Source organism: Mycobacterium sp. B14F4, assembly GCF_039871645.1.
GTDB lineage: Bacteria > Actinomycetota > Actinomycetes > Mycobacteriales > Mycobacteriaceae > Mycobacterium.
The window spans coordinates 509,075-564,005 of the sequence record NZ_JBDPMF010000001.1 but is presented as its reverse complement, the minus strand read 5'-3'; the positions used below and the strand labels follow the sequence as shown (position 1 = coordinate 564,005).

Annotated in this window: 62 protein-coding genes and 2 tRNA genes (2 of these 64 cut by a window edge); 29 read left to right on the top strand and 35 right to left on the bottom strand. The window is 69.4% G+C overall.

Annotation, left to right across the window (positions count from 1 at the left end):
- Together ABGB19_RS02775 and ABGB19_RS02770 are read left to right on the top strand one after the other, a co-directional pair.
- Positions 1–107 carry the 3' portion of an RNA degradosome polyphosphate kinase gene (locus ABGB19_RS02775; RefSeq protein WP_347683728.1) on the top strand. It extends 2,083 nt beyond the left edge of the window, so the window shows 107 of its 2,190 coding nt (coding positions 2,084–2,190); the start codon falls outside the window, past its left edge; it ends in the stop codon at positions 105–107.
- A gap of 52 nt (positions 108–159) precedes the next feature.
- Positions 160–1,083 (top strand): NUDIX hydrolase, encoded by a 924-nt coding sequence (locus ABGB19_RS02770; protein WP_347683726.1) that lies wholly within the window; start codon positions 160–162, stop codon positions 1,081–1,083.
- Between the two features lie 52 nt (positions 1,084–1,135).
- Here the strand turns inward: ABGB19_RS02770 and ABGB19_RS02765 are convergent, their stop codons facing one another.
- From ABGB19_RS02765 to leuC, 3 genes are all read right to left on the bottom strand, one after another.
- Positions 1,136–1,777 (bottom strand): HU family DNA-binding protein, encoded by a 642-nt coding sequence (locus ABGB19_RS02765; protein ID WP_347683724.1) that lies wholly within the window; start codon positions 1,775–1,777, stop codon positions 1,136–1,138.
- A 193-nt stretch (positions 1,778–1,970) separates the two neighbouring features.
- A complete protein-coding gene (leuD, locus tag ABGB19_RS02760; protein ID WP_347683722.1) occupies positions 1,971–2,564 on the bottom strand; it encodes a 3-isopropylmalate dehydratase small subunit in 594 nt (197 codons plus the stop codon).
- An 11-nt stretch (positions 2,565–2,575) separates the two neighbouring features.
- A complete protein-coding gene (gene leuC, locus ABGB19_RS02755) occupies positions 2,576–4,021 on the bottom strand; it encodes a 3-isopropylmalate dehydratase large subunit (RefSeq protein WP_347683720.1) in 1,446 nt (481 codons plus the stop codon).
- Between the two features lie 38 nt (positions 4,022–4,059).
- Between leuC and ABGB19_RS02750 the strand changes: the two genes are divergently transcribed.
- Positions 4,060–4,761, top strand: coding sequence for an IclR family transcriptional regulator (locus ABGB19_RS02750; RefSeq protein WP_347683718.1), 702 nt, complete (start codon positions 4,060–4,062; stop codon positions 4,759–4,761).
- Between the two features lie 49 nt (positions 4,762–4,810).
- Here the strand turns inward: ABGB19_RS02750 and ABGB19_RS02745 are convergent.
- The 4 genes from ABGB19_RS02745 to ABGB19_RS02730 form a co-directional block, all read right to left on the bottom strand.
- Positions 4,811–4,883: transfer RNA gene (locus ABGB19_RS02745), tRNA-Glu, on the bottom strand.
- A gap of 60 nt (positions 4,884–4,943) precedes the next feature.
- Positions 4,944–5,018, bottom strand: a tRNA-Gln gene (locus ABGB19_RS02740).
- 118 nt (positions 5,019–5,136) lie between these two features.
- Positions 5,137–6,612 carry a glutamate--tRNA ligase gene (gltX, locus tag ABGB19_RS02735; protein ID WP_347683716.1) on the bottom strand — a complete coding sequence of 492 codons (1,476 nt, stop codon included), beginning with the start codon at positions 6,610–6,612 and terminating at the stop codon, positions 5,137–5,139.
- A complete protein-coding gene (locus tag ABGB19_RS02730) occupies positions 6,609–7,397 on the bottom strand; it encodes a fumarylacetoacetate hydrolase family protein (protein WP_347683714.1) in 789 nt (262 codons plus the stop codon). Before ABGB19_RS02730 ends, gltX begins: the two co-directional genes overlap by 4 nt.
- Positions 7,398–7,512: 115 nt before the next feature.
- Between ABGB19_RS02730 and ABGB19_RS02725 the strand changes: the two genes are divergently transcribed.
- Positions 7,513–8,694: an MFS transporter gene (locus ABGB19_RS02725; RefSeq protein ID WP_347683712.1), complete on the top strand. Its 1,182-nt coding sequence runs from the start codon at positions 7,513–7,515 to the stop codon at positions 8,692–8,694.
- 12 nt (positions 8,695–8,706) lie between these two features.
- Here the strand turns inward: ABGB19_RS02725 and ABGB19_RS02720 are convergent, their stop codons facing one another.
- Genes ABGB19_RS02720 through serA form a run of 3 tightly spaced genes read right to left on the bottom strand, consistent with a single transcriptional unit; the run spans position 8,707 to position 11,892 of the window.
- Positions 8,707–9,306, bottom strand: a complete 600-nt coding sequence (locus ABGB19_RS02720) for a hypothetical protein (RefSeq protein WP_347684690.1) — start codon at positions 9,304–9,306, stop codon at positions 8,707–8,709.
- On the bottom strand, positions 9,299–10,309 hold the full coding sequence (locus ABGB19_RS02715; RefSeq protein WP_347683710.1) for a 3-isopropylmalate dehydrogenase: 1,011 nt from the start codon (positions 10,307–10,309) through the stop codon (positions 9,299–9,301). Before ABGB19_RS02715 ends, ABGB19_RS02720 begins: the two co-directional genes overlap by 8 nt.
- Positions 10,306–11,892: a phosphoglycerate dehydrogenase gene (gene serA / locus ABGB19_RS02710; RefSeq protein WP_347683708.1), complete on the bottom strand. Its 1,587-nt coding sequence runs from the start codon at positions 11,890–11,892 to the stop codon at positions 10,306–10,308. The genes ABGB19_RS02715 and serA overlap by 4 nt, the downstream gene beginning before the upstream one ends.
- A 30-nt stretch (positions 11,893–11,922) precedes the next feature.
- Here serA and ABGB19_RS02705 point away from each other — a divergent pair, with 30 nt between their 5' ends.
- The 11 genes from ABGB19_RS02705 (at position 11,923) to ABGB19_RS02655 (ending at position 21,385) form a co-directional block, all read left to right on the top strand.
- Positions 11,923–13,353, top strand: coding sequence for an NAD(P)/FAD-dependent oxidoreductase (locus ABGB19_RS02705; protein ID WP_347684688.1), 1,431 nt, complete (start codon positions 11,923–11,925; stop codon positions 13,351–13,353).
- A gap of 167 nt (positions 13,354–13,520) precedes the next feature.
- Positions 13,521–14,618: a polyprenyl synthetase family protein gene (locus ABGB19_RS02700; RefSeq protein ID WP_347684686.1), complete on the top strand. Its 1,098-nt coding sequence runs from the start codon at positions 13,521–13,523 to the stop codon at positions 14,616–14,618.
- Entirely contained in the window at positions 14,618–16,126 is a 1,509-nt protein-coding gene (gene crtI / locus ABGB19_RS02695) for a phytoene desaturase family protein (RefSeq protein WP_347683706.1), read from the top strand. Before ABGB19_RS02700 ends, crtI begins: the two co-directional genes overlap by 1 nt.
- Positions 16,123–17,070, top strand: coding sequence for a phytoene/squalene synthase family protein (locus ABGB19_RS02690; protein ID WP_347683704.1), 948 nt, complete (start codon positions 16,123–16,125; stop codon positions 17,068–17,070). Before crtI ends, ABGB19_RS02690 begins: the two co-directional genes overlap by 4 nt.
- Positions 17,071–17,072: 2 nt before the next feature.
- Positions 17,073–17,420, top strand: a complete 348-nt coding sequence (locus ABGB19_RS02685; protein WP_347684684.1) for a lycopene cyclase domain-containing protein — start codon at positions 17,073–17,075, stop codon at positions 17,418–17,420.
- On the top strand, positions 17,417–17,746 hold the full coding sequence (locus tag ABGB19_RS02680) for a lycopene cyclase domain-containing protein (RefSeq protein ID WP_347683702.1): 330 nt from the start codon (positions 17,417–17,419) through the stop codon (positions 17,744–17,746). The genes ABGB19_RS02685 and ABGB19_RS02680 overlap by 4 nt, the downstream gene beginning before the upstream one ends.
- The gene (locus ABGB19_RS02675; RefSeq protein WP_347683700.1) at positions 17,743–18,474 is read left to right on the top strand and encodes a class I SAM-dependent methyltransferase; all 732 of its coding nucleotides are present in this window, start codon (positions 17,743–17,745) and stop codon (positions 18,472–18,474) included. Before ABGB19_RS02680 ends, ABGB19_RS02675 begins: the two co-directional genes overlap by 4 nt.
- On the top strand, positions 18,471–19,988 hold the full coding sequence (locus ABGB19_RS02670) for an FAD-dependent oxidoreductase (RefSeq protein WP_347683698.1): 1,518 nt from the start codon (positions 18,471–18,473) through the stop codon (positions 19,986–19,988). The genes ABGB19_RS02675 and ABGB19_RS02670 overlap by 4 nt, the downstream gene beginning before the upstream one ends.
- A complete protein-coding gene (locus ABGB19_RS02665) occupies positions 19,985–20,992 on the top strand; it encodes a DUF5914 domain-containing protein (protein WP_347683696.1) in 1,008 nt (335 codons plus the stop codon). Before ABGB19_RS02670 ends, ABGB19_RS02665 begins: the two co-directional genes overlap by 4 nt.
- 38 nt (positions 20,993–21,030) lie before the next feature.
- Entirely contained in the window at positions 21,031–21,240 is a 210-nt protein-coding gene (locus ABGB19_RS02660) for a DUF2945 domain-containing protein (protein ID WP_347683694.1), read from the top strand.
- 4 nt (positions 21,241–21,244) lie between these two features.
- Entirely contained in the window at positions 21,245–21,385 is a 141-nt protein-coding gene (locus tag ABGB19_RS02655; RefSeq protein ID WP_347683692.1) for a DUF3140 domain-containing protein, read from the top strand.
- On the opposite strand, the gene idi is transcribed toward ABGB19_RS02655, so the two are convergent.
- A complete protein-coding gene (gene idi / locus ABGB19_RS02650; protein WP_347683690.1) occupies positions 21,354–21,908 on the bottom strand; it encodes an isopentenyl-diphosphate Delta-isomerase in 555 nt (184 codons plus the stop codon). The two genes, ABGB19_RS02655 and idi, sit on opposite strands and share 32 nt — an antisense overlap.
- A gap of 78 nt (positions 21,909–21,986) precedes the next feature.
- On the bottom strand, positions 21,987–22,826 hold the full coding sequence (locus ABGB19_RS02645) for a MerR family transcriptional regulator (protein ID WP_347683688.1): 840 nt from the start codon (positions 22,824–22,826) through the stop codon (positions 21,987–21,989).
- Positions 22,827–22,959: 133 nt separating this feature from the next.
- Here ABGB19_RS02645 and ABGB19_RS02640 point away from each other — a divergent pair, with 133 nt between their 5' ends.
- Positions 22,960–23,382: a hypothetical protein gene (locus ABGB19_RS02640; protein WP_347683686.1), complete on the top strand. Its 423-nt coding sequence runs from the start codon at positions 22,960–22,962 to the stop codon at positions 23,380–23,382.
- A 7-nt stretch (positions 23,383–23,389) separates the two neighbouring features.
- Here ABGB19_RS02640 and ilvC read toward each other — a convergent pair whose 3' ends face one another.
- From ilvC to ABGB19_RS02625, 3 genes are read right to left on the bottom strand one after another with little or no spacing between them, the layout of a single operon-like run.
- Positions 23,390–24,391 carry a ketol-acid reductoisomerase gene (gene ilvC, locus ABGB19_RS02635; protein ID WP_347684682.1) on the bottom strand — a complete coding sequence of 334 codons (1,002 nt, stop codon included), beginning with the start codon at positions 24,389–24,391 and terminating at the stop codon, positions 23,390–23,392.
- Between the two features lie 45 nt (positions 24,392–24,436).
- Positions 24,437–24,943, bottom strand: coding sequence for an acetolactate synthase small subunit (gene ilvN / locus ABGB19_RS02630; RefSeq protein WP_347683684.1), 507 nt, complete (start codon positions 24,941–24,943; stop codon positions 24,437–24,439).
- Positions 24,943–26,760, bottom strand: coding sequence for an acetolactate synthase large subunit (locus tag ABGB19_RS02625; protein ID WP_347684680.1), 1,818 nt, complete (start codon positions 26,758–26,760; stop codon positions 24,943–24,945). Before ABGB19_RS02625 ends, ilvN begins: the two co-directional genes overlap by 1 nt.
- 98 nt (positions 26,761–26,858) lie before the next feature.
- Here ABGB19_RS02625 and ABGB19_RS02620 point away from each other — a divergent pair, with 98 nt between their 5' ends.
- Both ABGB19_RS02620 and ABGB19_RS02615 read left to right on the top strand, forming a co-directional pair.
- On the top strand, positions 26,859–27,005 hold the full coding sequence (locus ABGB19_RS02620) for a hypothetical protein (RefSeq protein ID WP_347683682.1): 147 nt from the start codon (positions 26,859–26,861) through the stop codon (positions 27,003–27,005).
- A 62-nt stretch (positions 27,006–27,067) separates the two neighbouring features.
- Positions 27,068–27,478 carry a PH domain-containing protein gene (locus tag ABGB19_RS02615; protein WP_347683680.1) on the top strand — a complete coding sequence of 137 codons (411 nt, stop codon included), beginning with the start codon at positions 27,068–27,070 and terminating at the stop codon, positions 27,476–27,478.
- Here ABGB19_RS02615 and ABGB19_RS02610 read toward each other — a convergent pair.
- The gene (locus ABGB19_RS02610) at positions 27,475–28,302 is read right to left on the bottom strand and encodes a DoxX family protein (RefSeq protein ID WP_347683678.1); all 828 of its coding nucleotides are present in this window, start codon (positions 28,300–28,302) and stop codon (positions 27,475–27,477) included. The genes ABGB19_RS02615 and ABGB19_RS02610 overlap by 4 nt on opposite strands.
- 94 nt (positions 28,303–28,396) lie before the next feature.
- On the opposite strand from ABGB19_RS02610, the gene ABGB19_RS02605 reads away from it, so the two are divergent.
- Entirely contained in the window at positions 28,397–29,518 is a 1,122-nt protein-coding gene (locus tag ABGB19_RS02605) for a PQQ-dependent sugar dehydrogenase (RefSeq protein ID WP_347683676.1), read from the top strand.
- Between the two features lie 20 nt (positions 29,519–29,538).
- Here the strand turns inward: ABGB19_RS02605 and ABGB19_RS02600 are convergent, their stop codons facing one another.
- On the bottom strand, positions 29,539–29,856 hold the full coding sequence (locus tag ABGB19_RS02600; protein ID WP_347683674.1) for an SMR family transporter: 318 nt from the start codon (positions 29,854–29,856) through the stop codon (positions 29,539–29,541).
- 2 nt (positions 29,857–29,858) lie between these two features.
- The gene (locus ABGB19_RS02595) at positions 29,859–30,599 is read right to left on the bottom strand and encodes an SDR family oxidoreductase (RefSeq protein WP_347683672.1); all 741 of its coding nucleotides are present in this window, start codon (positions 30,597–30,599) and stop codon (positions 29,859–29,861) included.
- A gap of 101 nt (positions 30,600–30,700) precedes the next feature.
- Here ABGB19_RS02595 and ABGB19_RS02590 point away from each other — a divergent pair, with 101 nt between their 5' ends.
- Positions 30,701–31,300: a TetR/AcrR family transcriptional regulator gene (locus ABGB19_RS02590; RefSeq protein WP_347683670.1), complete on the top strand. Its 600-nt coding sequence runs from the start codon at positions 30,701–30,703 to the stop codon at positions 31,298–31,300.
- A gap of 8 nt (positions 31,301–31,308) precedes the next feature.
- On the opposite strand, the gene gatB is transcribed toward ABGB19_RS02590, so the two are convergent.
- Genes gatB through gatC form a run of 4 tightly spaced genes read right to left on the bottom strand, consistent with a single transcriptional unit; the run spans position 31,309 to position 35,665 of the window.
- Positions 31,309–32,811: an Asp-tRNA(Asn)/Glu-tRNA(Gln) amidotransferase subunit GatB gene (gene gatB, locus ABGB19_RS02585; protein WP_347683668.1), complete on the bottom strand. Its 1,503-nt coding sequence runs from the start codon at positions 32,809–32,811 to the stop codon at positions 31,309–31,311.
- Between the two features lie 24 nt (positions 32,812–32,835).
- Positions 32,836–33,867, bottom strand: a complete 1,032-nt coding sequence (locus ABGB19_RS02580) for an ATP-dependent 6-phosphofructokinase (RefSeq protein ID WP_347683666.1) — start codon at positions 33,865–33,867, stop codon at positions 32,836–32,838.
- Between the two features lie 17 nt (positions 33,868–33,884).
- Positions 33,885–35,369: an Asp-tRNA(Asn)/Glu-tRNA(Gln) amidotransferase subunit GatA gene (gene gatA, locus ABGB19_RS02575; protein WP_347683664.1), complete on the bottom strand. Its 1,485-nt coding sequence runs from the start codon at positions 35,367–35,369 to the stop codon at positions 33,885–33,887.
- Positions 35,366–35,665, bottom strand: coding sequence for an Asp-tRNA(Asn)/Glu-tRNA(Gln) amidotransferase subunit GatC (gatC, locus tag ABGB19_RS02570; protein WP_347683662.1), 300 nt, complete (start codon positions 35,663–35,665; stop codon positions 35,366–35,368). The genes gatA and gatC overlap by 4 nt, the downstream gene beginning before the upstream one ends.
- A 79-nt stretch (positions 35,666–35,744) precedes the next feature.
- Between gatC and ABGB19_RS02565 the strand changes: the two genes are divergently transcribed.
- The 6 genes from ABGB19_RS02565 (at position 35,745) to ABGB19_RS02540 (ending at position 40,085) form a co-directional block, all read left to right on the top strand.
- Positions 35,745–36,404, top strand: coding sequence for an amino acid-binding protein (locus tag ABGB19_RS02565; protein ID WP_347683660.1), 660 nt, complete (start codon positions 35,745–35,747; stop codon positions 36,402–36,404).
- Positions 36,405–36,481: 77 nt separating this feature from the next.
- Positions 36,482–37,102: a DUF4178 domain-containing protein gene (locus ABGB19_RS02560; RefSeq protein ID WP_347683658.1), complete on the top strand. Its 621-nt coding sequence runs from the start codon at positions 36,482–36,484 to the stop codon at positions 37,100–37,102.
- Between the two features lies 1 nt (position 37,103).
- Positions 37,104–37,595 (top strand): DUF2617 family protein, encoded by a 492-nt coding sequence (locus ABGB19_RS02555; RefSeq protein ID WP_347683656.1) that lies wholly within the window; start codon positions 37,104–37,106, stop codon positions 37,593–37,595.
- Positions 37,592–38,023, top strand: a complete 432-nt coding sequence (locus ABGB19_RS02550; RefSeq protein ID WP_347684678.1) for a DUF4247 domain-containing protein — start codon at positions 37,592–37,594, stop codon at positions 38,021–38,023. The genes ABGB19_RS02555 and ABGB19_RS02550 overlap by 4 nt, the downstream gene beginning before the upstream one ends.
- Positions 38,024–38,049: 26 nt before the next feature.
- Positions 38,050–38,508 (top strand): DUF350 domain-containing protein, encoded by a 459-nt coding sequence (locus tag ABGB19_RS02545; RefSeq protein WP_347683654.1) that lies wholly within the window; start codon positions 38,050–38,052, stop codon positions 38,506–38,508.
- A complete protein-coding gene (locus ABGB19_RS02540) occupies positions 38,505–40,085 on the top strand; it encodes a polyamine aminopropyltransferase (RefSeq protein ID WP_347683652.1) in 1,581 nt (526 codons plus the stop codon). Before ABGB19_RS02545 ends, ABGB19_RS02540 begins: the two co-directional genes overlap by 4 nt.
- A gap of 2 nt (positions 40,086–40,087) precedes the next feature.
- Here the strand turns inward: ABGB19_RS02540 and ABGB19_RS02535 are convergent, their stop codons facing one another.
- From ABGB19_RS02535 to ABGB19_RS02525, 3 genes are all read right to left on the bottom strand, one after another.
- Positions 40,088–40,342, bottom strand: coding sequence for a hypothetical protein (locus tag ABGB19_RS02535; protein WP_347683648.1), 255 nt, complete (start codon positions 40,340–40,342; stop codon positions 40,088–40,090).
- Positions 40,343–40,404: 62 nt separating this feature from the next.
- Complete coding sequence (gene ligA, locus ABGB19_RS02530) at positions 40,405–42,489, bottom strand: NAD-dependent DNA ligase LigA (protein ID WP_347684676.1); 2,085 nt, start codon at positions 42,487–42,489, stop codon at positions 40,405–40,407.
- Between the two features lie 92 nt (positions 42,490–42,581).
- Positions 42,582–44,039, bottom strand: coding sequence for a multicopper oxidase family protein (locus ABGB19_RS02525; RefSeq protein WP_347683646.1), 1,458 nt, complete (start codon positions 44,037–44,039; stop codon positions 42,582–42,584).
- Positions 44,040–44,100: 61 nt separating this feature from the next.
- On the opposite strand from ABGB19_RS02525, the gene ABGB19_RS02520 reads away from it, so the two are divergent.
- Both ABGB19_RS02520 and ABGB19_RS02515 read left to right on the top strand, forming a co-directional pair.
- Positions 44,101–44,541: an MmcQ/YjbR family DNA-binding protein gene (locus ABGB19_RS02520; RefSeq protein ID WP_347683644.1), complete on the top strand. Its 441-nt coding sequence runs from the start codon at positions 44,101–44,103 to the stop codon at positions 44,539–44,541.
- 37 nt (positions 44,542–44,578) lie between these two features.
- The gene (locus tag ABGB19_RS02515) at positions 44,579–46,198 is read left to right on the top strand and encodes a 4-coumarate--CoA ligase family protein (protein WP_347683642.1); all 1,620 of its coding nucleotides are present in this window, start codon (positions 44,579–44,581) and stop codon (positions 46,196–46,198) included.
- On the opposite strand, the gene ABGB19_RS02510 is transcribed toward ABGB19_RS02515, so the two are convergent.
- The 4 genes from ABGB19_RS02510 to ABGB19_RS02495 all read right to left on the bottom strand — a co-directional run bounded on the left by ABGB19_RS02510 (position 46,184) and on the right by ABGB19_RS02495 (position 49,114).
- Positions 46,184–46,903 (bottom strand): hypothetical protein, encoded by a 720-nt coding sequence (locus ABGB19_RS02510; RefSeq protein ID WP_347683640.1) that lies wholly within the window; start codon positions 46,901–46,903, stop codon positions 46,184–46,186. The genes ABGB19_RS02515 and ABGB19_RS02510 overlap by 15 nt on opposite strands.
- A gap of 96 nt (positions 46,904–46,999) precedes the next feature.
- The gene (locus ABGB19_RS02505; RefSeq protein ID WP_347683638.1) at positions 47,000–47,353 is read right to left on the bottom strand and encodes a metalloregulator ArsR/SmtB family transcription factor; all 354 of its coding nucleotides are present in this window, start codon (positions 47,351–47,353) and stop codon (positions 47,000–47,002) included.
- Positions 47,350–47,844 carry an SRPBCC family protein gene (locus tag ABGB19_RS02500; protein ID WP_347683636.1) on the bottom strand — a complete coding sequence of 165 codons (495 nt, stop codon included), beginning with the start codon at positions 47,842–47,844 and terminating at the stop codon, positions 47,350–47,352. Before ABGB19_RS02500 ends, ABGB19_RS02505 begins: the two co-directional genes overlap by 4 nt.
- 259 nt (positions 47,845–48,103) lie before the next feature.
- A complete protein-coding gene (locus tag ABGB19_RS02495; RefSeq protein WP_347683634.1) occupies positions 48,104–49,114 on the bottom strand; it encodes a methionine synthase in 1,011 nt (336 codons plus the stop codon).
- Positions 49,115–49,173: 59 nt separating this feature from the next.
- Between ABGB19_RS02495 and ABGB19_RS02490 the strand changes: the two genes are divergently transcribed.
- Entirely contained in the window at positions 49,174–49,818 is a 645-nt protein-coding gene (locus tag ABGB19_RS02490; RefSeq protein WP_347683632.1) for a sensor domain-containing protein, read from the top strand.
- Here ABGB19_RS02490 and mnmA read toward each other — a convergent pair.
- From mnmA to ABGB19_RS02460, 6 genes are all read right to left on the bottom strand, one after another.
- On the bottom strand, positions 49,815–50,882 hold the full coding sequence (mnmA, locus tag ABGB19_RS02485; protein ID WP_347683630.1) for a tRNA 2-thiouridine(34) synthase MnmA: 1,068 nt from the start codon (positions 50,880–50,882) through the stop codon (positions 49,815–49,817). The two genes, ABGB19_RS02490 and mnmA, sit on opposite strands and share 4 nt — an antisense overlap.
- Positions 50,882–52,075: a cysteine desulfurase family protein gene (locus ABGB19_RS02480; protein WP_347683628.1), complete on the bottom strand. Its 1,194-nt coding sequence runs from the start codon at positions 52,073–52,075 to the stop codon at positions 50,882–50,884. The genes mnmA and ABGB19_RS02480 overlap by 1 nt, the downstream gene beginning before the upstream one ends.
- Positions 52,076–52,119: 44 nt before the next feature.
- On the bottom strand, positions 52,120–52,950 hold the full coding sequence (locus tag ABGB19_RS02475; RefSeq protein WP_347683626.1) for a lysophospholipid acyltransferase family protein: 831 nt from the start codon (positions 52,948–52,950) through the stop codon (positions 52,120–52,122).
- Positions 52,947–53,786, bottom strand: a complete 840-nt coding sequence (locus tag ABGB19_RS02470; RefSeq protein WP_347683624.1) for a GNAT family N-acyltransferase — start codon at positions 53,784–53,786, stop codon at positions 52,947–52,949. Before ABGB19_RS02470 ends, ABGB19_RS02475 begins: the two co-directional genes overlap by 4 nt.
- Positions 53,787–53,875: 89 nt before the next feature.
- Entirely contained in the window at positions 53,876–54,622 is a 747-nt protein-coding gene (locus ABGB19_RS02465; protein ID WP_347683622.1) for an SDR family oxidoreductase, read from the bottom strand.
- 86 nt (positions 54,623–54,708) lie between these two features.
- On the bottom strand, positions 54,709–54,931 hold the end of the coding sequence (locus ABGB19_RS02460) for an electron transfer flavoprotein subunit alpha/FixB family protein (protein WP_347683620.1). The gene runs 734 nt beyond the window's last position; 223 of the gene's 957 nt are visible here — the last part of the coding sequence; its start codon lies off the right edge, out of view; the stop codon is at positions 54,709–54,711.

Below are 54,931 nucleotides of genomic sequence, written 5' to 3'. Positions count from 1 at the left end.
GATGCTGGGAGTTGGGTATGGACGGCAAGTGGATCGCGTCGCCGCAGGAAGGTCAGACGGTCCGCGACCATCAGATGTCACTGATGGATCGCCACCGGCAACCGTGACGACGGCGTCGACGGCAGTCGTGGCCGCTCCGAATGATCTGCAGGAGTAGAGGTGCCGAGAAGTTCCGAGCCGAAACCGGCGGACAAGGCCGTTTTCGCCGCGGGTGCGGTGCTGTGGCGGCCCAACGGTGATCCCGACGTTCCCGAGATCGCGCTGATTCACCGGCCTCGCTACGACGATTGGTCGCTACCTAAGGGCAAGGTCGACCCGGGCGAGACCGAACCCGTCACCGCCGTGCGCGAGGTGCGCGAGGAGACCGGGTACACCGCGCATCTGGGCCGACGACTCACCTCCGTCAACTATCCCGTCGAGGAGGGCACCAAGAAAGTGCGCTACTGGGCGGCGCGCCATGTGCGCGGCGAGTTCACCCCCAACGACGAGGTCGACGAGCTGAAGTGGATGCCCGTCAGCGAGGCGATGAACCAACTCGGCTACCCGCACGATCGAAAGGTCCTGCGCCGCTTCATGAAGAGCCCCGTCGACACCAAGACGGTGCTGATCGTTCGCCATGGCACCGCGGGCAGTAAGTCCCGCTACAAGGGCGACGATCGGCTACGCCCCCTGGACAAGCACGGCCGAGCACAGGCCGAGTCGCTGGTCGGGGTGCTGCTCGCCTTCGGCGCCGACACTCTTCACGCCGCCGACCGGGTGCGGTGTTTATCGACGCTCGAGCCACTGGCCGAGGAACTCGGGACGACGATCGAAAGCGAGCCGCTGCTGACCGAGGAGGGCTACGCCGACGACCGCAAGGCGGCCCGGCAGCGGTTCCTGGAGATCGCGGACAGCGGGGGCACACCGGTGATCTGCACGCAGGGCAAGGTGATTCCCGACCTGATCGCCTGGTGGAGTGAGCGCGACGGCGTGCGGCCGGACAAGTCACGCAACAGCAAGGGCAGCACCTGGGTGATGTCGCTGCACGACGGCCGGCTCGTGGCAGCCGACCACATCGGCAGCCCGCTGGCCACCAAGGAGTAGCGCACGGATACGCCGCGGGTCGAGGTGACCCACGGCGCGTCCGATGCCGAAACTACTTGCGGCCGCGCTTGGCAGGCGCCTTGCGCGCCGGCGCCTTCTTGGCCGTCGCCTTGGAGGCAGTCCGCTTGGACGCGGCTTTCTTCACCGCCGCCTTCTTCACGGCTTTCTTGGCTGCCGTCTTCTTCACGGCTTTCTTGGCTGCCGTCCGCTTGACCGCCTTTTTGGCTGCCGTCTTCTTCACGGCTTTCTTGGCTGCCGTCCGCTTGACCGCCTTCTTGGCTGCCGTCTTCTTCACGGCCTTCTTCACCGCGGCCCTTCTGACGGCCTTCTTGGCCGCGGCCTTCTTGACCGCCTTGCGGGCGGTGCCGCCCGCGGTCGCGCCTCGCTTCACTGCTGGTCCTTCCGCCGGGAGGCGCTGTGCCCCTGAGACAACCGCTTTGAACTGTGCACCGGGCCGGAAGGCCGGCACGGAGGTGGGCTTGACTCGTACGGTCTCGCCGGTGCGCGGGTTACGCGCGACGCGGGCGGCGCGGCGGCGCTGTTCGAAGACGCCGAAGCCGGTGATGGTGACGCTGTCACCCTTGTGCACCGCACGCACGATCGTGTCGACGACATTCTCCACTGCGTCGGTAGCAGTCCGCCGATCCGTCTTCAGCTTCGTCGTGAGTACGTCGATCAGCTCTGCTTTGTTCATGCAAAACCTCCGGATACCAGTGGTCCTCTTTGGACCGACTAGAGGACACGGTAAACCCATTCCCCATTGATTTCCAAGAGCCACGCGCAATTTCAAGCAGAACTAGCGAACTTTCTTGCCCCCCTTAGTCTCCTGAGGGCACCCCCGAGAACGGGGTTCAATGGCGACGATTTCGGCCCGCCGAGGCCTTTCGTCACACCGGCAGCGTGCGCGGCTTCCAGTCCGGCCGAGTCGCCTCGTAGGCCTCGATCTCCTCGCATTTGCGCAGCGTAAGGCCTATATCGTCCAGCCCGGAGAGCAGTCGCCACGCCGTGTAGTCGTCAATTCTGAACGGCACCATGACCGTTCCGGCAGTGACGGTTCGATCTTGAAGATTCACAGTGATTTCCAGACCCGGCTGCTGCTCAATGAGCTTCCATAAAATTTCGACATCATCTTGCGCGATTTCGGCCGCCAGAAGCCCGGCCTTGCCCGCGTTGCCCCGGAAGATGTCGGCGAAACGGGACGAGATGACGACCCGGAATCCGTAATCCATGAGTGCCCACACGGCGTGCTCGCGGGAGGACCCGGTGCCGAAATCCGGCCCGGCGACCAACACCGAGCCCCTGTCGAACGGCGGGAGGTTCAACACGAACGAGGGGTCGTTGCGCCATGCGGCGAACAGACCGTCCTCGAAACCCGTTCGCGTGACCCGCTTCAGATAGACCGCGGGGATGATCTGGTCGGTGTCGACGTTGGAGCGACGCAGCGGTACCCCAATGCCGGTGTGAGTATGGAAAGCCTGCATGACTTCTCCTCCTAAGCAGTCAGGTCTGCGGGTGAGGACAACGTGCCGCGCACCGCCGTGGCGGCTGCGACGGCAGGCGACACCAGATGGGTGCGACCGCCCTTGCCTTGCCTGCCCTCGAAGTTGCGGTTCGACGTCGACGCGCACCGCTGCCCCGGCGACAGCTGATCTGGATTCATACCAAGACACATCGAGCAGCCGGCCTGGCGCCACTCGGCTCCGGCGGCGATGAAGATCTCGCCGAGGCCTTCGGATTCGGCCTGCGCCCGCACCCGCATGGAACCCGGCACGATGAGCATCCGCACGCCGTCGGCGACAGTGCGCCCGCGCAGCACATCGGCGACGACCCGCAGATCCTCGATGCGGCCGTTGGTGCAGGAGCCGACGAACACCGTGTCGACGGGAATGTCACGCATCGCGGTACCGGGCCGAAGATCCATGTACGCCAACGCTTTCTCGGCTGCCTGACGCTCGGCTTCGTCGAACATCAACTCCGGATCCGGCACCGAACCCGACAGCGCCACCCCCTGGCCGGGATTGGTGCCCCACGTGACGAACGGGCTCAACGTCGCGGCGTCGAGGTACACCTCGGTGTCGAACTCGGCGCCCTCGTCGGTGCGCAACCTGCTCCACGCGGCCACCGCCGCGTCCCACCGCGCACCCTTGGGCGCGTGCGGGCGACCGCGCAAGAATTCAAAAGTGGTCTCGTCGGGCGCGACCATTCCGGCCCGCGCACCCGCCTCGATGCTCATGTTGCAGATCGTCATCCGGCCCTCCATCGACAGTGCTTCGATGGCACTGCCGCGGTATTCGATGACATGACCCTGCCCGCCGCCGGTACCGATCTTCGCGATGACCGCGAGGATGATGTCCTTCGCGCTGACGCCGGGCGGAAGTTCGCCGTCGACGTTGACCGCCATCGTCTTGAACGGACGCAACGAAAGTGTCTGCGTGGCGAGCACGTGCTCGACCTCCGATGTGCCGATGCCCATCGCCAGCGCGCCGAAGGCACCGTGCGTCGAGGTATGGCTGTCACCGCACACCACCGTCATACCGGGCTGGGTCAGCCCGAGCTGAGGCCCGATGATGTGCACGATGCCTTGTTCGACGTCGCCCATCGGATGCAGCCGGATGCCGAACTCCTCGCAGTTGCGCCGCAGCGTCTCCACCTGAGTCCGCGACACCGGGTCGGCGATCGGTTTGTCGATGTCGACGGTCGGCACGTTGTGGTCTTCGGTGGCGATCGTGAGGTCCGGCCTGCGCACCGGCCGCCCCGCCAACCGCAGACCGTCGAACGCCTGCGGACTGGTCACCTCGTGAACAAGGTGCAGATCGATGTAGATCAGGTCGGGCTCGCGCGCCGCGCCGTCACCGGCGCCGGGAACGACGACGTGGTCGGCCCACACCTTCTCGGCCATGGTGCGCGGCTTGTCTCCGCGGCTCGGATCGGTGGACATCTTGACTATCTCACAATCTGGGACGTTAGTATCTCCTTGTGAGACAGGATAGCGGCATCGGCGTGCTCGACAAAGCCGTGGGGGTTTTGCACGCGGTCGCCGAGTCCCCCTGCGGGCTCGCCGAACTCTGCGAGCGCACCGGGCTGCCGCGGGCCACCGCGCACCGGCTTGCCGCGGGCCTGGAAACCCACCGCCTGCTGAGCCGCAACGGCGACGGGCGGTGGCGACTGGGCCCGGCGCTGACCGAACTGGCCGGACACGTCAACGATCCGCTGCTGGCCGCGGGCGCGGCGGTGTTGCCCCGGCTGCGCGAGATCACCGGTGAGAGCGTCCAGCTCTACCGCAGGGAAGGCACCTCACGGATCTGTGTGGCGGCATTGGAACCTCCTGCCGGGCTTCGCGATACCGTGCCCGTCGGCACCAGGCTGCCGATGACGGCCGGTTCGGGGGCCAAAGTGCTGCTGGCGCATGCGGACGCGGCGACCCAGCAGGCGGTTCTGCCCGGGGCCAAGTTCACCGACCGGACGCTCGCCGAGGTGCGCAAGCGAGGGTGGGCGCAGAGCGCGGGCGAACGGGAACCGGGAGTGGCCAGCGTGTCGGCTCCCGTGCGCGACGGCCGCGGCGCGGTGATCGCCGCGGTGTCGGTGTCGGGACCGATCGACCGGATGGGCCGTCGGCCCGGTGCACGGTGGGCGGCAGACCTGCTGGCGGCCGCCGAGGCACTCACCCGTCGCCTTTGAGCGCGAGCAGACGCAACTCGCGGAAGAGAAAGAAGAAGAAGAAGAAAAGTACCCCCGATGGGATTCGAACCCACGCTACCGCCGTGAGAGGGCGGCGTCCTAGGCCGCTAGACGACGGGGGCCAGAACTTTCCGGATGGCCAGCATAGCTCAGGGCGGATTGACGTCCTAATCACACTGGATTGGCTGGGGTACCAGGACTCGAACCTAGAATGGCTGAACCAGAATCAGCTGTGTTGCCAATTACACCATACCCCATTGGCTACCTATAACCGCAGGTCATAGGACCTTTTCGGCGATCCCACCCGGTCGGGGGTTTCCCTCGCGTGTGGAATCGGGCCGACGTGCAGATTACCAAAGATTCGCAGCCTGCTTTTCAGGCCTCCGCCGCCGCGGCGGCGTGCTCGCGGCCGGCACGCAGTCGGTCCAGACTGCGGTCGCGGCCCAGCAAGTCGAGCGATTCGAACAGCGGCGGGCTGACCGTCGCCCCGGTGGCGGCGACGCGGATCGGCCCGAACGCCTTGCGGGGCTTGAGTCCCATGTCGTCGAGCAGCGCGGCCTTCAGCGCCGCCTCGATCGCGTCGGTGGTCCACTCCCCGATGGCCTGCAGCGCGATCAGCGCCGTGTCGAGCACCGCGACCGCGTCGGCGCGCAGTTCCTTCGCCGCGGACTTCTCGTCGAGGGCGAACTCGTCGTCGTTGAGAAACTTCAACAGCTCCCACGCGTCGCCCAGCACCACGATGCGGGTCTGCACCAGTCGCGCAGCCTCGGCGAACTGCCGGTCGTCGAGGCGTGTTTCGTAGCCGTGGGCGGCGAAATACGCCGCGAGGCGGGCGGTGAAGTCGTCCTCGGTCAGCAGCCGGATATGTTCGGCGTTGAGCGCGTCGGCCTTCTTCTGGTCGAACCGCGCGGGGTTGGAGTTGACGTCGGCGACGTCGAAGGCGGCGACCATCTCCTCGAGGGTGAACACGTCGCGGTCCTCGGCGATGCCCCAGCCCAGCAGGGCCAGGTAGTTCAGCAGGCCCTCGGGGATGAAGCCGCGTTCGCGGTGGATGAAGAGGTTGGACTGCGGATCGCGCTTGGACAGCTTCTTGTTGCCGTCGCCCAGAACGCTTGGCAGATGCGCGAACTCCGGGACGCGCTGGGCCACCCCCAGGCGGATCAGCGCCTGGTACAGCGCGATCTGACGTGGAGTCGACGACAGTAGGTCCTCCCCGCGCAGCACGTGGGTGATGTTCATCAGCGCGTCGTCGACGGGATTGACCAAGGTGTACAAGGGCTCGCCGTTGCCCCGGGTCAGCGCGAAATCGGGCACCGTTCCGGCGGGGAACGTCGTCTCGTCCCTTACCAGGTCGCGCCAGCCGATGTCGTCGTCGGGCATCTTGAGCCGCACGACGGGTGACCTGCCCTCGGCGTGGTAGGCCGCCCGCTGCTCGTCGGTCAGCGTGCGGTCGAAGTTGTCGTAACCCAGTTTGGGGTTGCGACCCGCGGCGAGGTGGCGGGCCTCGACTTCCTCGGGGGTGGAGAAGGATTCGTAGGCGTCACCGGACTCGAGCAATCGCGTGATCACGTCGCGGTAGAGGTCCAGCCGCTGCGACTGGCGGTAGGGCCCGTAGGGTCCGCCGACCTCGGGCCCCTCATCCCAGTCCAGTCCGAGCCATCGCAGCGCGTCGAGCAGCGCGCGGTAGCTCTCCTCGGAGTCGCGCGCCGAATCGGTGTCCTCGATGCGGAACACGAACGTGCCGCCGGTGTGGCGAGCGTACGCCCAGTTGAACAGCGCGGTGCGGATCAGGCCGACGTGCGGCGTGCCGGTCGGCGATGGGCAGAACCGTACCCGTACGTCCGCGGTCACGACTTCCCCTTGCGCACAACAGGGTTGGTCAGGGTACCGATGCCCTCGATGCTGATGGCTACCGTGTCGGAGTCCTCGATCGGCCCGACGCCTTCGGGGGTGCCGGTCAGGATGATATCTCCGGGCAGCAGCGTCATCACCCGTGAGATCCACTCGACGATCGCGCCGACGTCGTGGACCATCATCGAGGTTCGGCTCTGCTGCTTGACCGATCCGTTGACCTCCGTGCGGATCTCCAGATCCGACGGGTCGACGTCGGTGACGATCCACGGCCCGATCGGGCAGAAGGTGTCATGCCCTTTGGCGCGGGTCCACTGGCCGTCCTTCTGTTGCTGGTCGCGCGCGGACACGTCGTTGCAGATGGTGTAGCCGAGGATGTTCTCCGCGACGCGGGCGGCCGGAACGTCCTTGCACGGCCGGCCGATGACAACGGCGAGTTCGCCCTCGAAGTGCACCGGGTGCGCATCGGCGGGCAACTGGATCGGGACGTTGGGACCAATGATCGCGGTGTTGGGCTTCATGAAGATGATCGGATCGTCGAATGTCCCGCCCCCCATTTCGGCGATGTGGGCGGCGTAGTTCTTGCCCACGCACACCACCTTGCTGGCCAGGATCGGGGCGAGCAGTCGCACATCGGCCAGGGACCACTGGCGCCCGGTGAACTGCGGGTTGCCGAACGGATGCTCGGCGATCTCGCGGGCGACCGCTTGGGTCGGGTCATCGGTCGGGCCCTCGATGCTGACGAAGGCGACCCCGTCGGGACTGGCGATTCGGCCAAGGCGCATGCCGTCAGCCTAGTGGCCGCAGACTTCGCCTCCGCGGGCCGCTCCGCGGCGGCGCTCGTCTCACATTATGAAACAAACATTCAGCATCGTGAGACGCGTGTGCCACGATGAACCGATGAGCGTCGAATCGATCAGCACCGCGCGGCGCTGGTCGATGCTGGGCATCGCGTTGGCGGCCACCACGAGCGCCAACGTGTTCATCAACGGTGCAGCGTTTCTCATCCCGACCCTGCACACCGACCGGGGACTCGACCTCGCCGCGGCGGGCCTGCTCTCCTCGATGCCCAGCTTCGGGTTGGTCCTCACGCTGATCGCGTGGGGCTATGTGGTGGACCGGGTCGGTGAGCGCTTCGTGTTGACCGTCGGGTCCGTGTTGATCGCCGCGGCGGCGTTCGCGGCCGCGGCGGTGGACTCGCTCGTCGCGGTGGGCGCCTTCCTGCTGCTGGGCGGAATGGCCGCCGCCAGCAGCAATTCCGCGAGCGGCCGGTTGGTGGTCGGCTGGTTCCCACCCGACCAGCGCGGGCTGGTGATGGGCATCCGCCAGACCGCGACACCCCTTGGAGTCGCGTTCGGCGCGTTGGTGATTCCGCGGGTGGCCGAAAGCCACGGCGCGTCCGCGGCGTTGCTGTTCCCGGCGGTGGTGTGCGCGGTGTCGGCGGTGGTCTGCGCGGTCGCGGTCATCGATCCGCCGCGGCCCCCGCGCTCCGAGGCTCCCGCCGAGCACCTGGCCAACCCCTACCGGGGATCGGCCACGCTGTTGCGAATCCACGCCGTCTCGGTACTTCTCGTGGTGCCACAGGCGATGGTGTGGACGTTCACCCTGGTGTGGTTGATGACCGACCGCGGATGGTCGGCGGCATCGGCAGGCACCGTCGTCACGGTCGCCCAGCTGCTCGGCGCCGGCGGTCGGGTCGCGGCCGGGCACTGGTCCGACCGGTTGGGTCAGCGGCTGCGGCCGATCCGGTCGATCGCGCTGGCCGCGGCGGCCACCATGGGGCTGCTGGCGCTGACGGACTGGCTGGGCTCACCGGTCAGCGTCACGCTGATGGTGATCGCGTCGGTGATCACCGTGTCCGACAACGGGTTGGCCTTCACCGCGATCGCCGAGATCGCCGGCCCGTACTGGAGCGGACGCGCGCTGGGCACCCAGAACACCAGCCAGCACCTGGCCGCGGCCGCGAGCGCACCGCTGTTCGGCGCGTTGATCGGCGTCGCCGGTTATCCCGCGGCGTTCGCCGTGTGCGCGTTGTTCCCGTTGGCCGCGATCCCGGTCGTGCCCGCCGACGAGCCGGCCTGACGCCCACGCCGTTCACGACGGGCGGCGCGGCAGAATCAACAGGGCGGCCACCAGAAAACACAGCGCCCCGACGAACGTTCCGAGGTTGGCGAGCACCGCATCCTCGGTGACACCCGCCCTGCTGACGTAGGCACCGGCGGCCGAAACCCCGAATGCGATGCAGCCGAGCAGGTTGATCCACTCCGCCTGCCAGTCGCGCGATCTCAGCTCGGCGATGCCGACCGCGGCCGACACGGCGACGACGCCGAGGACCCCGCTGATCAGGAACGCCGACGATCCCGCCGCATCGGGCGCCCACACCAGCCGTCGCTCCGGCGTCACCGCATGCGCCCACAGCGCCGCCCCGGTGCTCAGGTTGAACAGGATCGTGCCGACGAATTGCGTGGCCGCGGAGAGCCATCCGACGCCCGGACCGGACAGCACCACCTGCATCCAGCCGGCACTGGTGAAGAACCAGGACCCGACGAAGCACAGGAGGTTCGCCACTCCGGCACCGGAGAGCGCAGGCAGCCCCGGCAGGGTGGCGACGGCGAACAGTGACGAACCGATGGCGAAAAGCCAGCACTGCCGCCGGAGCGTCGCGACGCCGTGCTCCTTGGACGGACTAGAGATAGCTCGCGATCCGGTCGCCGACCTGAGTGGTCGACAGTTTCTCGGCACCCCGTGTGGCCAGGTGCTGCTCGACGGCCTTGTCGACCCGCGCGGCCGCATCGGCCTGGCCGACGTGAGCCAGCAGCAGCGCCACCGACATGATCGTGGCCGTGGGGTCGGCGATGCCCTGTCCGGCGATGTCGGGTGCGCTGCCGTGCACGGGTTCGAACATCGACGGGTTGGTCCGCGTCGCATCGATGTTTCCGCTGGCGGCCAACCCGATGCCGCCGCACACCGCGGCGGCCAGGTCGGTGACGATGTCGCCGAACAGGTTGTCGGTGACGATCACGTCGAACCGGCCCGGGTCGGTGACCAGATGGATGGTGGCCGCGTCGACGTGCTGATAGGCGACCTCGACGTCCGGGTGATCGGTGGCGACGTCTTGCACCGTGCGCCACCACAGCGCACCCGCGAACGTCAGCACGTTGTTCTTGTGCACCAGCGTCAGGTGCCTGCGGCGCTGCTGCGCACGCGCGAACGCGTCCTCGACCACACGGCGCACACCGAACGCGGTATTGACGCTCACCTCGGTGGCGATTTCGTGGGGGGTGCCGACCCGGATCGCTCCGCCGATGCCGGTGTACGGCCCCTCGGTGCCCTCGCGCACCACGACGAAATCGATCTCGGGATCGCCGGCCAGCGGACTGCGCACCCCCGGATACAGCCGGGCGGGCCGCAGGTTGATGTGGTGGTCGAGCTCGAAGCGGATGCGCAACAACAGGCCGCGTTCGAGCACACCGCTGGGCACCGACGGGTCGCCGATCGCGCCGAGCAGGATCGCGTCGTGTCCGCGCAGTTCGTCTAGCACCGACTCCGGCAGCACCTCGCCGGTGGCGTGGTAGCGCCGCGCGCCGAGGTCATAGGGCGTCTTCTCCACACCGGGCACCACGGCGTCGAGCACCTTGACGGCTTCGCCGACGACCTCCGGGCCGATGCCGTCGCCGGCGATCACCGCGAGTTTCACGACAGGTCCACCACTTCGAGCAACTTGGCGCCCACGGAATCAGCGATTGCGGAGCGGACGTCGTCGGGCACGTCGCGGTCGAGCCGCAGCAGGATCGTCGCGCCCGGCCCCTCCGCGTCCTCGCTGAGTTGGGCGGCGTGGATGTTGATGCCCGCCGATCCGAGCAGCGTGCCGATCTTGCCGAGCGTCCCGGGCGCATCGACGTAATGAATGATCAGGTTGATCCCCTCGGCGCGCAGGTCGAAATTGCGCCCGTTGATCTGCACGATCTTCTCGACCAGCTGCGGCCCGGTCAGCGAGCCCGCGACGTTCGTCACCGACCCGTCGGCGGCGACCGCCCGCACGTCGACGACGCTGCGGTGATTCGGGCTCTCGGATGCGGTGGTGATCTCGGCCTGCAGTCCGCGCTCGGCGGCCAGGGCGGGGGCGTTGACGAAGGTCACCTGCTGATCGGTCATCGTGGAGAAGAGCCCGCGTAGCGCCGAAAGGCGCAGTACAGCAACATCTTCGGAAGCCAGCTCACCGCAGACCCGCACCGACAGCGTCGAGGTGGGTTCGGTCGTCAGCACACCGACGAGCAGCCCGAGCTTGCGCACGAGATCCAGCCAGGGCGCGACCTCTTCGCCGACGACTCCCCCGCCGACGTTGACGGCGTCGGGCACGAATTCACCGGCCAGCGCCAGCCGCACGCTCGCCGCGACGTCGGTGCCCGCCCGGTCCTGAGCCTCGCCGGTGGACGCCCCGAGGTGTGGCGTCACGACCACCTGCGGCAGGTCGAAAAGCGGGCTCTCGGTAGTCGGCTCCTTGGCGAACACGTCGATACCCGCGGCCCGCACATGCCCGGAGCGGACCGCTTCGGCCAGCGCCTCCTCGTCGATCAGCCCGCCGCGAGCGGCGTTGACGATGATCACGCCGGGCTTGGTCTTGGCCAGTGCCTCCTTGCCGATCAGGCCTGCGGTCTCCGGCGTCTTGGGCAGGTGCACGGAGATGAAGTCGGCGCGACACAGCAGTTCGTCGAGAGGCAGCAGCTCGATGCCGAGCTGGGCGGCGCGGGCGTGCGAGACATAGGGGTCATAGGCCACGACGTGGGTGCCGAACGCGGCCAACCGCTGGGCGACCAGCTGGCCGATGCGTCCCAGGCCCACCACACCCACGGTCTTGCCGTAGATCTCGGTGCCCGTGAACGACGAGCGCTTCCAGCTGCGCGCCCGCAGCGTGGCGTCGGCGGCAGGAATTTCGCGGGCGGCGGCCAGCAGCAGGGCCAGCGCGTGCTCGGCGGCGCTGTGGATGTTGGAGGTCGGGGCGTTGACCACCAGCACACCGCGCGCGGTGGCGGCGTCCACATCGACGTTGTCCAGGCCCACACCGGCGCGCGCCACGATCTTGAGCTTCGGCGCCGCGGCGAGCACTTCGGCGTCGACCGTCGTGGCCGAGCGCACCAGCAGCGCATCGGCTTCCGGCACCGCGGCCAGCAGCTTCTCCCGGTCGGGCCCGTCGACCCAGCGGACTTCCACCTGGTCACCGAGGGCGGCGACGGTCGATTCAGCCAATTTGTCGGCGATCAAAACAACGGGCAGGCTCACGCGGTCAGCCTAATGGGCTTGAATATCGAGGTGGATGTCACCGTCGTCGGCAGCGGGCCCAACGGTTTGGCCGCCGCCGTCATCTGTGCCCGCGCCGGCCTGTCGGTGCAGGTTGTCGAGGCCCAACCCACGCTCGGCGGCGGGGCCCGCACGCTGCCGGACCCCGAGTACTCAGACATCGCCCACGATGTCTGCTCGGCGGTGCACCCGCTGGCGCTCGCCTCCCCGTTCCTCGCGGAGTTCGACCTGCCCGCCCGCGGGGTGAAGCTTTCGGTGCCCGAGGTCTCCTATGCCAACCCGCTGCCGGGCGCGCGGGCGGCGGTCGGCTACCACGACATCGAGCGCACCGCGGCCGAACTGCAGCACGGCGAGTCCTGGCGACGCCTGCTCGGGCCGCTGGTGGCCAGGGACGACGCGGTGCTCAAGCTGCTGCTCGGCGACAAGCGGTCGGTACCCACCGACCCGATCGCGGCCGTGCAGGTGGGCCTGCGGCTGCTCGAACAGGGCACGCCCGCGTGGCGCGCGCTGGCGGGTGACGACGCCCGTGCATTGTTCTCCGGCGTTGCCGCACATGTGATCTCGCAGATGCCGTCGTTGGTGTCGGCGGGCGGCGGGCTGATGCTCGGCACGCTGGCGCACACCGTCGGCTGGCCCATCCCGGTCGGCGGCAGCCAAGCCATCGCCGACGCACTGGCGGCTGATCTGCGCGCGCACGGGGGCACCATCACCACCGGGCACGAAGTCACCGAACCCCCAACGGGGGTGGCACTTTTCGACACCGCACCGACCGCGCTGCTGAACATCTACCGCGACGCGGTGCCGTCCCGGTATGCCAAGGCGCTGCGGCGCTACCGTTTCGGTCCCGGCGTCGCGAAGGTCGATTTCGTTCTGTCCGAGGAGATTCCGTGGTCGGACCCGAGGCTGGCGCACGCACCGACCTTGCACATGGGCGGAACCCGCGAGCAGATGGCGTACGCCGAGCGCGAGATCGCCGGTGGCAGACAGCCCGAGTGGCCGATGGTGCTGGCGGCGCTGCCGCACCTGGTCGACCCGGGTCGTCTCGACGCCTCGGGCCGCCGTCCGCTGTGGACCTACGCACACGTGCCGTCCGGCTCCACCGTCGACCAGACAGAGCGGGTGACCACGATCTTCGAGCGGTTCGCGCCGGGGTTCCGGGACATCGTGGTGGCGGCACGGTCGGTGCCCGCGTCCCGGCTTGCCGAGCACAACGCGAACCTCGTCGGCGGGGACATCGGCGTCGGCGGGAATACGCTGCTGCATGCGCTGGCCGGACCGACCCCCCGGCTCAACCCGTGGAGCACGCCCCTTCCGAAGGCCTACCTGTGCTCGTCGGCGACCCCGCCCGGCGGTGGGGTCCACGGGATGGCGGGGTACTTCGCCGCACGCACGGTGCTGCGTCGCGAGTTCGGTATCAGGGAGGTGCCCGCCCTCGGTCCGTGATCGTCACCGGCCCGTCACACTTCGATGCGTAATCGATGCATCTATGCGGTAGAACTGGGAGTAGCCGGTTGGGTTCCGTCCAATCGGGGTACTTCGTCGTCGCAACTGAGTGAAGGGGACGCTGGTTGAGCAGTATCAACGGACATGCGCGCGTCCCCACGCTGGCGATGTCGCCCCCTGCTGCTCCGCACAAGGGCCTGCTGACGACGTCCTTTCCGACTTGGCGGCGGTCCGTGCGACAGGCCGTGCTGACCTCGGTCGCGGGGTTCGTGCGCACCCGGTGCGCCGACGATCTCAGCGCCGCGGGAGTGGACGTCGCCACCGACGTGCTGCTGGCGTTCGTCGACGGCGGCAAGTGCGTCCGCTCGACGTTCATGTACCTGGGCTGGCTGTGCGGCGCCGACGACGACCACGGCGCCCTGCGGGCGGCTGCAAGTTTCGAGCTTTTGCATGCGTTCGCGCTGCTGCAAGATGACGTAATGGACGGGTCGGAGTTGCGTCGGGGCCGCCCCGCGGCCCATGTCAGATTCGCCCAGTGGCACCGTGAACGCGCGATGTCCGGCTCGGCGGACCGATTCGGCGAGGCGGCCGCGGTGCTGCTCGGCGACCTCTGCCTGGTCTGGGCGCAGCAGATGATGCGCGAGAGCGGCGTCGGCGGGCCCGCGCTGTCGCGGGCGTGGCCGCGCTACGACGCGATGCGCACCGAACTCGCGGTGGGCCAGTTCGCCGACCTCGTCAACGACGCCGCCGAGTTCCCCGAGTGGGACCAGGTGCTCGACGTGCTGCGGCGCAAGTCGGGCAACTACACCGTGCGCAGGCCGTTGGAGATCGGCGCGGCGATGGCCGGCTGCGCCCCCGGTGTGATGGCACCGCTGAGCGGGTACGGCGAGGCGGTCGGCGAGGCCTTCCAGTTGCGCGACGACGTGCTGGGCATCTTCGGCGCACCGGAGGTGACCGGCAAGCCGGCGAGCAGCGACCTGTCGGAACACAAGGCGACGAGCGTGGTGGTGGCGGCCTACCGGCTCGCGGACGCCACGCTGCGCCGACAGCTCACCCAGTTGATGAGCACGCCGGACCTCGATTCGGCCGACATCGCCCACTGGCGGTCACTCATCGTGGCCACCGGTGCCGTGGAATGGATTGAAAAACTGATTGATTCACGTCTCACCCAGGCTCTCGAGCTGATCGACAGCGGGCCGCTGGAGTCCGTGATCCGCACTGCGCTGGCCGACATGGCCACGGCTTGCACCGAGCGAGCGGCATGATGCGCACGGTCGGGGGCAACAGCGACCGCGTCGTGGTGGTCGGGGCCGGACTGGCCGGCCTGTCGGCGGCCCTGCAACTCGCGGGCCGCGGCCGCGCGGTCACCGTCGTCGAACGCGGCGAGCATCCCGGCGGCCGCGTGGGCCGCGCCGACATCGGCGGCTACCGCCTCGATACCGGACCGACCGTGTTGACGATGCCCGACATCATCGACGACGCCTTCGCCGCCGTCGGCGAGACCACCGCAGACCGGCTGGACCTGATCAGCGTCGAACCGGCCTATCGCGCGTCGTTCGCCGACGGCAGCGGGCTGCACGTGCACAGCGACCGCGACGCGATGGCCGCCGAGATCGAACGTTTCGCCGGCACCGGCCAGGCGGACGGGTATCTGCGGCTGCGCAAATGGCTGACCAAGCTGTATCAGGTCGAGTTCGACGGGTTCATCGCGTCGAACTTCGACTCACCGCTGTCGTTGGTGACGCCGCAACTCGCGCGGCTCACCGCCATCGGCGGGTTCCGGCGGTGGGACAAGATGGTGCGCCGCTTCATCACCGACGAACGCCTGCAGCGGGTGTTCACCTTTCAGGCGCTCTACGCCGGTGTCCCGCCGCACCGCGCGCTGGCGGTCTACGCCGTCATCGCCTACATGGACACCATCGCGGGCGTGTACTTCCCGCGTGGCGGTATGCGCGCGCTGCCCGACGCGCTGGCGGCCGCGGCGGCCGACGCGGGTGTCCAATTCCACTACGGCTCACCGGTTTCAGCGCTGGAGCGGTCCGGTGACCGGGTGACGGCCGTGCGCACGGAGGGCGGCGACCGGATACCGGCCGACGCGGTGGTGCTGACCACCGAACTGCCCGACACCTACCGGTTGCTCGAGCGCACGCCGCGGCGCCTGCTGCGCCTGCGGCCCGCGCCGTCAGCCGTCGTCGCGCATGTCGGCTGCCGTGCGGTCGAGGCCGACATCGACCACCACACCATCCTTTTCGGTGACGCGTGGCAGCGGACCTTCACCGACATCATCGACGAGGGACGGTTGATGGCTGACCCGTCGCTGTTGGTGACCCGGCCCACCGCAGGCGACGCCAGCCTGGCTCCCGCGGGCCGCGACCTGCTCTACATCCTGGCACCGGCTCCTAATCTCGCTGTCGGACAGGTGGATTGGGCATCAACTCGGGACACCTACGTCGGCCAGATGATGGATGCCGTCACGGCCCGCGTGCCGCAACTGGGGCAGGACGCCGAGGTGCTGCACGTGGTGGATCCGGCGGACTGGGCCCGCCAGGGCATGGCCGCGGGCACGCCGTTCGCGTTGGCTCACACGTTCGGCCAGACCGGCCCGTTCCGCCCCGCCAACACCGTGCGCGGCATCGCAAACGTCGTGCTGGCGGGCTCGTCGACCGTCCCCGGTGTCGGCGTGCCCACCGCGCTGATCTCCGGGCGGCTGGCCGCCGACCGAATCACCGGCCTGCCGGCGCGGCGGGCCCGTACCCAGGTGGTGCCAACATGATCGGTTCCGAACTCGACGCCGCGGGCGTCCACGACCCGGCCCTGCGCGAGGCGTATCGGCGGTGCCGCACGATCAACGCCGAGCACGGCAAGACCTTCTTCCTCGCCACCAGGCTGCTGGCACCCGAGCAGCGGCCCGCCGTGCACGCGTTGTACGGCTTCGCCAGGCGCGCCGACGACATCCTCGACGACTTCGACCCGGTCATCCCGATGAGCGAGCGCGCCGACCGGCTGCAGCGGCTGGCGACGCAGCTGTTCAACCGCCTGGTGCAGGGCTGCACCGACGACGACGATCAGTCGCTGACCGCCGTCGTGCACTGCGCCCGCAGATACGGCATTCCGTGGGAGCTGTTCGACGACTTCCTCGGCTCGATGCGCATGGACCTGTCCGTCACGGACTATCCCGACCGGGCCGCGCTGGACCGCTACATGTACGGCTCGGCCGAGGTGATCGGGCTGCAACTGCTGCCGGTGCTGGGCACCGTCGGCCCCCGCGAGGAGGCCGCGCCGTACGCCGCCGCGCTGGGAAAGGCCTTCCAGCTCACCAACTTCCTGCGCGACATCGACGAGGATCTGCAGCGGGGTCGGGTGTATCTGCCCGCCGACGAGTTGGCCGTGCACGGCGTCGACCGCGATCTGCTCATGTGGTGCCACCGCAACCACCGCACCGACGCCAAGGTGCGCCGCGCGCTTGTCGAACAGCACGCCATCACCCGGCGCGTGTACGACTATGCCCAGCACGGCATTCCGCTGCTGCGGCCACGGTCCCGGCCGTGCGTCGCCGCGGCCCTGACGCTGTACTCGGAGATCCTGGACCGCATCGAGGAGATCGACTTCGCCGTCTTCAGCCAGCGCGCCACCGTCGGCACCGGCCGGCGCATCCGGGTCGGCGGCGCGGGTCTGGTCAAAGCGTGGCGCGCGCGGTTGCGAGACCACGGGGCGTGACGATGGACCGCTGGCAGTACCTGTTCGTGCTTGCTGCCTGCCTGGCGATCACCGCACCGCTGGAGATCCTCGGCGCCGGCGTGTACCGGCAGGTCTGGCGGACCGCGGGTGCGGTGCTGCCCGTGGCGGCGTTCTTCGTGGTCTGGGACGCGATCGCGATCGCCGCCCACGTCTGGACCTACAACCCCCAGTACGTCAGCGGCATCGAGATCCCCGGCGTGATGCCCGTCGAGGAACTGCTGTTCTTCATAGTGATCCCGTTGTGCGGTCTGCTGACCTACAACGCCGTCGACACGATCCTGACGTGGTTGCGCAAGCGCGCGGGCTCCCGGGCGGAGCGCGTCTCGTGACCGGTCTCGGCTACACGGTGCCCGCCGTGCTCGCGGTGATCGCGGTATGCGTGATGGAGTTCGCCGTGCTGCGCACCGGGCTGTTCCGCAGGGCGGCGTACTGGATCTCGATGGCGATCGTGCTCGGTTTCCAGATCCCCGTCGACGGCTGGCTGACCAAGCTCAGCGCGCCGATCGTCATCTACGACGACAAGCACACCAGCGGGATCCGGTTCCCGTTCGACATCCCCGTCGAGGACTTCCTGTTCGGCTGGGCGATGGTCACCGCGGTGCTGCTGCTCTGGGAGCGGCAACGGCTACGCGCAAGCAGAAAGGACACGCCGTGAAGGCCAGTGCAGGCTGGAGTCCCGACGACCCCGCCGATGTTCCCGCCGCATTCGACGACGGCGCATCCGCCTACGACACGCTGGTCGATTCCAACCCCGGATACCACGCGCACCTGCGGATCTCGGCGCAGCGCATGGGGCTGCCGGACGGCGGCCGCGGGCTGCGCCTGCTCGACGCCGGGTGCGGGACGGGTGCGTCGACCGCTGCGCTGCTGCGTGCGGCGCCGCAAGCCGAGATCGTCGGGGTGGACGGTTCGGCCGGCATGCTCGAACAAGCGCGCGCCAAACGGTGGCCGGACACGGTCGAGTTCGTGCACAGTCGCATCGAGAACATCGCCGACGCCGGCGTCACCGGACCGTTCGACGGCATCTTCGCCGCCTACCTGATCCGCAACCTGCCCGACCCGGATGCCCAACTGCGCGAGTTCCGTTCGTTGCTGCGGCCGGGTGCGACACTTGCCGTGCACGAGTATTCGGTGCGTGACTCGCGGCTGGCCACCGTCACCTGGAACGCCGTGTGCGCCACGATCATCATCCCGAGCGGCCGGCTGCGCAGCGGAGACGCGTCGTTGTACCGCTATCTGCGGCGCAGCGTCAACAATTTCGACGGCGCGGCGCGGTTCCGGAAGCGCCTGGCCGACAACGGCTTCACCGGGGTACGTAGCGAGACGATGCCCGGTTGGCAGCGCGACATCGTGCACACGTTCCTGGCCGAGGCGCCTCGATGACCGATCCGCGCCGCGTGACCCACGCCGCGTGGACCGGTGTCCCCGACGCCGCCGCCCTGCCTGAACGGCCCCGGGTGGTGGTCGTCGGGGCGGGCATCGCCGGCCTGGCGGCGGCGACCGGACTGGCCGAGCGCGGGGTGTCCGTCGACGTACTGGAGCGCGAGACATACCTGGGCGGTCGCGTCGGGGGCTGGACCGAACTGCTCGACGACGGCACGCCGGTGTCGATGAACCGCGGCTTCCACGCCTTCTTCCGGCAGTACTACAACCTGCGAAACCTGTTACGCCGCATCGATCCCGCCCTGGGAATGCTGACCCCGGTGCCGGACTATCCGCTGATCGACGCACACGGCAGACGCGACACCTTCCGCGGGTTGCCGCAGACGCCGCCGTTGAACGCGCTGGCGTTCGCGTTGCGCAGCCCCACCTTCCGGTTGCGGGATCTGGCGAGGATCAACGCCCGCGCCGCGGCTCCGCTGGCCACGGTCACGGTGCCCGCCATCTACCGCGAACTCGACGAGACCGACGCCGAGTCGTTCCTGCGCGACATCAACTTTCCCGAGGCGGCACGCCACCTCGCCTTCGAGGTGTTCTCCCGCAGCTTCTTCTCCGAACCGGCCGACCTGTCGGCCGGCGAGCTGGCGACGATGTTCCACATCTACTTCCTCGGCTCGAGCGAGGGACTGACCTTCGACGTCGCCAACGCGAATTTCGATGTGGCGCTGTGGAATCCACTGCGTTCCCATCTCCACGATCTCGGGGTACGCGTGCACACCGGCGTCTCGGCGACCGTAGTGCAGGCCGGTGCCCGCTTCCTGGTGCGCACCGACGGCGACGACCTGCAGGCCGACGGGGTCGTGCTGGCGACCGACGTCACCGGCCTTCAACGCATCGTCGACAACTCGGTCTCGCTCGGTGACGGCGCGTGGCGGTCACAGGTCGCCGCGCTGCAGACGGCGGCGCCGTTCGTGGTGCAGAGGCGGTGGCTGGACCGGCCGACGAACCCGGACCGTGCGGCGTTTCTCGGGACGGGCGGGCGCCCGCCGCTGGACAATGTCAGTGTGCTCGAACGGTACGAACGCGAGGCGGCCGACTGGTCGCGCCGCACCGGCGGATCGGTGGTGGAACTGCACTCCTACGCCGTGGCCAACGGCGCGGCTGGGGTGTGCGAGCGCATGCCGGCCCGGCTGCACGAGCTGTACCCGGAAACTGCGGGCGCCACCGTCGTCGGAGAGCGGGTGCTCAACCGCCAGGACTGCCCCCGCTTCGCACCGGGCGATTTCGCGTGCCGGCCCGCTGTGGCGACGCCGACCGACGGCCTGGCGCTCGCCGGTGACGGCATCCGCATCGATCTTCCCGTCGCGCTGATGGAACGCGCCGCGACCACCGGATGGTCGGCGGCCAACCTGCTGCTCAAGAGGTTCGGCCTCACCGGTCACGACCTGCAGACCGTGCCGACCAAGGGCCGGTCGGCACCGCTGCGCCGACTCGCCGAAAGGCAGCACAGGCGATGAGGCTGCTCTCGGATGTGACGGCCAAGCTCGCGAAAACCTCGCCGTTCGAGGTGCTTCCGCGCGCCGCGTGGTCGGGCCAACGGCCGACATACGCCGACGCCGAGCCCGCCCTGATCGACTCGGCGTTACGGCGGTCTCAACGCAGGGCGAGCGGGAACTGGTATGCGTTCGCGGCGAGCGACCGGATCGGCAAGCGACCGATCAGCGCGACGGTGGCCGGTGTCGAACTGGTGGCGTGGCGCGGCGCGGACGGCGGCCTGGCCGTCGGCCCCGCCGCGTGTCCGCACCTCGGCGCGGATCTGTCCACCGGCACCGTCGACTGCGGCACGCTGATCTGCCCGTGGCACGGCCTGCGTTTCGACGGTGGCCGAACGTGGGGGTGGCGCCCCTGGCCCGCGCACGACGACGGCGTGCTCGCCTGGGTGCGGCTGGACCGGGTCGGCGGCGAAACACCAACGGAGGCACCGGTTCTGCCACCACGCCCCGACGGCGCCCTGATCGCGGCGGTCACCCGGCTGGTCGGCACCTGCGAGCCGAGCGATGTCATCGCCAACCGGCTGGACCCCTGGCACGGAGCCTGGTTTCACCCGTACTCGTTCACCCGCCTCGATGTCCTGTCCTCCCCGGCCGCCGACGACGACCTGCCGGACGATGCGGATCGCTTCCTGGTCGCCGTCACGTTCCGTCTCGGCCGTCTCGGCGTCCCGGTGATCGCCGAGTTCACCGCGCCGGAACCGCGCACGATCACCATGCGCATCGTCGACGGCGAGGGCGCGGGAAGCGTGGTGGAAACGCACGCCACCCCGCTGGGTCCCGGTCCGGACGGCAAGCCCCGCACCGCGGTGATCGAGGCGGTCATCGCGCACTCCGACCGGCCGGGCTTCGCCCACGCCCTGCCCGGCGCGCCGGTGATCCGCCCGTTCATGCGGTTCGCCGCGACCCGGCTCTGGCGCGACGATCTCGCATACGCGGAGCGGCTGTACCACCTGCGCGCCCGGTCCTGAATCTGTTTTGCATCGAATGCGTCGGGTATGCGGCGCAGATGAGCAAAGACATCAGCAAGGGCGACAAGGTCCAGTGGAAGAGCCACGGCAGCACGGTCACCGGGACCGTCGAGGAGAAGATCACCTCTGACACGAAGACGGCCGGCCGGCAGGTACGCGCCGACTCCGACAACCCCCAGTACCGGGTGCGAAGCGACAAGAGCGGTCGCGACGCCGTGCACAAGCCCGAATCACTGGACAAGAAGTAGCGACATGGGCGACGACGACTACGCTCACATTCGCAAGGTCGTCGGCTATGCCCACCGGCATCTGGCACGACGGCCCACCGGCGATGTGAGCGAGTCGGCGTGGCGCTACTCGCTCATGAACTGGGCCCACGACCCCTGTAAGTGATCTGGTCAAGCAGCGGGATCTGTTCCATCGCCCACGGGCTGATCGACCACGGCAGCGCGACGGCAGAGCGCAACTGTTCCCAGGACACCCACATCCACTCCATGACTTCGTCGGGATCGGGCCGGACCCCGCCGTCACAGCGCGCGACGAACACCGGGCAGATCTCGTTCTCGACCGTGCCGTCGGCGGCCACCGCGCGGTAGCGGAAGTCGGGCAGCACGCACGCCAGCGAGTCGATCGTCACGCCCAGCTCCTGCTGCGCGCGGCGGTGCACCGCGTCCTCGATCCGCTCGCCGGGGCCGGGATGCCCGCAGAACGAGTTGGACCACACCCCCGGCCAGGTCAGTTTGCCCAGTGCGCGCCGCGACAGCAGCACCCGCCCGTGGGGGTCGAACAGATAACACGAGAAACCGAGATGCAACGGGGTCGCGGCATGGTGGACGGTGGTCTTGGCGGCACTGCCGATGTGCCGTCCGTCCTCATCCAGCAGCACCACGGATTCGTCGGCGGTAGCCGTCGTCATGCCAGACACCTCCGTAGACACCTCACATACATACCCAAATACATATACCGCAACGATGCAAAATCGATGCGATATCGCTCACCGCGGTCGAACGCAGCACTCGACCGCCTCCCGAAGGCTGTGCACGCGCACGGCCGACTCCGCCTCGCCGACCCCGTCCCAGCCGGGCCCGCCGAGGATGACCCGCGCCTGCGTCCCTACCGCGCGGACCATGTCCATGTCCGCGGTCTCGGGGGTCTGGGACCACAGCACCGCCGTGACCGGCTGGTGAAGGCGGCCGACCGCGTCGGTCAGCGCCGAGCGGGGCACGTCGGCGCCGAGCATCAACGCGCCGTGGCCCACCTCGCCGAGGGCGGCGCGCAGCGCCTCGACCGGCAGCACGTGCGTCTCCCGGGACGTGCACGCCAGCACCGTCGACGCCGTCGCATCGAGCGGTGCGACGGGCAACCGCTGCAGCGCCCGCGACACCGACCACGACAGCGCGTGTTCGACGTCGACGCAGCCGTCGCCGTCGTCCTGCCGGCTCACCACGGCCGCGAACGCCGGCCGCACCACCAGATCCCAGGTGTCGAGGACGCCGAAGTGGCGCAGGTGCGATTCCAGCAGTCTGCCCAGGGAGACCAGGTCGAGCGCGAGCGCGGCCGACAACACCGAGTCGACGTCGCCGCGCGGAGGCTTGACTGATTCGATGGCCAGGCGCGCGGCGCTGCGGGGGCTGGCTCCCTCCCCGATCAGCTCGTGCATGTTCCGCACGATCGTGATGTCGTTCTCGCTGTAGAGGCGGTGCCGGCCGGGGCTGTGCTCGGAGGGACCGACGCCGTAGCGCTGATTCCAGCTGCGCAGGGTTGCGGTCGGCACGCCGACGCGTTCGGCCACGACGCGGACCGTGAATTTCGGCTTGTCAGCGTCGTCTGACACGGCAGCCTGCAGATGTCTCAACTTCGTAAGAGTAAACCTTCACCGGCCCCAACAACCTCCTTCAACGCACTAGCGATGCATGTGTTCGCTATCTGGCTGCGGCTGGGCGGCGGAAGAGGGTATGAGTAGCGGCATGACCGATCAGGAGAAGGACAGGCGCCCCGAGGGCACCGACGATGCGACGGTGGAGGCGGTGGGCGCCGTGTCGGAGGCGCTGGAATGGGTGGAACGCGCGCGCGGCGAGCTGTATTCGTTCCATCAACTGATGGGCCGCGCGGATCTCCTGCTCGGCGAGGCATGCGACAAGCTGCGCGACGCCGGACACGACGCCGTCGCCGAGCGGCTGGAGTCCGAGCTCGTCGGCCGCAACGTGCTGCACGGCCGCTGGACGTTTCAGATCGTCGAGGAATTCGACGACAGCTACTGGTCGGTGTTCCGCGACCACGAGCGCCAGGTGCGCGACGAGCTACAGGGCGGCGTGCGGCACGTGTACGAGTCGGAAATGAAGGAGCGGCGCCGGACCCACGGTAAAGCGGGTCACGAGCGCCGCCCCTGAACAGTGACTACGCGGTGTCGGTGAGCGGGCGGTCGACCCAGCTCATCAGGTCGCGCAGCTTCTTGCCGGTGACCTCGATCGGGTGCTCGGCGTTGCGCTTGCGCAGCTCCTCGAGCTCCTTGTTCCCACCCTCGACGTTGGCGACCAGCCTCTTGACGAAGGTGCCGTCCTGGATCTCGGCGAGGATCTGCTTCATCCGCTCCTTGGTGCCGGCGTCGATGACCCGCGGCCCCGACAGATAACCGCCGAACTCCGCGGTGTCGGACACCGAGTAGTTCATCCGGGCGATGCCCCCCTCGTACATGAGGTCGACGATCAGCTTGAGCTCGTGCAGCACCTCGAAATACGCCAGCTCCGGCGCATAACCCGCCTCGACCATCACGTCGAAGCCGGTCTTGACGAGTTCCTCTGTGCCGCCGCACAACACGGCCTGCTCACCGAACAGGTCGGTTTCGGTCTCGTCCTTGAACGTGGTCTTGATGACGCCGGCGCGGGTGCCGCCGATGCCCTTGGCGTACGACAGCGCGAGCGCCTGGCCCTCGCCCTTGGGATCCTGGTCGATCGCGATCAGGCAGGGCACGCCCTTGCCGTCGACGAACTGGCGGCGCACCAGGTGGCCGGGGCCCTTCGGCGCGACCATGCCGATGGTGACGTTGGCGGGCGGCTTGATCAGGTTGAAGTGGATGTTCAGGCCGTGGCCGAAGAACAGCGCGTTGCCGTCGGTGAGGTTCGGCTCGATGTCTTGGGCGAAGATCTCGGCCTGCGCGGTGTCGGGCGCCAGCAGCATGATCACGTCGGCCCACTTGGCGACCTCGGCGGGCGTGTCGACCTCGAGGCCCTGCTCGGTGACCTTGTCGCGCGACTTCGACCCCTCCTTGAGGCCGACCTTCACCTGCACGCCGGAGTCGCGCAGGCTCAGCGAGTGCGCATGGCCCTGGCTGCCGTAGCCGATGACGCCGACCTTGCGGCCCTGAATGATCGACAGGTCCGCGTCGTCGTCGTAAAACATCTCAACTGCCACTTCGGTTTCCTTCTCTGTTATCTGATTCGGGGCTTACTTGACGGTGCCGATGCCGCGCGGACCGCGCGCCAGCGACACCACTCCGGACTGCACGAGTTCTCGGATCCCGTACGGCTCCAAGACCCGCAGCAGCGCCTCGAGCTTGCCGGGGGTGCCGGTCGCCTCGATCGTCAGCGACTCGGTCGACACGTCGACGACCTTGGCGCGGAACAGGTTCACCGCCTCGATGACCTGTCCGCGGGTCGACGCGTCGGTGCGCACCTTGATGAGCGCCAACTCACGGGCGACCGAGTTGTCCTCTTCCTGCTCGACGATCTTGATCACGTTCACCAGCTTGTTGAGCTGCTTGGTGATCTGCTCGAGCGGAGCGTCCTCGACGCTGACGACGATCGTCATCCGCGACATGTCCTTCTGCTCGGTCGCGCCGACCGCCAGGGACTGGATGTTGAAGCCGCGCCGCGAGAACAGCGACGCGACGCGCGCCAGGACACCGGGTTTGTCCTCGACGAGCACCGAGAGCGTGTGCGTGCTGGTGGTCATCAGGCGTGCCCTTCTTCCGGGTCGTCGAACAGCGGGCGGATGCCGCGCGCAGCCTGGATCTCGTCATTGCTCGTGCCGGCGGCGACCATCGGCCACACCTGGGCGTCGGCGCCGACGATGAAGTCGATGACCACCGGACGGTCGTTGATCTCACGCGCCTGCCGGATGACGTCCTCGACGTCTTCGGCACGCTCACAACGCAATCCGACACAGCCGAGCGCCTCGGCCAGCTTGACGAAGTCGGGGATGCGGTGGCTGTGCGTGGCCAGATCCGTCTGGCTGTACCGCTCCCCGTAGAACAGGGTCTGCCACTGGCGGACCATGCCGAGGTTGCCGTTGTTGATCAGCGCCACCTTGATCGGCGCGCCCTCGACGGCACAGGTCGCCAACTCCTGGTTGGTCATCTGGAAGCAGCCGTCGCCGTCGATGGCCCATACCTCGGCCTCCGGACGGCCGAACTTGGCGCCCATCGCCGCGGGCACCGCGAAGCCCATGGTGCCCAGGCCGCCGGAGTTCAGCCACGTCTTCGGGTTCTCGTAGGAGATGAACTGGGCGGCCCACATCTGGTGCTGGCCCACGCCCGCGACGTATACCGCCTCGGGCCCGGCCATCTTGCCCAGCGTCTCGATGACGTACTCCGGTGACAGGCTGCCGTCGCTCTGCGGGCCGTAGCTCAGCGGGTAGGTCGACTTCACCCCGCGCAGGTACTCCCACCAGTTGTCGATCTTGAGCGCCGTGCCATCCCGGCGCAGCGCGGCGACCAGGTCGGTGATGACGTTGCGGATGTCGCCGACGATCGGCACGTCGGCGTGGCGGTTCTTGCCGATCTCGGCCGGGTCGATGTCGGCGTGGATCACCTTCGCCTCGGGCGCGAAGGAGTCCAGCTTGCCGGTCACCCGGTCGTCGAAGCGGGTGCCCAGCGCAATCAGCAGATCGCTGCGCTGCAGCGCGGCCACCGCGGACACCGTGCCGTGCATGCCGGGCATGCCCATGTTCTGCGGGTGGCTGTCCGGGAACGCGCCGCGGGCCATCAGCGTGGTCACCACGGGAATGCCCGTCAGCTCGGCCAGCTCGAGCAGTTCGACGCTGGCCTCGCCGCGGATCACGCCGCCGCCGACGTACAGCACCGGCTTGCGGGCGGCCGCGATCAGCTTGGCCGCCTCGCGGATCTGGCGGTTGTGCGGCTTGGTGTTGGGCTTGTAGCCGGGCAGGTCGATGCGCGGCGGCCAGCTGAACGCGCACTGGCCCTGCAGGACGTCCTTGGGGATGTCGACGAGGACGGGACCGGGCCTGCCGGTCGCGGCGATGTGGAACGCCTCGGCGATCGCCTGCGGGATCTCGTCGCCGTTGCGCACCAGGAAGTTGTGCTTGGTGATCGGCATGGTGATGCCGGAGATGTCGGCCTCCTGGAACGCGTCGGTGCCGATGAGGCCGCGCCCGACCTGGCCGGTGATCGCCACCACGGGGATGGAATCCATGTGCGCGTCGGCCAGCGGGGTGACCAGGTTGGTGGCGCCCGGACCGGAGGTGGCCATCATGACCCCGACCTTGCCCGTGGCGTGCGCGTAGCCGCTGGCGGCATGGCCGGCGCCCTGCTCGTGACGGACCAGCACGTGGCGCAGCTTCTGCGAGTCGAACAGCGGGTCGTAGACCGGTAGCACCGCGCCGCCTGGGATGCCGAAGATGGTGTCGACGTCGAGCTCCTCGAGCGACCGGATCACCGCCTGCGCACCTGTCATCTGTTGTGGCCCAACGCGTTTGGGTTGCGCAGGTGCGGGCTTTGCGGTCGGCTGACCGGCATGTCCGTCATCGGGCACGGTTGCCGCCGCCTGCTCCAGCGGTCGGGTAGTCGGTGCGCTCACGGTGTTCGTTCTCCTAAATCCTGTTCGGATCCGTCTTCTAGGGTCTCAAATCGGTGGTCGGGCAAGAAAAAACCCCCGTCAGCGGGCTGCTGTACGAGGGTCGCGCGTCGATGCTGGTGCTATGCCCGAGCAAGGGCAAGCGCGGCATCAACGCGCTTCCCGATTACTACGAGCAGGGCCTGCATAACCGTCGACGGTAGCCTCCGCACTGGTCACAGGTCAAATTCCCCGCCTGGCCGAGCCCGGCCGGCAGGGTGCGAAGATGACTCAGGTGAGCTCCGATCCCGACCACGTCGTCATCAAGATCTCGCCGATGGCCCATTTCGCGGTCGGGTTCCTGACGCTCGGCCTGCTCGCCCTGGTACTCGCCGGCCCGGCGTGGGTCGCGCTGCTGCTCGTCGTCCCGATCGGCCTTTCGGTCTACATCGTGCGCAACCGGACCGTGGCCGACTCGGAGACGGTCACCGCGCGGTCCCTGCTCGGCAGCGAGACGGTCAGGTGGGACGACGTCGCCGGGCTGCGGTTCGGCAAGGGCTCGTCGGCCTACGCCCATCTCAGGGACGGCCGGGATCTCCGGTTGCCCGCCGTGACGTTCGCGACGCTGCCGCTGCTGACCGAGGCCAGCGGCGGCCGGGTGCCCAACCCGTATTCCCGAGACTCCCGAGACGATTAGGCGAACGGGTTGCCGCCGTTGAGCAGCACCCAGATCGCGATCCCCGCGCCCGCGCCGACCAGCAGCGCCACGAACGAACCGACGAAGGGACGCCGCGCCCACCCGCGGCCGGCGTCGAACCCGTATCGGCCGGGACCGGTCAGGATGAGCGCGGCGACGGCGCCCACGACGAACACCTGGTACTGATGGCCATCGGTGAGGAAGTCCGACAGCCGCGCCGCCTCGTGCGCGGCCATGGCCTCGGCCAGCACACCCGTCGTCAGGTAGGCCAGCGCCCCGGCGGCCGCCACCGGGGTGAACAGGCCCAGCACCAGCAGCACGCCCGCGGCGATCTGACCGAAGGTCGCGACGTAGGTCAGGATGTCGGCGTAGCGGAAACCCATGTCGGCGAGGCTGGCTTCCCAGCCGCCCAGGCCGGGACCGCCCCACAGCCCGAAGGCCTTCTGCAGCCCGTGCCCGATGAACAGCGCCCCGATGGCGACGCGCAGCAGCAGCAGGCCGAGGTCGAGCGTGCCCCGCTTGTCGCCACCGCGGGTCGGTTGCTCGGGCTCGATCTCCGTCGGTTCGGTCGAATACCCGGCCAGCGAGTGCCGCCCGCCCGGCTGCACGTACGGCAACGGCTCGGGATCGTCGAGCAGCCCGAACCCCTGGTTGGCGGGTGCGGCACCGTTCGCGTCGTAGTGCGGGATCGCGGTGGTCTCGAAGTCGCCCGCGTAGTGCGCGGACGGCAGATCGTCTTCGGGGTCGACCAGGCTCGCCGACACCGGCCGCCCAGTCGCGTCGTCGGGCCGCTGCCAGGCGCGTGGGTCATGGTGACTGGTCACGAAGCCAGCGTAAGTGCTAGTCACCCGCGAGTCGCGGATTGGCGCGGCGGGTGTGCGTGGCGCATATCGCCGAATGATCCGTAACCTGGCTCGCATGAGACTGCGCCGGCCGATGCGGGGTGCGTTCGCCGTGTTGTGCGCGGCGTTGCTCGTGGGCTCGGGGTGTGCACGATTTGACGACGCGCAGTCCCAGCCGTTCACCACCGAGCCGGAGCTCGCGCCGCCACCACCGTCCACACCGCCTCCCCCGCCGCCGCTGCCGCCGACGCCGTTCCCCAAGGAGTGCCCCGCGCCCGGGGTCATGCAGGGCTGCCTGGAGAGCACCAGCGGCCTGATCATGCTGCCGGACAGCCAGTCCGCGCTGGTCGCCGAGCGGACCACCGGTGCTGTCAAGGAGGTCTCGGTCCGCGCCGAGCCCAAAGTCAAGACCTCGATCCCGGTCGACGGCTCCGGTGACGGCGGCCTGATGGACATCGTCCTCTCGCCGACCTATCAGCAGGACCGGCTGATGTACGCCTACGTCAGCACGCCGACCGACAACCGAGTGATCCGCATCGCCGACGGCGACATCCCCAAGCCGATCCTCACCGGTATCCCGAAGGGCGGCGGCGGCAACATGGGCGCACTGATCTTCACGAGCCCCACCACGCTGGTGGCGCAGACCGGCGATGCGGGCAACCCCGCGGATGCCGGCAACCCCGGTTCGCTGGCGGGCAAGCTGCTGCGCATCGAGCAGCCCACGACCGTCGACCAGGCGCCGACGACCACCGCGCTGTCCGGCCTGGGCGCCGCGGGCGGCATGTGCATCGACTCCTCCGACGGCTCGCTGTACGTCACCGACCGGACCCCGACCGGCGACCGGTTGCAGCGCATCACCAAGGATTCGAAGACCTCAACGGTGTGGACCTGGCCGGACCGTCCCGGTGTCGCGGGCTGCGCGGCGTTGGACGGCACCGTGCTGGTCAACCTCGTCGAAACCAAGCAGACCGTGGCGGTGCGCCTGGCCCCCGACACCGGTGCGGTCACCGGTGACCCCGAGGTGGTGCGCCAGGACCAGCACGGCCATGCGTGGGCGCTGTCGCTGTCGCCGGACGGCAACGTGTGGGGCGCGACGGTGAACAAGACGACGGGCGACGCCGAGCGGCTCGACGATGTCGTGTTCCCGCTGTTCCCGCAGGGCGGCGGATTCCCGCGCAGCAACGCCGACAACACGTAAGACGTTGCGCGACAGAGGGTTCAGCCCTCCACGATCCGCAGCCCGACGATGCCGGCGATGATCACCGCCAGGAACACCACCCGCGCCACGCTGACCGCCTCGCCGAGCAGGATGATGCCTGCGATCGCCACGCCGACCGCGCCGATGCCGACCCAGACCGCATAGCCGGTGCCGGCGGGCAACTGTCGCAGCGCCACGGTGAGCAGGAAAAAGCTGAGCACCGCGGCGCCGACACCGACGACGCTGGGCCCCGGCCGGCTGAAACCTTCGGACTGTTTGAGCGCGATGGCCCAGACGATCTCGAGCAACCCCGCGACGACGAGTATCAGCCACGCCATCGTCAGGCGTTCGATCCGCCGTCGACGGTGAGCACCGCGCCGGTGATGTTCGTGGCGCCGGATCCCGCCAGGAAGGCGACGGCGTCGGCGACCTCGCGGGCTTCGGCGAAGCGACCCAGCGCGCTGAGCGCCCGCTGGTCGTCGGCGTCGGGCGCGTCGGCGGGATTCATGTCGGTGTCGGTGCTGCCCGGTTGCACGAGGTTGACGGTGATCCCGCGCTCGCCGAGATCGCGCGCGAGCCCCTTGGTGAAACCGATGAGCGCGGCCTTGCTCATCGCGTACAGCGTCACCCCGGGGTACGGCACACGTTCGGCGAGGTTGCTTCCGATGCTGACGATCCGGCCACCGGGCGCCATGTGCCGAACCGCCGCCTGGCTGGCCAGGTACGCCGCCCGAGGGTGGATGCCCAGCGTGCGGTCGATCTGCTCGAGCGGCACGTCCTCGATGGGACCGAAGGGGAAGACGCCGGCGTTGTTGACGAGGATGTCGAGGCGGCCGAACTCGGCGACGGTCGCCTCGACGGCCGCGACCACGTCGTCTGCGGCCGCGCTGTCGGCCCTGACGGCCAGGACACGCCTGCCCCGTGCGGCGATCCGGTCCGCCACCTCGTCGGCGCGGTCCTTGGACCGCGCGTAGGTCAGCGCCACGTCGGCGCCGAGTTCGGCCAGTCGCTCGGCGATCGCCGCCCCGATCCCCCGGCTGCCGCCGGTCACCAGAGCCACCGCGCTGCTGAGTTCCGCCATCTCCGCCTCCCGTTTTTTGTGTCGTTCGATACATAAATAACTGTGCGGGATAGACTTGTCAACGGTTTTCTTGTCGTTCGTTACAGAAAAGGAGGCGCGGCATGGCGACACGCGGACGACCCCGCGCCTTCGACCGCGGCACCGCCCTGCGGCGAGCGATGGAGGTGTTCTGGGACCACGGCTACGAGGGCACGTCGATCAGCGACCTGACCGCGGCGATGGGCATCAACTCGCCTAGCCTCTACGCGGCATTCGGGTCCAAGGAGCAGTTGTTCCGCGAAGCGGTCGCGCACTACAACGACACCGAGGGAGCCGCCGCGGCCACCGCGCTACGCGAACTGCCGACGGCGCGCGACGCCATCGCGGAAGTGTTGCGCCACAACGTGATCGCCTACACCGAGCCGGGACAGCCGCCGGGCTGCATGATCGTCCTGTCGGCATGTACCGACCGCAGCCAGACCGTGCACGACCACCTCGCCGACTGGCGGATGGCGCTGGAGAAGGACTTCGCCGACCGCATCGCGCGTGGCATCGCCGACGGCGACGTGCCCGCCGGTGCCGACGCCGCGGCGATCGCGGCGTTCTACAACACCGTCAACCACGGGATGGCGATCCAGGCCCGTGACGGTGCGGACAGGGCGAAGCTGTCGGCCATCGCCGAGGCCGCGATCGCGGGGTGGACGAGCCTGGTCGAAACCTGAAGTTTTTTTCAGCTGCAGGCGGCGAGCACCAGCTCGCGCACCCTTGCCGCATCGGCCTGGCCCTTCGTCGCCTTCATCACCGCGCCGACAATCGCGCCCGCGGCCTGCACCTTGCCGCCGCGGATCTTCTCGACGACGTCCGGGTTGGCGGCCAGCGCCTCGTCGACCGCAGACTGCAGTGCGGAGTCGTCGCGCACGACCTCGATGCCGCGGTCCTTCATGACCTGCTCGGGCTCGCCTTCGCCGGCCAGCACACCCTCGACGACCTGACGGGCCAGCTTGTTGGACAGCTTGCCGTCGTCGACGAGCTTGACCACCGCGGCCACCTGGGCAGGGGTGATCGGCAGCGCGTCGAGCTCGACTCCACTTTCATTGGCCTTCTGCACCAGGAAGTTTCCCCACCAGGCCCGCGCGGACTCGCTGGAGGCGCCGGCATCGACGGTGGCTGCGACCAACTCGACGGCGCCGGCGTTGATCAAGTCGCGCATCACCTCATCGGAGATGCCCCAGACGTCCTGAATTCGCTTGCGCAACACCCACGGCAGCTCGGGGATCGTCTGGCGCAGCCGCTCGACCAGTTCCGCGCTGGGTGCGACCGGCTCGAGGTCGGGCTCCGGGAAGTACCGGTAGTCCTCGGCGGTCTCCTTGCTGCGGCCGGGTGAGGTGTGGCCGTCCTCGTGGAAGTGCCTGGTTTCCTGGATGATCCGGCCACCCGATTCGAGAATCGCTGCCTGACGGCGCATCTCGTAGCGGACCGCGACCTCGACGCTCTTGAGCGAGTTGACGTTCTTGGTCTCGGTGCGGGTGCCGAACTCCCTCTGCCCGATCGGTTTCAGCGAGACGTTCGAGTCGCAGCGCATCGAGCCCTGGTCCATGCGCACATCGGATACGTCCAATCCGCGCAACAAGTCTCGCAGGGCCGTCACGTAGGCTCTGGCGACCTCGGGGGCCCGCGCGCCTGCGCCTTCGATCGGTTTGGTGACGATCTCGATGAGCGGGACCCCGGAGCGGTTGTAGTCGATCAGTGAGGTGGTCGCGCCGTGGATGCGGCCGGTGTCGCTGCCGAGGTGGGTCAGCTTGCCGGTGTCCTCCTCCATGTGGGCGCGCTCGATCTCGACCCGCCAGGTGGAGCCGTCGTCGAGCGGCACCTCGAGGTAGCCGTTGATCGCGATCGGCTCGTCGTACTGGCTGATCTGGTAGTTCTTCGGCATGTCGGGATAGAAGTAGTTCTTCCGCGCGAAGCGGCACCACGGCACGATCTCGCAGTTGAGCGCCAGGCCGATGCGGATCGCCGACTCGACGGCGGTCTGGTTGAGCACCGGAAGCGAGCCCGGCAGGCCGAGGCAGACGGGGCACACCTGGGTGTTGGGCTCGGCGCCGAACCTGTTGGCGCAGCCGCAGAACATCTTCGTCGCGGTCGACAGCTCCACGTGCACTTCCAAGCCGAGCACCGGCTCGTACCGTGCGACGACGTCGTCGTAGTCGAGGAGTTCGGCGGTCGCAGCAGTCATGCACCCGATCCTAGTGAGACCCCGTCAGCCGAAGAATTCGGCGGCGTCGTCGTAGCGGCTCTGCGGCACGAGCTTCAACTGGCGGGTGGCGTCGGCCAGCGAGACCCGGCCGATCTCCTGGCCGCGCAGCGAGACCATCATCCCGTACTCCCCCGCGTGTGCGGCGTCGGCGGCGTTCACCCCGAACCGGGTCGCCAGCACGCGGTCGTACGGGGTGGGTGTGCCGCCGCGCTGCACGTGGCCGAGCACCGTCACCCGCACCTCTTTGTTGATGCGCTTCTCCACCTCGAACGCGAGCTGCTGCGCCACGCCGGTGAACCGCTCGTGACCGAACTCGTCGAGGCCGCCTTCGCGCAGTTGCATCGAGCCCTCGGCGGGTTTCGCCCCTTCGGCCACCACACAGATGAAGTGTGAATCACCGCGCACGAAGCGCTGTTTGATCAACCGGCACACCTCTTCGACGTCGAATGGCTGCTCGGGGATCAGCGTCATGTGGGCGCCGGAGGCCAGCCCGGAGTTGAGGGCGATCCATCCCGCGTGGCGACCCATCACCTCGACGAGCATCACGCGCTGATGCGACTCGGCGGTGCTGTGCAGGCGGTCGATGGCCTCACTCGCCACGCCGAGCGCGGTGTCGTGGCCGAATGTCACATCGGTGCAGTCGATGTCGTTGTCGATGGTCTTGGGCACCCCAACCACCGGAACGTTCTCCTCGGACAGCCAGTGCGCCGCCGTCAGCGTGCCCTCGCCGCCGATCGGGATCAGCACGTCGATGCCGTTCTCGTCGAGCGTCTGCTTGATCTGGTCCAGCCCGGCGCGCAGCTTCTCCGGATGCACCCGCGCAGTGCCCAGCATGGTGCCGCCTTTGGCCAGCAACCGGTCGTTGCGGTCGTCGTTTTTGAGCTGGATGCGCCGGTTCTCCAGCAGACCGCGCCAGCCGTCCTGGAACCCGACCACCGACGAGCCGTAGCGCACGTCGCACGTCCGAACCACCGCCCGGATCACCGCGTTCAGTCCTGGACAGTCACCACCGCCGGTCAGCACTCCGATACGCATGCCTTCATCCTCCCCCGTCAGCGCGCCGTTGGCAGCGGACCTCGGGCATTCTCGTAGGCGGCGCCGACCCGGTACAGCCGGTCGTCGGCCAGGGCGGGCGCCATGATCTGCAGGCCGACGGGCAGGTTGTCGTCGGGCGACAGCCCCGACGGCACGGACATCCCGCAGTGGCCCGCCAGGTTGAGCGGCAGCGTGCACAGGTCGAACAGGTACATCGCCAGCGGGTCGTCGAGCTTCTCGCCCAACCGGAAAGCCGTCGTCGGCGTCGCCGGCGAGACCAACACGTCGACCTTCTGATAGGCCTCGTCGAGATCGCGGGCGATCAGCGTGCGCACCTTCTGCGCCTGGTTGTAGTAGGCGTCGTAGTACCCCGCCGACAGCGCGTAGGTGCCGATCATGATGCGGCGCTTGACCTCCGGACCGAATCCGGCGGCGCGGGTCAGCGCCATGACCTCTTCGGCGCTGTGCGTGCCGTCGTCGCCGACGCGCAAGCCGTACCGCATGGCGTCGAAGCGGGCCAGGTTCGACGACACCTCCGACGGCAGGATCAGGTAGTAGGCGGCCAGCGAGTGGTCGAAGTGCGGGCAGTCGACCTCGCTGACATCGGCGCCCAGCGCGGTCAACTGCTCCACGGCGGCGTTGAACGACGCCAGCACACCTGACTGGTAGCCGTCACCGCGCAGCTGCTTCACTACGCCGATGCGCACGCCCTTCAGGTCGCCCGAGGCGCCGGCCCTCGCCGCGCCGACGACGTCGGGCGTCGCGGCATCCACCGACGTGGAGTCCTTGGGGTCGTGCCCGGCGATGACCTGATGCAGCAGCGCGGTGTCGAGCACCGTGCGCGCACACGGTCCACCCTGATCCAGCGACGACGCGCACGCGATCAGCCCGTAGCGCGACACCGTGCCGTAGGTGGGCTTGACGCCGACGGTCGCGGTCAGCGCCGCCGGCTGGCGGATCGAGCCGCCGGTGTCGGTGCCGATGGCCAGCGGCGCCTGGAACGCCGCCAGCGCCGCGGCGCTGCCGCCGCCCGAGCCGCCGGGCACGCGGTCGACGTCCCACGGGTTGCGCGTCGGGCCGTACGCGGAGTTCTCTGTCGAGCTGCCCATCGCGAACTCGTCCATGTTGGTCTTGCCCAGGATCGGGATGCCCGCTGCGCGCAACCGCACCGTGACGGTCGCGTCGTACGGCGAGCGCCAGCCCTCGAGGATCTTCGACCCGCAGGTCGTCGGCATGTCGGTGGTGGTGAACACGTCCTTGAGCGCCACCGGGACACCCGCCAGCGGCGAGGGCAGCCGTTCGCCCTCGGCGACCGCGGCGTCGATCCGCGCCGCGGCGGCCAGCGCCCGATTCGCCGCCACGTGCAGGAACGCGTGATAGCGGTCGTCGGTCTCGGCGATCTGATCCAGACAGGCCTGGGTCGCTTCAGTCGACGACACCTCGCCGGCGGCGATCTTGTCCGCCAGTGTCGCGGCGTCGAGCCTGATCAGGTCGGCGCTCATGCCTCCTCCCCCAGGATCCGCGGCACGGCGAACCGGCCCTCGGCCGCCTTGGGCGCCTGGTCCAGCGCCTCGTCCTGGGTCAGGCACGGCTCGACGACGTCGGGCCGGAACACGTTGACGTCGGTGAGTGGATTGCCGGTGGGCTTGACCCCGGCGACGTCGACGGCCTGGATCCGGCCGACGTGGGCGAGGATGGCATCGAGCTGGCCGGCGTAGGAGTCCAGTTCGTCCTCGGTCAGGGCGAGGCGGGCGAGGCGGGCCAGGTGGGCCACCTCGTCTCGGGAGATCTGCGACACGACAGGCAAGCCTAGTCACCGCCCCCGAGACGGCCGTCGCCGGAATGCCGGGCGTTACCGGCTGTGCAACAGTGTGCGCGTGCCTTCGTATCTGCTGCGGGTCCAGCTCGAGGACCGACCGGGCAGCCTCGGCTCGCTGGCCGTGGCGCTGGGATCCGTCGGCGCCGACATCCTGTCCCTCGACGTCGTGGAGCGCTCGGCCGGATACGCGGTCGACGACCTGGTGGTCGAGCTGCCGGCCGGGGCGATGCCGGACATGCTCATCACCGCCGCCGAGAAGATCAAGGGCGTGTACGTCGACGCCGTCCGACCGCATATGGGACTGCTCGAGGCGCACCGCGAGCTCGAGCTCATCGACCACATCGCCGCGGCCGGCGCCAAGACCAGGAAGTTGCAGGTGCTCGCCGACGAGGCGCCGCGGGTGCTGCGGGTCGGCTGGACCACGGTGGTGCGGCTGACCGAGTCCGGGCCCGAGCGCGTCGTGGGCAGCCCCGGTGCCCCCGAAACCCAGGCGGCCGAGACGCCGTGGCTGCCCCTCGACCACGCCGAGGCTCTCGACGGCGAGGCCGAGTGGGTGCCGCGGGTGTGGCGGGACATGAGCACGACACTGGCGGCCGCACCGCTCGGCGACCCGCGCACCGCCGTCGTGCTGGGCCGGCCCGGCGGTCCGCACTTCCGGCCCTCGGAGGTGGCCCGGCTCGGCTATCTGGCGGGCATCGTCGCGACGATTCTGCGCTGAGCCGGCGCCCGGCGGGCTGTTACGGTTGCACACGACCGCTTGACCGCACCGCCCGCACGCCGTCGGAAGGGTTCTGAGTGGACACGGTTCTGATCCTGCTCGCCGCCATCCTGTTCTTCGCGGCGGTCATCGTGTTGATCAAGGCGCTGCAGCGGCCGAAGCAACCGAAAACCCCCAGCGGGCGGGAAGATCCGCTGAAGTTCGCCGCGTCGATGCCGCAGTTCGGCCCCCGCCAGCTCGGGCCCGGAGCGATCGTCGCGCACGGCGGCGTCGACTACGTCGTGCGTGGCTCGGTGACGTTGCGGCAAGGACCGTTCGTGTGGTGGGAGCATCTGCTCGAAGGCGGCTCCGAACCGCTGTGGTTCAGCGTCGAGGAGGACGAGGGACGTCTGGAACTGGCGATGTGGGCGCGCCGCGACGACCTGGCGCTGCAACCGGGCGGCGGGCTGGTCGTCGACGGGGCGTCGTTCCGCGAGACCGAACGCGGCAGCGCTTCCTACACCACCGAGGGCACGACCGGACTGCCCGCCGGCGGCGAGATGGCCTTCGTCGACTACGCCGACGCCGGCGAAACCTCCTTCCTCGGGTTCGAGCGATGGGCCCCGGACATGCCGTGGGAGATATCGGTGGGCAGGCCGGTGCTGCCCGGCGAGCTCACCGTCTATCCCGCTCCACCGCCCAGCACACAGGACCGCTGAATTGCCGTTGCATCGCCTGGCCGTGTCCCCGGCCGACGTGTCCGGGGCGGGACTGCGGCTGGCACTCAACGCGCCCGCGCCGACCCCGCTGGCGAGCTGCCGGCTCGACCATCCCCGCGGCGGCTCGCTGATGCTCGGCGTGCTGGGCGCCTCGCATGTGATCACCGTCGATGACGCGTTCTCCGAAGAGGTTTCGTGCACGGCCCACGCCGAGACCCCGTTGCCCGACCGCGCCGACGCTCCGGGATACCGCCTCGAATCGCGCAGCGAGACGCACGGCCGGGCGACATTCGACGGCCTGGCACACGCGCTGCGGGAGCGGTGTGAGCACGAGGCCCGCTGGTTGGGGGGCGCCTTCCCCGGCGACGACGCGGCGCTAACCGCGCTGGCCGCCGAACCCGACGGCGCCGGGTGGCGTTGGCAGACCTGGCATCTGTACCCCGAGACGACCGGCGGCACCGTCGTTTACACGAGCAGCCGGTGGCGGCCGTGACCCGGGCGGGACTGTTCTGGCTCGCGGGCGGCCTCGCCGTGGCCGGCGCCGCCTTCCTGTTGTTCGGAATCTCCCTGCAGAGCAAGGACATTCGGTCGCACGTCGCCAACAGCTACCGCGTGTACAACACCGGGACGGACGAATCCCGCTATGCTTGTGACGGGCCGCCGCGAGCGGTTGCCGACCAGATCGCCGCCTACCAGCCACCCCAAGCGCGCGCGACCGATCGCGGCACCGAATACCTGCGCTACGAGGACGACGTCGTGACCGTCGGCCCCGACGGCACGCGACCGTGCAGCGTGCGCGTCGAGGACATCAACAAGCGCTACAGCTCCGGCGGCTTCATCTTCCTCGGTCCCGGCTTCACACCCGGGTCTCCGGCGGGCGGCTCGGGCGGCAGCCCCGGCGGTCCGGACGGGACGAAATGACGCCCGCACCACGAGAAGGAGATTCCATGTATCTGGCCGTCGTCGAGTTCGGCACCGTCAGCGGCGAGAGCCTCGCCCAGAACGTGGTCGCCGCCATCCTCTACTTCATCGTCGGTGTCGCCGTTCTCGCGATCGGGTTCGCGCTGGCCGACGTACTCACCCCGGGCAGCCTGCGCCATTTGGTGTTCGTCGAGAGGCGGCCCAACGCCGTCGCCGTCGCCTCGGGCATGTACGCCGCCCTCGCGATCGTGGTCGTCTCGGCGATCCTGGCCAGTTCCAGCGAACTGGGCCAGGGCCTGGTCGACGCGGCGGTCTACGGCCTCGTCGGCGTCGTCCTGCAGGGGCTTGCGCTGGTCGTGCTCGAGGTGGCCGTGCCGGGTCGCTTCCGTGACCTCATCACCGAAGAACGCCTGCATCCCGCGGCCATCGCCACCGCTGTGACGCTGCTCGCCGTGGGAGGGGTGAACGCCGCCGCGCTGTCATGACGGCCACCGAGCACGACGCACCGGCACCGCGGCTGGCCGGATCCGCGACGCGCTGGCGGGCAGTGTTGTTCGCGGCGGTGGCGGCGTGTGCGGCGTGCGGCATCGTTTACGAGTTGGCGCTGCTGACGCTGTCGGCCAGCCTGCACGGCGGCGGAGTGGTGGCGATGTCGATGATCGTCGCCGGCTACGTCGCTGCGCTCGGCGTCGGCGCGTTGCTGGTCAAGCCCGTCCTGCACCGCGCACCGATCATGTTCATCGCCGTCGAGACGGCACTGGCGATCGTGGGCGGATTGTCCGCTGCCGCACTGTATGTCGCGTTCGCGTTCGTCGGCGGATCGCTGTGGGTGCTCGCGATCGGCACCGCGCTGATCGGCTGCCTGGTCGGCGCCGAGGTGCCGCTGCTGATGACCTTGCTGCAACGCGGCCGCACGGCAGGCGCCACCGACACCGGCCGCGTGCTGGCCAACCTCAACGCCGCGGACTACCTGGGCGCGCTCGTCGGCGGCCTGGTCTGGCCGTTCCTGCTGCTCCCGCACCTCGGCATGATCCGCGGCGCCGCCGCGACCGGCATCGTCAACCTGGCCGCCGCGGCCGTCGTCGCCCTGTTCCTGCTGCGGCGGGTGGTCAGCACCCGTGAGCTGGCCGCGTCGCTGACGGTGCTCGCGACCGCGCTGGCGCTGCTCGTCGTGCTGCTGGTGCGCGCCGACGGCATCCAGACCTCGACCCGTCAGCGGCTCTATGCCGATCCGATCATCGCCTTCGAGCGGTCGGCCTACCAGGAGATCGTGGTGACCCGGCGCGGCAACGACACCCGGCTGTATCTCGATGGCGGACTGCAGTTCTCGACGCGCGACGAGTACCGCTACACCGAGAGCCTGGTGTACCCCGCGCTCGGCGACGGCGCCGCATCCGTGCTGATCCTCGGCGGCGGTGACGGCCTGGCCGCGCGGGAACTGTTGCGCCAGAACGGTATCGGGTCCATCGTGCAGGTGGAGCTGGACCCCTCGGTGGTCGCGATGGCGCGCACCACGCTGCGGGACGCCAACGCCGGCGCACTGGACGACCCACGGGTACGCGTGGTCATCGACGACGCGATGACGTGGCTGCGCGACGCGCCCGCCGACGCCGTGCCACGCGGCGGCTTCGACGCGGTCGTCGTCGACCTGCCCGACCCCGACACCCCGGTGCTGGGCCGGCTGTACTCGGTCGAGTTCTACGCGCTGCTCAGCCGCGTGCTGGCGCCCGACGCCCTGGTGGCTGTGCAGGCAGGCAGCCCGTTCTCCACACCGACGGCGTACTGGCGCACGGTGTCGACCATCCGCGCGGCGGGTTACGCGGTGACGCCCTACCACGTGCACGTCCCGACCTTCGGCGACTGGGGGTTCGCGTTGGCCCGCCGCGGCCCGGACGCCCCGGTGCCGCGGGTCCCGGACGACGCGCCACCGTTGCGCTACCTCGACCAGCGAGCACTCGACGCGGCCACCGTGTTCGGCGCCGACAACAGGCCGCAGTCGTTACCGCCGTCGACGCTGGACCATCCGCGCATAGTCGACGACGTGCGCTCCGGCTACCGCTGAGGTCAGCCCCCCGCAGGCACCGGCCACCGGTCGTTGACGTCGGCGTTGGTGTCCTTGCGCGCACAGTGGGCGCAGCAGAACATCGCCTCCTCGGTTTCGATCCCGTGGCCCAGGATCCGGCAACCGCAGTGAGCGCACTCCGGCGCCAATTGCACGGCCGCGCACTCGACGCTGTCGAACGTCGCACTGCGGCCGTCGGGCCACGTCACGGTGAACGCCTTGTCGTAGTCGTTGCCGCAGGTATCGCAGATCGTCATCACCACTCCTTGTTCACTCGCCCAGACGAGTGCCCGGTGAATGGCACCGACAAACGCGCGCCTCAGACGCCCTCGGGCCCGCGCTCCAACAACCGCCCGAAGCCGTCCTCGTCGAGGATCGGCACACCCAGTTCGACGGCCTTGTCGTACTTCGAGCCCGGCGAGTCGCCCGCGACCACGTAAGCGGTCTTCTTCGACACCGAACTGGCGGCCTTGCCGCCGCGCGCGACGATGGCCTCCTTCGCGTCGTCGCGCGAGAACCCGGTCAGCGATCCGGTGACGACGATCGACAGCCCGTCCAGCGTGCGCTCGATACTGGTGTCGCGTTCGTCGGCCATCCGCACCCCGGCGGCGCGCCATTTGTCGACGATCGCGCGGTGCCAGTCGACGGTGAACCACTCCGTCACGGCCGCGGCGATCGTCGGGCCGACGCCTTCGACGACCGACAGCTCGTCCTCCGAGGCGGCCATGACCGCGTCCAGGTCGCCGTACTCGGTGGCCAGGGCGCGGGCCGCCGTCGGTCCCACGTGCCGGATCGACAACGCCACCAGCACCCGCCACAGCGGTTTGGACTTGGCCTCGTGCAGGTTCACCAGCAGCCGCTTGCCGTTCGCCGAGAGGTTTCCGTCCTTGGTCCGGAACAGCTCGGTGCGCAACAGGTCCTCGCTGCCGAGCGTGAACAGGTCGCCCTCGTCGGCGATGACACCGGCCTGCAGCAGCGCGGTCGCCGCCTCGTACCCGAGGCCCTCGATGTCGAACGCGCCGCGGCCCCCGACGTGAAAAACCCGCTCCCGCAACTGCGCCGGGCAGGACCGGGTGTTGGGGCACCGGATGTCGGCGTCGCCCTCCTTCGCGGGCGCGAGCTTGGTCCCACACTCCGGGCAGTGCGTCGGCATCACGAACTCGCGTTCGGAGCCGTCGCGCAGGTCGACGACCGGACCCAGCACCTCGGGGATGACGTCGCCGGCCTTGCGGATCACCACGGTGTCGCCGATGAGGACGCCCTTGCGCTTGACCTCCGAGGCGTTGTGCAGGGTCGCCTGGCTGACCGTCGAACCGGCGACCTTGACCGGTTCCATCCACGCGAACGGGGTGACGCGGCCGGTGCGCCCGACGTTGACCCTGATGTCGAGCAGCTTGGTCTGCGCCTCCTCCGGCGGGTACTTGTACGCGATCGCCCAGCGCGGCGCGCGCGACGTCGAGCCGAGGCGGCGCTGCAGTGCGACGTCGTCGACTTTGACCACCACGCCGTCGATTTCGTGTTCGACGTCGTGGCGATGCTCACCCCAGTAGGCGATGCGCTCGGTGACCGCGTCCAGCCCCGCGACCTGCGCGGTGTGCGCGGAGACCGGCAGCCCCCACGCCTTGAGCGCGCGGTAGGCGTCGTGCAGCGTCTTGGGCCGGAAGCCCTCGGCGCGGCCGAGGCCGTGGCAGATCATCCGCAGCTTGCGCCGCGCGGTGACGGCCGGATTCTTCTGCCGCAGCGAGCCCGCGGCGCTGTTGCGCGGATTGGCGAACGGCGGCTTACCCTCGGCGACCAGTCCGGCGTTGAGCTCCTCGAAGTCGGCAAGCCGGAAGAACACCTCGCCGCGCACCTCGAGCACCGTCGGCAACGCGAATTCGCTTGATTCGGCTAGCTTTTCGGGTACGTCTTCGATGGTGCGGGCATTGAGCGTCACGTCTTCGCCGGTGCGTCCGTCACCGCGGGTGGCGGCGCGCTCGAGCCGCCCGTCGCGGTACACCAACGACAGGGCCACCCCGTCGATCTTGAGCTCGCACAGAAAGTTGGCGTCTCGGGCCAGTTCGGGGCCGATCTCCCCGGTGAGCCGGGCCGCCCACGCGGCGAGCTCGTCCGGCGTGAACGCGTTGTCCAGGCTCAACATCCGCTCGAGGTGTTCGGCCGGCGTGAAGTCGGTGGCGAAGCCGGCGCCGCCGACCAACTGCGTCGGCGAGTCGGGCGTGCGCAGCTCGGGATGCTCGTCCTCGAGGGCCTGCAGATCGCGCAGCAGCTTGTCGAACTCGGCGTCGGTGATGATCGGGGCATCGCGGACGTAGTAGCGGAACTGGTGGTCGCGAACCTCGTCGGCGAGCTCCTGCCAGCGCCGGCGCAGGTCCGCCTCGGCGGCGTCGTCGGACTGTTCGGCCAGCGCAGCCTGGGGATCCGGGGTTGCCTTGGAGCTCACTCTCGCAGGCTAACCGAGCAGGGCGACAGCACACCCCGCGCCCGTGCCGCGGCAGCTCAGTCGGCGTACTCCACGAATGTGGCCATGCCACCGTCGAGGTGATAGTCGTTATGACAATGGATGATCCATCGACCCGGGTTGTCGGTGTCGAAGTCCATCTCGACGGTCTGGTTGGGCGGGACGAGCACGGTGTCCTTGCGGGCGCCCAGTGCAGTGCCGGTTCCGCCCGCCCGCCCGGCGGGCTGCACCACCTGGAAGGTGTGGCCGTGCAGGTGGAACGGATGAAACATCATCGACTCGCTGATGAAGCGGACCCGGACCCGCTGGCCGGGTGCGAGCGGGATGCCGTCGTTGGGCGGATCGTAGAGCTTTCCGTTGATCGGCCAGGTGTATCCCGCCATCGGACCCTGCAGCCGCAGGTCGAGCGTGACATCCGGATCGCGTGGGGCAAGGACGACCTGCGGTGCGGGGGTGAGCAGCGCGGTGTTCAGCACCTCTGACGTCCGCAGGGTCTCGACGAACTGAGCGACATCGCCCCTCGGCGGCGCCCCGTCGACCCGCAGGGTCAGCTGCGCGTAGCCGTCCTTGCCCTCCGCGGCGGCGACCACCGGCACCGACGACCCCACGGTGATGATCGCGTCGGCCCGTTCGCCCATGCCGAGGATCACCGCGCTCGTCCGGCGAGGGACGGCCGGGTAACCGTCGGTGTGGGTGACCGTCATCTCGGTGCCCGGCACCGCGACGCGGAACGCCGTATCGGCACCGGCGTTGATGATACGCAGCCGAATCCGTTGTCCGGCACGGCAATCGGTGACCTGTGGGTCCTTGGTCGTTCGGCCGTTGATCAGGAAGTACGGGTAGGTGACATCACCACCGTCCTCGCCGAGGGGCAGCGTCGGACTCAGTGGCGGCGACGGCCCGGCCATCGGCTTCATCCCGGTCTTCTTGAGGTTCTCGGCCACCTGGTCGGGGGTGGTGCCGGTGCCGTCGATCCAGTCGTCGATGACCACGACGAGTTCGTCGTCGTAATCGCCGCCGTCATCGGGGTCCTCGATGATCAACGGGCCGTACATGCCGCGGTCCAACTGGGTGCCGACATGCGAATGCAGGTAGTAGGTGCCGGCGTCGGGCACGACGAACTCGTAGTCGAAGCGGTCACCGGGCGCGATCGCCGGCTGCGTCAGCACCGGCACCCCGTCCATCGCGTTCGGTATCGCCAGCCCGTGCCAGTGCACCGACGTCGGCTGCGGCAACCCGTTGCTCACCGGCACCTTCAGGGTCTGGCCCCGGCGGAGCCGGATCTCCTTCGCCGGGACGGTGCCGGTGTAGGTCCAGGTCCGCACGGCGACACCGCCGAGGTCAACGTCGGTCTCTGCGGCGTTGAACGCGACTTCGACGGCATCCGATGCGCCCCCTGCGGCGGCTGGTTGGGCCGAGCGCGCCGAACAGGCGCCCGCGGACCCGGCGGCCACGCCGAGAGCGGACAACACCAGAAACCCGCGCCGGTCGATCATGATCGAAGCGTGGCACCTTCGCGCCGCTTCCGGCACGAATTGGCCGCGCTAGTCTGGCCCCATGCCACACCCGGTCATGTTCCGCGACGACGATCCGGTGCTGGGGCGGGTACGCGAGATCGCGCTGGCGTTCCCGCAGGCCTACGAGAAGGTTTCCCACGGCAGGCCGGCGTTCTTCGTCACCAAGATGTTCGTGATGTACGGCGGCAGCGTGAGGCCACCGGCGAAGGGCGACTACCTCCAGTATCCGCAGTCGATCGTGGTCAAGGTCGACGCGAGCGACCGGGCCGCGCTCGCCAAGGACCCTCGCTTCTTCTTCCCGGCCTATCTCGGGCCGTCCGGCTGGCTGGGCCTGGATCTGGGCGCGCGCCGGACGGGCGACAGGGACGTCGATCGGGATGTCGATTGGGATGTCGATTGGGATGAGGTCGGCGAACTGGTCGACGCGTCGTTCCGGTTGACCGCGCCGAAGAAACTCATCAGCCAGCTCGACCAAGTCTGACCGGCAAGCGGCAGAGCATGATTCGATCGGAGGCGCCATGAGTTTCGCGAGCCCGTTCCCCGAAGTCGACATCCCGTCCACCAGCGTCTACGACTACCTGTTCGGCGACATCGCCGACGAGGACCTCGACCGGGTCGCGCTCATCGACGCCAGGTCCGGGCGGGAGACCATCTACCGCGAGATGATCGCCCGCGTCGACGCATTCGCGGGCGCGCTGGCCGCACGCGGTATCGGAGTCGGCGATGTGGTCGGCCTGCTGTCCCCCAACAGCTCGGCGTTCGCCGTCGCGTTCCACGGCATCCTGCGCGCCGGTGCGGCGGCCACCACCATCAACGCGTTGTTCACCGCCAAGGACATCGCCAAGCAGCTGACCGACTCCGGCGCCAGGATGCTGCTGACGGTCGCCCCGCTGCTGGCCCAGGCCAAGGAGGCGGCGGCCGCCGCCGGGCTCCCCGACGACGCCTTGGTGGTGCTCGACGGCGCAGGCGTCGACGCCGACGGCCATCCCAACGCCGCGGAGTTTCTCCAGTCTCGGCCTGCCGCACCCGAAGTGAGCTTCGCCCCGTCGTCGCATCTGGCGGTGCTGCCCTACAGCTCGGGAACCACCGGCAACCCGAAGGGCGTGATGCTCACGCACCGCAATCTGGTGGCCAACGTCGCGCAGATCCGACCGTTGCACGGAATGGTGGCCGAGGATGCGGTGCTCGCGGTGCTGCCGTTCTTTCACATCTACGGGATGACGGTGCTGCTCAACGCCGCGTTGCACGCCCGCGCCCGGCTGGTCGTCATGGGAAGCTTCGACCTCGGCGACTTCCTGGCCCACATCCAGAACCACAAGGTCACCATCGCGTTCATCGCGCCGCCGGTGGCCGTGGCGCTGGCCAAGCACCCGCTGATCGACGAGTACGACCTGTCCTCGCTCAACGTCGTGATGTCCGGTGCGGCGCCGCTGGACGCCGACCTCGGCGCCGCCGTGGCGCAACGACTGGGCTGCCGCGTCGTCCAGGGTTACGGCATGAGCGAGCTCAGCCCCGTCAGCCACATCACCCCGTTCGACACCGGCGCACACGACATGAAGGTGAGCGCACCGCTCAGTTCCGTCGGCTGGACGGTGTCCAACGCGATGTCGAAGATCGTCGATCCGGAAACCGGCGACGAGATCCATCCTCCGGCAGGGGGTCTCAGCGCCACCGGTGAGCTGTGGTTCAAGGGCCCCAACGTGATGGTCGGCTATCTCGGCAACGAGGCGGCCACCAAGGAGACCATCGACGAGGACGGGTGGCTGCACACCGGCGATCTCGCGCAGGTCGACGCGCACGGCTGCGTCTACATCGTCGACCGGCTCAAGGAGCTGATCAAGTACAAGGGCTATCAGGTGCCGCCCGCCGAACTGGAGGCGGTGCTGCTGAGCCATCCCGACATCGCCGACGCGGCGGTGGTCGGCGTTCCGGACGCCGAGGGCGAGGAGGTGCCGAAGGCGTTCGTGGTCAAGCAATCCGGCGCGGAGCTGACCGAGGACGACGTCATCGAGTTCGTCGCCGGCCAGGTGGCGCCGTACAAGAAGGTGCGCCAGGTGCAGTTCATCGAGGCGGTGCCGAAGTCGGCGTCGGGCAAGATCCTGCGCAAGGATCTGCGCAGCGGGTCAGGACCGGCCTGAGAACCGGTTCTGCCGCTCGGCGGCCTGCGCCGCACGCGCCTGGCGATAGCCGAGCGCCGCGCCGGCCGCCGGGATCAACAGCAGACCCGCGACGCCCCATAGCGGTTCGGTGAGTTCGGCAGCGGGCGCGACGACGAACTGCCGCACCACGGTCGGCGGGGTGGCGATCCGGTCGACCAACGACGGGGCCTGCACCGGGGGCGGCGGCGGCGGAGGGGGCGCCGGCGGCTCTGCGGGTTGCGGCGACGGCGCTCGCCAGCGAGGTTCGGGATCATCGCGCTGGATGCCCGGGGCCCGACCGTTGCCGATCGTCACCTTGGGCGGTTCGAACACCGACGTGGCTCCCGGCGACACGGCGCCCGATCCACCGCCGGAGTCCGCGTCGGCGCCGGGGCTCAGCCGCGCGATGTCCTCGCGACCGGACCCAACCCGGGTTCGCGGGCCGTCGCTGCTACCGCTCTTCGAGGCGTCGTCGGAACCCTCGCGGGCGCTTCGCGGGCCGTCGCTGCCGCGGCGGTCGTCGTCCTTGCCGCCGCCGCGAGAACCGCCGCGGCCGTCATCTCCGCGATCGGAGGCGCTGCCCCGGTCCGACCCTCGGGAGCCGCCGGGATCGGCGAACGCCACCGCCGCACCGGAACCGCCGAGCAGCAGGAACACCGATAGGACTCCGACACCTGCCGCGAGGCGCGGGCTGGATCGAGCCACTGTTCCTCTCCCGGGTGGCGAAGTCGAACGACGGGGATTTGCCAAGCATTGTTGCACGACACGGGCGCAAATCTGCGAGGTCTTCAGCGAACGCGCTCAATTTGTTGTTTCGTCGTCCTCGACGAAGGCGCGCAACCGGTCGATGGCGCGGTCCCACCGTTGCGACAGCGCGGTGAGGTATTCGCTGGCATCGGCCAGCGGCCGCGGCTGCATCCGCCAGATGCGTTCGCGTCCGGCCCGCCGGCTGCTGACCAGCCCCGCGGACTCCAACAGTTTCAGGTGCTTGGTCGCGGCCTGCCTGCTGACCGGCACCACCTCGGCGACGTCCGTCGTCGAACAGGGGCCGCCGTCACACAACCGGACGACGATGCGCAGCCGATTGGGGTCGCCGAGGGCGTCGAAGTACGACGAGTACGCCGACAGTGGCGCCTCCGCCGTCGTGGGGCTCACACCCTCTCGCCGAGAGCGAGGTATTTGCGGACGAGCTCGGTCTGGGCTGCCCAGCCCTCGCTGTTGCCCTCGTAGGCGGACGCGCGTCGAGCGGCGGGCAGCGCGTCGAACCCGGACTCGACGATGCGCAGCAGCACCCCGTCCGGGGTTTCCTCGAGCGTGAACTCCACCAGCGTCATCGGTTCATTCGTCGGGTCGGCGCCGTCCTCGACGCCGTAGGGGTGCCAGCGGTACGCCAGCCGTCGTGGCGGTTCGACCGCGACGATGTGCCAGGTATCGGCCTGACCCGCATAGGGCGCCTGGGCCTTGGCTAAGTCGGCGTCGACGGCCGTCGGGGTCATGACGCCGGTGACCGCGGTGCCCGCGACGAACGGCCCGTCGAAGCGCACCCCGAACCACTGGCCGAACTCGTCGGCATCGCTGATCGCCCGCCAGACGCGGGTCAGCGGGGCCTTCAGCGTGACTTCCTTCTCGATCCGATCCGAACTCATATGCAACCTCCTGGTTGCACCTCACGGTAGTCGCCCATGCGGTTAGACGCAACCTTTTGGTTGCGCTTTCTATCCTCGGCGCCGATTTCTGCATGAGGGTCGTGATCGGGCGCCGGCCACAGCCACGGCGCAGAACTCGGTGAAGTGGGCTCCCGGGGCGACGTCGGCGGGCATCGCCGACCGCCTCCTCCCGCTCCCCTGTGCTGAGTATGCGCCTCGAAGCGACGGCGCACGTGCGTAATCGACTACTTCGGTACGACTAGATCGCGTCGGGGTCCTCGGCGAGGACGTCGGCGGCCTTCTGCGCCAACTCGACGGCGGTGCGTGCCCATTGGGAGGTGGCCGGCGCCAGCCCGCAGGTCGGGGTGATGCCGATGCGCTCGGCCAGGAGCTTGCGGGCGAAGCCGAGCCGGTCGGTGATCGCGACCGCCGCCCTCGCGAGCTCGTCCGACGAGGGACTGGCGGCGGGAGCGACCGACGGCACCACGCCGAGCAGCACGGTGCGGCCGCTCTCGACGAACTCCCCGACGCCGTCGAGGTCCTCGGCGACAAGCGTCGAAGCGTCGACCGACACTGCATGTATCGCACTGCTCCGCAACGCTTTCCACGGCAGCGCCGAGGCGCAGCTGTGCATCACCGCCTCGGTGCCCACCGTGGCGACACAATCGTCGAGCAGGCCCATGGCCACCGACTCGTCGACCGGGTGCACCGGCGTGAGGCTGGTGACCCCGGTGAGGCGGCCGTCCAGCGCGGCGGGCAGCAGCGGTTCGTCGAACTGCACCACCACGGCGGTGTCCAGCCGCCGGGCCACCTCCGCGCGGTGCTGCGCCATCCCCTCGGCCAGGGAGGAGGCCACGTCGCGCACCGCGCCGGGATCGGTGATCGCCCGGTGGCCGTTGGCCAACTCCAGTTGCGCCGCCAACGTGACCGGCCCGGGCGACTGGACTTTGACCGTGCGGCCGGTGCCGCGCAGACCGGCCTTCTCCCACGCCTCCTCCAGCGCATCGAGATCCTCGCTCAGCAGGCTCGCCGCCCGGCGGGTCGCCGCACTGCGGCCCGCCGCGATGCGGTAACCGCGGGGCACGGTGTCGATGGCGATGTCGACCAGCAGGGCCCCGGCGCGCCCGATCATGTCGGCACCCACACCGCGGGAAGGCAACTCCACCAGATGCGGCAGGGTGTGCAGTTCACCGACGACCACCTCGGCGCCCTCGCGCGCCGACGTGCCCGGCCACGACCCGATGCCGGTCGCTGCGGCGAAAACACTCACTCGGCCGACAGTATTCGATCACCGCTAGTGTCGATCCCGAAGGGTTGGGAAGGACGCGCATGCCCGTATCGCCAGGACGGACGCTCCTGTGGTGCGCGGCGGCGGCCCTGACCGCCGGGTGCACGCAGACGATCGGCGGCAGTGCGCTACGGGCCATCGGAGGCATCGACGACGACTCGCGCTCGCCGGTCGATGTCGAGACCATCATGCTCGACCAGTCACAGATGCGCGCAATCACCGGCGCCGGTGACGATCTCACGATCATTCCGACGATGGACGGCAAGGTACCGGTCGACATCGAACCGCTCACCGAATCCGCTCCACCGCAATGTCAATGGGTGTTCGCCGAAACGCAGACCTTCGGGCCCGACGTCGAGGAATTTCACAAGACCACGTTCCAAAACCCTCCCGATGGCGGCCTGATCTCCGAAGGCGCAGCGGCCTACCGCGACGCGGCCACCGCCCGCCGCGCGTTCGACGACCTCGTCGTGCGTGTCGAGGATTGTGACGCAACGCCATTGGGGACGATGTTCGTCGGCGACTGGACGGTCAGCCCCGACACCCTGCAGATGCGGCCCACCGGCGGCTGCAGCCGCGACTACCGCGTGAAGTCGGTGGTGCTGGTCGAGGTGACCGCGTGCCGGTTCCCCACTTCGGTGCCTCAGATCGTGATGACCAACATCCTGGCCAACGTGCCCGGCTAGCGGGTGATCGTCGCGCTGGCCAGCACTTCGTCGCCGTCGGGGTCGCGACGATAGAGCACCATGGTCTGGCCTGGAGCCACGCCGCGCAGCGGGGTCCGCAATTCGACGACGAGCCGGCCGTCGCGCAGTTCGGCCACCCCGTCGCCGATGCCGCCGTGCGCCCGCACCTGCACCTGGCATTCCACCGGACCGGTGGGCGCGACACCGGAGGTGAAGATCGGCCGCTCGCCGGCCAGCGTCGCGACGTCGAGATCGCCGGCGTCGCCGACGTGCACCGTCGCGGTCTCGGCGTCGATCCCGGTGACGTAGCGCGGCCGCCCGTCGGGGCCCGGTCCGGCGATGCCCAGGCCCTTGCGCTGGCCGACGGTGAACCCGTGCACGCCGTCGTGTTCGGCCAGCACCGTGCCGCCGGAGTCGACGACGGCGCCTCGGCGCACCCCGATCCGGGCGCCGAGGAACGCCCGCGTGTCGCCGGAGGGGATGAAGCAGATGTCGTGGCTGTCCGGCTTGTCGGCGACCGCCAGCCCGCGCCGCGCGGCCTCGTCGCGGATCTGCGGCTTGGGGGTGTCACCGACGGGGAACACCGCGTGGCGCAACTGCTCGGCGGTCAGCACCGCGAGCACGTACGACTGATCCTTATCGGCGTCGACGGCGCGGCGCAGCCTGCCGTCGGACAGCCGTGCGTAGTGCCCGGTGGCCACGGCGTCGAACCCCAGCGCCAGCGCCCGGGCGGCCAACGCGGAGAACTTGATTCGCTCGTTGCACCGCACGCACGGGTTCGGTGTCTCGCCGCGCGCGTACGCCGACACGAAGTCGTCGATGACGTCCTCTTTGAAGCGGTCGGCGAAATCCCAGACGTAGAACGGGATATCGAGCACGTCGGCGACGCGGCGGGCGTCGCCGGCATCCTCCTTCGAGCAGCACCCCCGTGACCCGGTGCGCAGCGTTCCGGGTGCGGCCGACAACGCCAGATGGACCCCGACGACGTCGTGGCCCGCATCGACCATCCGGGCCGCGGCGACCGACGAATCCACGCCACCGCTCATCGCCACCAGCACCCGCACTACTCGACGACCCCCGAACTGGCCAGCGCGGCCTGCCGCGCACGCTTGACAGCTCCGGGCAGCACCGCGAGCGCGGCATCGACGTCGGCGTCGGTGCTGGTGTGGCCGAACGACAGCCGCAGCGAACGGCGCGCGTTCGCCGGGTCGGCGCCCATCGCGATCAGCACGTGCGACGGCTGTGCCACACCGGCCGTGCAGGCCGAACCTGTCGAGCACTCGATGCCCTTGGCGTCCAACAGCATCAGCAGCGAGTCACCCTCGCAGCCGCGGAAGGTGAAGTGCGAGTTGCCGGGTAACCGTGCGGCCCCGGTCGCGCCGTTGACGTCGACGTCGTCGATGGCCGACAGCACGCCCTCGACCAACCGGTCGCGCAGCGCCTGGATCCGGACGCTGTTGGCGTCCAGACCCTCGACCGCGATCCTCGCCGCGGCAGCCATGGCGACGGCACCTGCGACATCGGGTGTGCCGGAGCGGACATCACGTTCCTGACCACCGCCGTGCAGCAGCGGGACGCAGGCGGTGTCGCGTCGCAGCAGCAACGCCCCGACTCCCGTCGGACCGCCGAACTTGTGGGCGGTGATGCTCATCGCCGCCAGGCCGCTGGCCGCGAAGCCGACCGGGATCTGGCCGACCGCCTGGACCGCGTCGCTGTGCATCGGCACCCCGAATTCGGCTGCGACGGACGCTAATTCGGCGATCGGCATGATGGTGCCGACCTCGTTGTTGGCCCACATCACCGACACCAGCGCGACGTCGTCGTGGTCCTGCAACGCATTCCGCAGCGCCGCGGGTGTCACCGAGCCGTCCTTGCCCACCGGCAGCCACGTCACCTCGGCGCCCTCGTGGCCGGTCAGCCACTCGACGGCGTCGAGCACCGCGTGGTGTTCGACGGGCGTGGTGACGATGCGCCTGCGGCGCGGGTCGGCATCGCGGCGGGCCCAGTAGATGCCCTTGACCGCGAGGTTGTCGCTCTCCGTGCCGCCCGCGGTGAAGATCACCTCCGACGGTCGGGCGCCGAGCAGCTGGGCCAGCGACTCGCGCGACTCCTCCATCCGGCGGCGCGCCAGCCGGCCCGTGCCGTGCAGCGAGGACGCGTTGCCTACCGTCGCCAGCACCGCCGTCATCGCCTCGATGGCAGCGGGGTGCATCGGAGTGCTGGCGGCGTGATCGAGATAGACCGGCTCGGAGGTCATAACCCGTCCAGAATAGCCGCCGGGCGGGCGGGCCCCCGATTCGCTCAGGCCACGAGCACGTGGGCGGGCGACGGCTGCGCGGGCCGGCCCCGCACCGCGATCTCACAGCGGGCCGCCAGGTCGCGACGGTCGCTGCCCGGCAGTTGCAGTGACGCCACCAGCACCCGCACCATGGTGCGCCGGGTGGTGATCAGCCGGCGGATGGACTCCAGCAGCGTGTCCTCGCCCACATACGCGGCCACCGTCGACGGCCGGCCGTCGCGGTGGTGATAGCTCAGCCGCAGCGGTTGCACCGGCCGTGCCGCGTCGACCGCGGCCTGGAACATCGCGGGCCGGAACCGGCCGTAGGCCAGACCGCAGTACGTGGTGGCCTCGGGGAACGCGACGACGGTCTGTCCGGCCCGCAGCCTGCCCGCGACGGTGCCGACCACATCGGGCAGGCGCCGCAAGTTGTGTCTTTCGATCGGGATCACCTTCATCAGCCGGGCCAGCAGGCCCAGACCGGGCCAGCTGATCAGCTCGGACTTGGCGACGAACCGACCCGGCAGCACCGAGCCGATCGCGAAGATGTCCACCCACGACACGTGTCCGCTGACCACGAGGACGCCTTGCAGGTTGCGAATCGGCCTGCCGGACACGGTGATTCGGATGCCCAGACACCGCAACATCAGGCGGCAGTAGCGTCGCTGGACGTGGGCGCGGCCCGGCGCGGGCAGCGCCAGCACCGGCACCGCCGCCAACAGGAGCACCGCGAACGTCGCCCGCACCGCCACCCGGCAGGCGACGGCCAGCCGGTGACCCGCCTCGGCGGCGCCGACGGTGACGCAGGTGGCGTCACAGGAGGCGCGCGGCACCCAGTGGTGCTCGGCGGTCACGACGCGATCCCGTCGGCCATCGCGGCGGCCGCCCCCACCGATCTGAGCCGGCGCAGATATCGGGTGTCGGCCTGGCGCTTGTCCAGCAGCGCCGGGAAGTCGCCGACCCCGAAGTCGGGGTCGTATGCGGGTTCGCCGCACACCTGGGCGCCGAGGCGCAGATAGCCGCGCATCAGCGGCGGCACCGCGACCCTGCCGGGTGGATCGATGGCGTCGAGCACATTGCCGTCGACGGTCACCGGACGGTACGGAAACACCGTGAACTGCGCGGGCGCGGCGTGGCGCCGGCGCACGAAGTCGCGGACCCCGCGGATCTGCGAGCCCGGCGCCTCGTCGGCCGAGCCGGTCACGGGCACCGATACGCACCCGGTCACGTAGTCGTAGCCGCAGCGGTCCAGGTAGGCGAGGATCCCTGCCCACATCAGCAGCACCACCGAACCGTTGCGGTGATCCGCGCGCACCACTGCGCGGCCCATCTCGACCAGCGAGGGGCGTAGCGCGTCGAGCCCGCGCACGTCGAATTCCGTTGCGGTGTATAGACCACCGGCGGCGGCGGCCCCCGCGGGCGGCAACATCCGGTAGCACCCGACCAGCTCGCCGGAGGTGTCCTCGCGGACCAGCAGATGGTCGCAGTGCTCGTCGAACCGGTCGGCATCCCGGCCCGCGGCGTGGTCGTCGGCGGTGAAGGCGAACCCCGGTTCGGAGGTGAACACGTCGTGGCGCAGCCGCTGCGCGGCGTCGATGAGCGCAGCGTCGGTGGACAGCAGCAGGGTGTAGTGCGGCGCCTGTCCGTGGTCGATCTCGTCGGGGGCGATGAGTACAGAAGCAGTGCTCATGACTGCACCGTCGCCCAGCCGCCTCTCCTGATGGCGTCCGGCGCGTGACGTGTCCGTGAGCGCTGAGTGACGAATTGACCTCGCCGGCGCTATTTGCGGCGGGCGAGCCAGTCCGCGAAGCGGACTTCTGCCGTGACGGCGCCGTCGCCGGTGACCAGGCTGGTGTCATCGACCGCAGTGCCGAAATAGGTGGCGCCCGCGGTGACGACGACGGGCCGGTCGCCAACGTTGGCGCGCAGCACCGCGCGGGCGAGGTCGGCGAACGTCATCTTCTCGGGTCCGCCGACGTCGACGTGGCCGTTGCGGGCGGGGGCGACGGCCGCGCGCGCCACCTCGGCGGAGACCTCGTCGGCGGCAATCGGCTGGATCAACGCGTCGGGGACGTGTACCTCGTCGCCCGCGCTCAGCGATCCGGTGATGGCCTCGGCGAACTCGTGGAACTGCGTGGCCCGCACGATCGTGTACGGCAGCCCCGAGTCGCGAATGATGTTCTCCTGCACGACTTTGGCTCGCATGTACCCGCTTTCGGGCAGCCCGTCGGCGCCGACGATGGACAACGCGACGTAGTGTCCCACCCCGGCGTCGGCGGCCGCCGTCACCAGGTTCGTCGTCGACGCGGTGAAGAACTCCAGCACCGGGCCGTCCTCGAACGACGGCGAGTTCGTGACGTCGACCAGCACGTCGGCACCCGCCAGCGCATCGGCGAGCCCGTCGCCGGTCAGCACGTCGGCCCCCGTCCGTCGGGACGATGCGACGACCGTGTGCCCGGCATCGGTCAGTAGCGCGACCACCTTCGAGCCGATGAGACCCGTGGCGCCGATCACCGTGATCTTCATGTCCGAACAGCTTGCCCCGAAAGTTCGCCAGGGTCCAGAGACGCGAAAACCCCGGTGCCGTGACGCACCGGGGTTTCGCGTAGGTGTCAGCCCTTGCGGGCCTTGACGGCCTCGGTCAGCTGCGGCGCGACCTTGAACAGGTCGCCGACGATGCCGAGGTCGGCGATCTCGAAGATCGGCGCCTCTTCGTCCTTGTTCACCGCGATGATCGTCTTGGACGTCTGCATGCCCGCCCGGTGCTGGATCGCCCCGGAGATGCCCAGCGCGATGTACAGCTGCGGCGAGACCGTCTTACCGGTCTGGCCCACC

Bases quoted from the DNA above. Each gene is read 5' to 3' on its own strand.
- idi (WP_347683690.1), bottom strand. From the start codon at position 21,908: ATGACGACGGCTACCGCCGACGAATCCGTGGTGCTGCTGGATGAGGAC.
- ilvN (WP_347683684.1), bottom strand. From the start codon at position 24,943: ATGACCACCAGCACGCACACGCTCTCGGTGCTCGTCGAGGACAAACCC.
- ABGB19_RS02540 (WP_347683652.1), top strand. From the start codon at position 38,505: ATGACGGCCACCGAGCACGACGCACCGGCACCGCGGCTGGCCGGATCC.
- ABGB19_RS02700 (WP_347684686.1), top strand. From the start codon at position 13,521: ATGTCGCCCCCTGCTGCTCCGCACAAGGGCCTGCTGACGACGTCCTTT.
- ABGB19_RS02730 (WP_347683714.1), bottom strand. From the start codon at position 7,397: ATGCGCCTTGGCCGAATCGCCAGTCCCGACGGGGTCGCCTTCGTCAGC.
- ABGB19_RS02600 (WP_347683674.1), bottom strand. From the start codon at position 29,856: ATGGCGTGGCTGATACTCGTCGTCGCGGGGTTGCTCGAGATCGTCTGG.
- ABGB19_RS02640 (WP_347683686.1), top strand. From the start codon at position 22,960: ATGACCGATCAGGAGAAGGACAGGCGCCCCGAGGGCACCGACGATGCG.
- ABGB19_RS02535 (WP_347683648.1), bottom strand. From the start codon at position 40,342: ATGACGATCTGCGATACCTGCGGCAACGACTACGACAAGGCGTTCACC.
- ABGB19_RS02580 (WP_347683666.1), bottom strand. From the start codon at position 33,867: ATGCGTATCGGAGTGCTGACCGGCGGTGGTGACTGTCCAGGACTGAAC.
- ABGB19_RS02590 (WP_347683670.1), top strand. From the start codon at position 30,701: ATGGCGACACGCGGACGACCCCGCGCCTTCGACCGCGGCACCGCCCTG.
- ABGB19_RS02725 (WP_347683712.1), top strand. From the start codon at position 7,513: ATGAGCGTCGAATCGATCAGCACCGCGCGGCGCTGGTCGATGCTGGGC.
- ABGB19_RS02605 (WP_347683676.1), top strand. From the start codon at position 28,397: ATGAGACTGCGCCGGCCGATGCGGGGTGCGTTCGCCGTGTTGTGCGCG.
- ABGB19_RS02655 (WP_347683692.1), top strand. From the start codon at position 21,245: ATGGGCGACGACGACTACGCTCACATTCGCAAGGTCGTCGGCTATGCC.
- ABGB19_RS02690 (WP_347683704.1), top strand. From the start codon at position 16,123: ATGATCGGTTCCGAACTCGACGCCGCGGGCGTCCACGACCCGGCCCTG.
- ABGB19_RS02545 (WP_347683654.1), top strand. From the start codon at position 38,050: ATGTATCTGGCCGTCGTCGAGTTCGGCACCGTCAGCGGCGAGAGCCTC.
- ABGB19_RS02520 (WP_347683644.1), top strand. From the start codon at position 44,101: ATGCCACACCCGGTCATGTTCCGCGACGACGATCCGGTGCTGGGGCGG.
- leuC (WP_347683720.1), bottom strand. From the start codon at position 4,021: ATGTCCACCGATCCGAGCCGCGGAGACAAGCCGCGCACCATGGCCGAG.
- crtI (WP_347683706.1), top strand. From the start codon at position 14,618: ATGCGCACGGTCGGGGGCAACAGCGACCGCGTCGTGGTGGTCGGGGCC.
- ABGB19_RS02665 (WP_347683696.1), top strand. From the start codon at position 19,985: ATGAGGCTGCTCTCGGATGTGACGGCCAAGCTCGCGAAAACCTCGCCG.
- ABGB19_RS02500 (WP_347683636.1), bottom strand. From the start codon at position 47,844: ATGAGTTCGGATCGGATCGAGAAGGAAGTCACGCTGAAGGCCCCGCTG.
- gatB (WP_347683668.1), bottom strand. From the start codon at position 32,811: ATGACTGCTGCGACCGCCGAACTCCTCGACTACGACGACGTCGTCGCA.
- ABGB19_RS02660 (WP_347683694.1), top strand. From the start codon at position 21,031: ATGAGCAAAGACATCAGCAAGGGCGACAAGGTCCAGTGGAAGAGCCAC.
- gatA (WP_347683664.1), bottom strand. From the start codon at position 35,369: ATGAGCGCCGACCTGATCAGGCTCGACGCCGCGACACTGGCGGACAAG.
- ABGB19_RS02685 (WP_347684684.1), top strand. From the start codon at position 17,073: ATGGACCGCTGGCAGTACCTGTTCGTGCTTGCTGCCTGCCTGGCGATC.
- ABGB19_RS02525 (WP_347683646.1), bottom strand. From the start codon at position 44,039: ATGATCGACCGGCGCGGGTTTCTGGTGTTGTCCGCTCTCGGCGTGGCC.
- ABGB19_RS02515 (WP_347683642.1), top strand. From the start codon at position 44,579: ATGAGTTTCGCGAGCCCGTTCCCCGAAGTCGACATCCCGTCCACCAGC.
- ABGB19_RS02465 (WP_347683622.1), bottom strand. From the start codon at position 54,622: ATGAAGATCACGGTGATCGGCGCCACGGGTCTCATCGGCTCGAAGGTG.
- leuD (WP_347683722.1), bottom strand. From the start codon at position 2,564: ATGCAGGCTTTCCATACTCACACCGGCATTGGGGTACCGCTGCGTCGC.
- ABGB19_RS02615 (WP_347683680.1), top strand. From the start codon at position 27,068: ATGACTCAGGTGAGCTCCGATCCCGACCACGTCGTCATCAAGATCTCG.
- ABGB19_RS02480 (WP_347683628.1), bottom strand. From the start codon at position 52,075: ATGACCTCCGAGCCGGTCTATCTCGATCACGCCGCCAGCACTCCGATG.
- ABGB19_RS02595 (WP_347683672.1), bottom strand. From the start codon at position 30,599: ATGGCGGAACTCAGCAGCGCGGTGGCTCTGGTGACCGGCGGCAGCCGG.
- ABGB19_RS02470 (WP_347683624.1), bottom strand. From the start codon at position 53,786: ATGAGCACTGCTTCTGTACTCATCGCCCCCGACGAGATCGACCACGGA.
- ABGB19_RS02490 (WP_347683632.1), top strand. From the start codon at position 49,174: ATGCCCGTATCGCCAGGACGGACGCTCCTGTGGTGCGCGGCGGCGGCC.
- ilvC (WP_347684682.1), bottom strand. From the start codon at position 24,391: ATGTTTTACGACGACGACGCGGACCTGTCGATCATTCAGGGCCGCAAG.
- ABGB19_RS02765 (WP_347683724.1), bottom strand. From the start codon at position 1,777: ATGAACAAAGCAGAGCTGATCGACGTACTCACGACGAAGCTGAAGACG.
- ABGB19_RS02670 (WP_347683698.1), top strand. From the start codon at position 18,471: ATGACCGATCCGCGCCGCGTGACCCACGCCGCGTGGACCGGTGTCCCC.